The sequence below is a fragment of the Pseudomonas sp. DWP3-1-2 genome (genome assembly GCF_049896285.1).
Lineage (GTDB): Bacteria > Pseudomonadota > Gammaproteobacteria > Pseudomonadales > Pseudomonadaceae > Aquipseudomonas.
Window position 1 is genome coordinate 168,171 of record NZ_JAFCTZ010000001.1, and the last position, 56,845, is coordinate 225,015.

The window sequence follows — 56,845 nt, forward strand, 5'->3', positions numbered from 1 at the left end:
AATGGGCGCCACGGTCAGTGCGACCAGTGAGGCGCGCTGCGTATGGCCGGCATCCGCCAGACGACCGGCAATCGGCGCGGCGATGGCCCCAATGGCCCCCACCAGCGCGAACAGTGCGATTTGCGTCTGCGAAAGGCCGAAGTGGCGTGAAAGCTCGATAGGCGCTGCGGTCCAGAACAGGCTGAACGCAGCGAACAACAAGCCCTGATAAAGCGCGCGCTGGCGCAGCACCGAATGCTTGCGCAGCAGCGTGATCAAGGAGCCGAGCAGTTGAACGTAGCTCGCCTTGTGATCGGGGGTGCGTTTGGGAATGGTCAGGGCCAGCACCACAATGATCGACAGCATCACCACCGATGCGCTCATGAACACCGCACGCCAGCCGAAGTGATCGGCGATCAGGCTGGAAATGGGGCGCGCCAGGAGAATGCCCAGCAGCAGGCCGCCCATGATATTGCCGACCACCTGGCCGCGGGTTTCTTCCGGCGCCAGATGGGCGGCCAGCGGGATGAGCATCTGGACCGACACCGAACTGAGGCCGATCAGCAGGGAAATCAACAGGAAACCGTTGGGGTGCTGGCTCAGGCTGGCGGCAAGCAGGCTGCCGGTGGCGATGACAGCGGTGCCGATCATCAGCTTGCGGTTTTCCAGAAGATCGGCCAGCGGGACCAGAAAAAGTAACCCCAACGCGTAGCCGATCTGCGTCAGAGAGACGATCAGGCTGGCGCTGTGGGCAGACAAACCAACGTCCGGGGCAATGAGCTCGACGATAGGTTGCGCGTAGTAAATATTGGCAACAATGGCCCCGCAGCAGAAGGCGAACAGCAACACCAGGCTGCGGGTGAGTGTGGGGTGGGCTTGCAGGGACGTAGCGCTCGAAGGAGTCATGCTCGTGGGCTCATGTCAGTGATTGGGAAGGGTTCCGCACGGAACCGGCCTGTACGGCACAGTAGGCCAACGGGCTGACTTGGAGAATCCATCGCCCGCGCAACACCCCGTTGCATAAAACGCACAACCGCTGCGTTCACGTGCCCTCACTCAGCATTGCGCTGATGAGCCCGATGAAGGCTTCGACGCGTTTCGATCCGCGTTGATTGGGCAAATACAGCGCGTTGATCGCCGTGCGGGACTGATCCGGGTTGACCTCGTAGGCGCTGAGCAGTCGCGTCAGGGCGCCGCGTGCCACGTCGGCCGCTACCAGCCAGTCGGCCAGCAATGCAATGCCAGTACCGGACAGTGTGGCTTCACGAAGCACATCGGCATTGCTGCTCTTGAGGCGTCCCTTGATCTCTATTGGCTGTGCCTGGCCGTCCCGGTTGAAGGTCCAGACCTGTCGCAGGTTCGCGTAGTTGAAGCGCAAACAGCAATGATCAAGCAAATCATCGGGGGTCAACGGCTCACCGTGTTCGGCCAGATAGGCCGGGCTGGCCACCACCCAGCGGGTGAAATCACCCAGCTTGCGGCAAATGAACTCGTCGTTGGGCGCAGCGGCACCCAGGCGAATGGCAACGTCGAAGCGACCACCCAGCAAGTCGTCCAGATCGTCGCTCAGGGTGATGTCCAGCTCCAGTCGCGGATAGCGAAGCAGAAACCGCCCCAGATGAGGGGCAATCAGCCGCCGACCGAACTCCACCGGCACGCAGACGCGTAACTGTCCGGTCGGCTCGTCGCCTCGATCCATGATCAGCGCATCGGCGTCGGCCACATCTTCAAGCACCTTGCGAGCCTTGTGGTAATAGACGGTACCGGCCTCGGTCAGGGTGATTTGGCGGGTGGAGCGATTGAGCAGCGCGGCGCCCAACTCGGTTTCAAGGGCGTCGATCATTCGGGTCACTGACGAGGGGGCCAGTTCCAGTTTGCGGGCTGCCGCAGAAAATCCGCGGGCGTCGACTGTCTCGATGAACATCTTCAGTGCCAGTAGTTTGTCCATCCGTATTCCATCCAGGTCAGCGCGGTCAGCTTGCAATCCGTGCTGATTTTAGCGCGTGTAATACGGCAATATATTACGAAAGATCCTGCGCTATTGGAAAAAGTGACCGGTTCGGGGGATCAAGTTAAATAACCCTGCACTTGTATTATTGTGCTGACTTCAATTACCGGGTGTCCGGTTGTTTGAGGGCGCTGTTCATCCCGAACTATCCCTATAGATAATATCGGTCGTTGAGTGTTACGGGTTATATACTCTTCACCGACAGTGATGCATGCCATTTGATAACGATTGATTCCCAAGGCACTGACGACTTTCGGGCAGAAAATCACCGACACCGTAAGGACAGCGTGAATAAAATGATCAGTCTCGGCCAGGCCCATGTATCGCTGGAACTAAGAGAAGTCTTCAAGTGTGGGACGCCATTGCGCATTGGCGCGCGAGCGTTCGATATCCTGGAACTGCTGATTGGTTGCCCTGGCCGCCTGGTCACCAAGGACGAGATTCTGAGACGGGTCTGGCCTGAGACAGTGGTCGAGGAAAATAACCTTCAGGTTCATATCTCCGCGTTGCGCAAGGCCCTGGGCACCGACCGTGACTTGATCAGAACCATTCCAGGTCGCGGCTATATGCTGATGTGTGGCGAATTGGAGGCAGTTCGGCATTCGCCTGCCAGTGCGGCGCAGCACGCGCTGACCAGCCCGTTCGGCTGCCCGATGCTGCGCAAGAGCGATCTGCCCCATAACGTGATGTTGATCGGTCGGGCGAAAGCTCTGGATGAGGTGTGTCAGGGGTTGCAGAGCGGTTCAATGCTGACCCTGACGGGCTCGGGGGGCATTGGCAAAACGTCTCTGGCGGTGGCGGCTGCCCATCGACTGTCGGTGACGCAATCCACATCGGTGTGTTTCGTTGCCCTGGGCCCGCTCAATTGTCCCGAGCGGGTGATTGACGCGCTGGCCTGTGCGCTGGATGTGCAGGGGGTCGAACAGGACCTGCTGCTTGACGTCGTGGCCGATCGCCTCAATGACGCAGCGCCGTTGCTGATTATCGACAACTGCGAGCATCTGATCGAAGCCGTCGCCACCTTGTGCGAGCAGCTTGCCCAGCGCTGCCCGACCCTGAAAATCCTCGCCACCAGCCGCGAGCCATTGCGCATCAATGGCGAACGCAGCTTCAGTGTCGGGCCTCTGGATGTGCCAGAACAGGGCGCCGACAGGGCGCAAATACTCCAAAGCAGCGCTGCGCAGTTGTTCCTCACCCGGTTGCGCGCACTGGACTCCGGCTTTCCCTGCGATAACCTGCACAGTCTTGACGACCAGAGCGTCGCGCTGGTGGCCGACGTCTGTCGGACCCTCGACGGCATTCCTCTGGCACTGGAAATGGCGGCTGCACGCGCTTCGGCCCTGGGTCTCTATGAGCTGTCGGCCAGCTTGCGTGAAGACCTGCATTTGTTGGCAGGGGGCTTGCGTAGCGTGCCCGTTCGGCATCAGACCTTACAGGCCTCGGTGCAATGGAGTTACCGCCTGCTTAACCACGACGAACGGCAGGTGCTGGACCGAATCAGCCTGCTTGACGGTCGGTTTACCCTGGATCAGGCTTGTGAAGCGGCGCAGACCCCGGACATTTCACGTGCACGGATCATGGACTGCATCGTCGGTCTGGCCCTCAAGTCGTTGTTGGTTGTCCTGACCGAAGGGCCGTTCAAGTTTTATCGCCTTCTGGGCGTGACCCGGACCTGCATCGTGCACAGGCAGGCTTCGGATCTGGAGGCATCAAGCGGTTCGTCGGGCTCTGTTATCGATCCTGTGCCGACGAGCCCATCCCTGGCTTCGGTAGCCACCTTGCGGGCGGCCCATGTCGAGCAGGAAGACGATTATTTTCACCGCAACCACCAACGAGTCCTGGCAACAAGCCAGTAGCCTGAAGCTGCGGATAACTGTTTATGAGTGCGACACCCATGGTTTATGTAGTCGATGATGAAAGCGCGATTCGCACGTCGTTGACCCGATTGTTGAGCTCGGCAGACCTGCGCACGCACTGTTTTGCCACGGCGCAGGAGTTTCTGGAGCAGGCGTTTATCCAACAGCCCACCTGTTTGCTGCTGGACGTCAATCTGGCCGCCACCAACGGTTTTGACGTGCAGCAGGAGTTACTGCGGCGCGGGCATCATTTTCCGATCATCTTCATGACGGGGTTCGGCACCATTCCGATGTCGGTCAAGGCCATCAAGGCCGGCGCCCATGAGTTCCTCACCAAGCCCTTTGAACCGGATCAGCTGCTTGAGGTGGTCCGTCAGGCCCTTGAGCACGATGAGCGCGGGCTGGCGGAGCGGGTTGAAGTCGAAAGCACCCAGCGTCGTTTCGAAACCCTGACGCCCCGTGAGCGCGAGGTCATGGCGCAACTGGTCACCGGCAAGATGAATAAACAGATCGCTCATGAACTGGGCACCAGCGAAATCACTGCCAAAGTGCATAAGCGGCACATCATGACAAAGATGAATGCAAGAACGTTGATTGAACTCGTGAAGATGTGGGAACAGTCAGGTGTCCATGAGTTGAATAAAAACAGCACAATTATACAAAGAGTCAATCCACGCCCTTGAATCAACGGCGTATTCTCTTTACATCACTTTTCCTGTCATGAAGTTGAGCCTATGATCCTCATCTGCGTTGTTGATGACGACGCTTCCGTGCGAAATGGCCTTGGCAATCTTCTCAAGTCTTTGGGTTATGGCACTGTGGGCTTTGCTTCGGGGGAAGAGTTCCTGGCTTCCTCTGCCAGTGACGAGGCTCAGTGCGTATTACTCGACCTCAAGATGAAAGGCATGCAGGGACTCGAAGTGCTTGAACATTTAAAAGCGGCGGGCAAGCCCATTGGCGTTTTCTGTATGTCCGCCCATGATGATGAATTGACCGTGCGGCGCACACGTGAAGCCGGTGCCTTGGGTTTTTTGCGTAAACCCTTTTCCGAGCAAGCGTTGCTCGACTCAATAAAGCAGGCCATTGAAAAATCGGTTTAAGCACGTAAGGACCTCGTATGAGTGGCATCAGAGCGGAGCCGACGTTGAGCATGCGGGGCCTTCCTGAGCAGCAACCTGAGGGGTTCAGCCCGCAGTGGCTGGCGCTGCTTTCCTGGGAACTCTTGTATGCCGACGGTGAGATTGATCATTACCGGGTGCATGTCCCGGGGTGCTCACCGACGTGGCTGGTGGCTCGCTGCTCGGATCGAATGGTGGAGAGTGGCTTTCGGCGTCTCGAACACGAATTTTTATTGGCGGCGCGTCTTGATCCGGGCTGGGCGCTGAAGCCACTCGCCTTACTGCACACGCCGGACGGCCCGCTGCTGGTGTCCAGCGATCCGGGTGGCAACTACCTGCACGAAATCGCGGACGGCAGCCTGTCCATCCACCAGTTTTTGCGTCTGGCCATCGGTGCTGCCCATGCCGTCAGTCAGGCCCACCGCAGCGGTTTGCTGCATCGGGATATCAAACCCAGCCATTTCATTCAGGGTAGCGACGGTTGCGTGCGCCTCACAGGGTTTGGCGTGGCGGCAGAACGGCAGACGGGTGATCCGTACGGTGTGACGGATTCCATCTGCGGCACGCTGGCGTACATGGCGCCTGAGCAGGCTCGGCGCGTGGATCGCCAGGCTGACGAGCGTAGCGATCTGTACGCATTGGGCATGACGTTCTATGAGTGGCTGACCGGCCAGTTACCCTTTGAAGCCAGCGATGCCGTTGAATGGGTGTACTGCCATGTGGCCCGGCAGCCGCCGTCGCCACGCCACGTGCGTGATTCCATCCCTTTGCCCTTGGCCCAACGGGTGCTCAGGCTGGTCGCCAAGAGCCCGGCGGACCGTTATCAGAGCGCCTTCCGGCTGGAGATGGATTTGCGCGAATGCCTGGCGCAATGGAGCGAGTTTCAGCACATCGCCACCTTCGATCCTTCGGTGCAGCGTGACCGGTTTCAGGGCAATGAACCCATGGTCTTGATTGCCCGCAGCGACGAGCTTCAGGCATTGCACGCTGCGGTTTCCCGGGTCACCCGTTCTGGCACCTGTGAACTGCTGTTGCTCGCGGGCCATTCGGGCGCCGGCAAGACCACTCTGGTGCGCCAGTTACAACAGGATCTGGCGTTGAACCAGATGCTGTTCGCTTCAGGGAAGTTCGATCAGGCGCAATACAACACGCCTTACGCTTCGCTGGCCCAGGCGCTGCGATCCTTGGTCATGCGGGTGGTGGGGGAGTCCGGCGACGCGCTGCACCGCTGGCGTGAGAAACTTCTGAGCGCGCTGTGTGGCCATGGGCGGTTGATCGCCAATCTGGTACCTGAACTGGAACTCATTCTTGGGCCGCAGCCGCCGCTCGCCGAACTTCCCGTCAACGAAACGCAAAACCTGTTCAACTTTGTCCTGCACCGTTTTCTGAACAGCTTCGCCAGCCCGCAACGACCTTTGGTGTTGTTCTTCGATGATTTGCAGTGGCTGGACGATGCGACGTTATCCTTTATTTCTTCGTTCAGCGCGGGTCAGTACCAGAGCATCCTGCTGATCGGTGCCTATCGAGACACCGAGGTCCAGCGTATGCCCGGGTTCTCGGCCTTTCTCGCGATGCTGCGCCAGAGTCCGACTCGTCTGACTGAAATCCCGGTCATGGCCCTGGGGCTTGAGGATGTGGCCCAGTGGGTCGGGCAGGCACTGGAATGTGAGCCGGCGGCGAGTCTGCCGCTGGCGTCGGTGATCCATGAAAAAACCGGCGGAAATCCGTTTTTCATCGGCCAGTTGTTGCGCACGCTGGTCGATGAGCAACTGGTCGCGATGGACTGTACCCGCCAACGCTGGACCTGGAATCTGGAGGCCATCGGCGGTCATCGTTGCGCCGACAACGTGATTGACCTGATGGTGGCACGAATGGCTCGCTTGCCGTTCCGGACACGCGCCCTGTTAGGGCAGATGGCGTGTATCGGGCCAGCCGTCGACACGCGGACCCTGTCGCGCATCAGCGGCACATCGGAAAGCTCACTGCATCTTCATCTGGCGGTTGCCGTGCAAGCCGGGCTGTTGACCCGGAGCCGTGATGGCTTTGCCTTTTGTCATGATCGTGTCCAGGAATCGGCTTATCGCCTGACGTCGCCTGCGGCACGGCCCGCTGAGCATGCACGAATCGCCCGGGTTCTCCTGGGCGATTTGCAGGGAGCAGGGCGTACAGACCAGATTTTCGCCATTGCCTCCCACGTGCAGCGCACGGGGACTGAAGCGCTCGACGAGGCGGACATCCAGGCGTTCAGTCATCTGCTGTTACGCGCAACGGTCCAGGCCATGGAGGCTGCCGCTGTCCAGTCAGCATTGGGCTACCTGTCCACGGTCAGGTCATTGACGCAACGGGAGGGCTGCCGGCAGGACGCGACGATCAGCTTTGAAACCGGTTTGCTGCAGGCGCAGTGCCTGATTCTCGATGCACAACTGGGGCCGGCGAGTCGTGTGCTCGGGCAGTTGCTGGACGACGTGGATTCAGTGGTGCAGCGCGGTGCGGTTTACCAGCTCAAGGTAGAACTGCTGGTGCTCTCGTCTTCCTATCGCCAGGCCATCACAACCGCGCTTGAAGGGCTGCGGATGTTCGGTGTCCGGATTCCCGAACTGGTCGGCCATGAACACGTTCAGGCGCGTTATCAACGCCTGCTGCACACCCTGGGAGCTCGGCCCCTCGTGTCGCTGATCGATCTGCCGGTGATGCAGGACGTTTCATTCGAGGCCGCCATGGGCATGCTTGCCAGCCTGATCGCTCCGGCGTCGTTCATTGATCAGGATTTGCTGTTTGTCGTGACCTGCGAAATGGTCCAGTTGTCCCTCGACTACGGCCTGTGCGCAGCCTCTGCGGCGGGGCTGGCGTGGTTCGGGGTGGTGCTTGCACAGCAGCAGGGCTGCTATCAGGAAGGGGGGCAGTACGCTCAGTTGGCCCACGAACTGGTCAAGCGTCGGAGGGATTCGGCAACCGAAAGTATGGTGCTAGTGGCACTGGATCAGGTCAGTGTCTGGACTCGACCCCTCAGCCAGTGCCTGGACTATGCACGGGCAGCGTTCGCCAGCAGTCGTACCGCTGGCAATTTGAGCATGAGTTGCTATGCCTGCAACCATATCGTCTCGGACCTGCTGGTCATGGGCGAATACCTGGAGCGGGTGCAAGAGGAAGTGGACAACGGCCTGGAGTTTTCCCGACGGGCACGTTTTCGCGATGTTGAAGCGGCGTTGCTGACCCAGGCGCGATTTGTGGCGTCACTGCGTATCGGCGCTGTCGGCGAGCCCGATGCCGCCGGTGCGCCAGGTCTGTCTCGGGAACCTTCAGGCCGTGACAGCGCCATGACGCCGGTCGCCTTCTGGTCGTGGTTGTTCGAGGGCATTTCCAACTACCTGTACCGGGATTACGCAGGCGCGACTCGGTGTCTGGCAAACGCCGAGGCACTGGCCTGGTCGACGCCCGCTCATGTGCATTTGCTGGAATTGCACTTTTTCAGCGCCCTCAACCTGGCTGCCGTGGCTAACCGCTCCGTGGATGTCGGCCCGGTTCTGTCGGCCATGGAGCCTCATCGGGACAAGCTCAACCACTGGGCGACCCTCAATCCGCAGGTGTTCAAGGATAAGGCGCTGCTGGTCGAAGCAGAGATCGCCCGCGTGGCCGGGGATGCACTCCGTGCGCTTGACCTGTACGAATTGTCGATTACCGCAGCCGCCAACGGGGGTTTTGTGCACGTACAGGCCTTGGCCCACGAGTTGGCAGCGGAATGTCATCACGCTCGAGGGCTGTTCAGCTCGGCGCGCAGCCATATGCGCAGCGCACGGGACTGTTATCAGCGCTGGGGCGCGCATGGCAAAGTGGCCCAACTGGAAACCCGGGCCGGATTTCTGCGTGAACAGGCTTCGCTGTCCCGTCCATCCATCACCATTTCCGGTGGTCGCGACACGCTGGATCTGGTATCGGTCATGAAGGCGTCCCAGGCACTGTCCGAGGAAATCCTTCTGGACCGGCTGATAGGTTCGCTGCTCACCAACACGATTCTTCACGCGGGCGCGCAGCAGGCGCTGTTGTTGCTGGTCAAGGATGATCAGCCCCGGATATCCGCCCGCGGGCGGGCGCAGGACAGCGGTATCGAGATTGATCTGACCGTGTTGACCCCCTCGGCGCTGCATTTGCCCTTGTCCTTGCTGTATACGGTCATGCGTACGCGGCAGTTGGTGGTGCTGGATGACGCGACCTCGGCCAGCGATTTCGTCGATGATCCTTACTTTCACCCGCGCCAGGTGCGATCGGTGTTATGTCTGCCGCTGGTCAAGCAGGGCCTGGTGATCGGGGTGCTTTATCTGGAAAACAACCTCGCGCCCGGGGTGTTTACCGCTAACCGCACGACGGTGCTGGAGCTGCTGGCGGGGCAGGCAGCGATCTCTCTGGAAACCGCACGGCTGTACGCCGAACTGGTTGAAGAAAACACTCGGCGCCGGGAGATTGAGGCCGCCTTGCGCACCAGCCAGGCTTCGTTGGCGCTGGGCCAGCGGATCGGGCATTCCGGGAGCTTCCGCTGGCACGCGGCCAAGGATGAGTCGGTCTGGTCCGACCAGTTGTTTGCGGTCTGGGGGCTGCCCGTGATGGCCACGCCGCCGTCCCTCCCGGAGCTTGAGCGGCGGATTCATCCCGAAGACCGGAGCGCTTTTTCCGCGATGCTGAGGCTTGCCGTGCGCAACGGCAGTGCTTTCCAGCATGAGTTTCGCCTGGTCCAGGAGGACGGCAGTGTTCGCTACCTGGAGTTGCTCGGCGAACCCGATGGCGGGGGCGTCTTCGTGGGGGTCGCGCGCGATATCACCGAGCGCCGCACCACCGAAACGGCGCTGCGCCACGCCCGCGCAGAACTGGCCACCGTCTCCCAGGCGACCATCATGGGTGAACTGGCGGCGTCCATCGCCCATGAAATCAATCAGCCCCTGGCGTCCATCATCACCAACGCCAGTGCCAGTGTGCGCTGGCTGACGCGTGAACAGCCGGTGGTTGCCGAGGCGCTGGCAGGGCTGGGGGATATCGTTCAGGACAGCCAACGTGCGGCGAACATTGTGCGGGCCTTGCAATCACTGGCCAGACAGACGCCAGCCAGCCGGCAGCCCTTGCAGATCAATGAGGTGATCCGCCGTGTGGTGCAACTGACCGCCAGCGAAATCGAGCACAAACACGTCCTGTTGGTCCGCCAAAGCAGCGGACCGCAGGTGAGCATTCAAGGCGATGCGGTGCAACTGCAACAGGTCATCCTCAACCTGATCATGAACGCGGTGGACGCCATGAGCGAGGTCAATGACCGCGAGCGGCGGTTATCGATCAGTTGCGATACGGTGGACAACGATTACGTGGTGGTCAGCGTTCAGGACAATGGCGCAGGCATTGATGAGGGCACTATCGGGCAGGTGTTTGATGCCTTTTACACGACCAAGGAAAAAGGCATGGGCATGGGGCTGGCGATCTGCAAATCCATTATCGAAGCCCATGATGGTGGCCTCTATGCGTTCGCCGGGCGCAGCAGCGGAACGGTGTTTGTGTTTACCCTGCCGGTGTAAAGACACTGCAGAGCGACTCACTATCAGGGGGGGCACCCTTATGCCCGGCACACATCTGAAATGTTCTGAAGCGGTGCTTGCATTCGGACCCTTGGCCTCAGGAGGCGGCGGCCTGCTTCAGAACGATTAATGTCCGAAAAAGGACTTTAAGGAATGACCACTCCAGACTCGAACCCTGACCAACCCCTTTGATCAGGAGAGTCTGTAATGAATGCAGTCAGTCAATCGCCCTTACGCCGGATCAAGTCGTCAGGCGCCGTTCAGTTACCGCTTCCGCAAACCCTGGCGCATCTCTCATCTGCCCTGGATGAGTTGATAAAGTCCTGGTCGCGCAATGAGTCTGCACCACTGCGTATCAGCCTGCCTGAATCCGGCGAACCCACGTCGTCGGGTCTTGATCCTCTGGCGTATCAGTTGATCTGCTCCTTGGTGCCAGCGCTTCGCAACAGACAAAGTCACCACGAGGACTCGGTGGATCGGGCGATGCTGGTGCTGTGTTCGCATCTTTCGACGCGCTTCGAACAGCCCGCGCAGCCCAAGCCGTTCGAGAAAGTGGCGCTGTCACCCTGGCAGGAGCGGCGGGCCAAGGAGATGATGGTCAGCCATATGGATCGCGGTCTGTCCATCGCCCAGATCGCCCGGGAGTGTTCTCTGTCGCGCAGTCATTTTTCTCGGGCGTTCAAGAAGAACACCGGGGTCTCACCCCGAGACTGGTTCCTGAAGGTGCGTCTGGACAAGGCCAAAAGCCTGTTGACCGGCACGCAACTGACCATCTCGCGCATCAGCCTGGATTGCGGCTTTGCCGACCAGTCCCATTTCACCCGCGTGTTTACCCGCATCACAGGCTCGACCCCGTTCAGCTGGCGCCGGGCGTTACCGGTCGCCAGCCAGCGGGCGGGGTGATTACTTGAGTAAGTCCAGCGGGTACTCGACCACCAGGTATAACCGGTCAATGTCGTCGCCCGCCTGAGCGCGGTTTGCTCGGTGGGAAACCTGTGAAACATCGAAGGAAAGGTGCTTGGCCGGACCTGATTGCACGACGTATTTCAGGTTGATATCGCGCTCCCAATGTCGGCCGCCTCGACCCTGAATCGGCACGTAGCGATCAGTGCTGTCATCGAACGGATCGTAAGCGCCGCCCTGAGGCGCTCGGGTGCCGTCGATCTGCCGACCTGTGACATAGCGGCTCATGAACGTGAGGCCGGGTACGCCGAGTGGGGTGAAATCCAGGTCATACCGTATCTGATACGACTGCTCATGCGCGCCATTGAAGTCGGCATATTTAATGGAGTTGGCCAGGTAAGTCGAGTCGCCCCCTACAAAGTCAAACGGTGTGTCGCCGTCGATCTTCTGGTAGGCGAGGGTCAGCGCCTGGACCCCCAGACGGTATTTGCCGGAAAAACTGTATGCCGTGTTATTGATCGGGCCTGACCTGGCGTTGCCGGTGTCCAGGGTGCGGTACAGGTTGCTGTCCAGCAGCACTGAGCTATCGGCGGACAGTGGATGAGCGAAGTGCAGGTTGCCGTAGTACTGACGCCACGTGTCCGAGAGCTGCGAGGCGTACAGCGATCCGCCCAGCGGGCCATCGTCGGACAGCTCCAGCCCGGCCAGGCTGATGCGGGCGTTGTGCGTCGTTGCGCCGTAACCCTGGAAATCACCGTGGGCGGTTGAGGCATCCTGATTCTTGAAGGCCGTGAAGTGTCCGGCCACCAGCCGTACCCCGGTGACTTCCTGGCTGTCGAGGAAAAATCCGCTGGCGTACTCAGGTTGCAGGCGCTTGTCGGCCGTATCGAAGACCGGCGTCTGGACTTCCATTTCGCCAAACTTCAGCGTGGTCCGTGAGTATTTGAGCTTCAGCGCCGCCCCTGCGCTGGAATACTCATCTTCGGCCCGGCCTTGGGTGTCCAGGGGCAATAACCCGGTGCCGGAACGCCCCCGACCGCTGTCCAGCTTCAAACCATAAAAGCCGTGGGCATCAATGCCCACGCCGACGTCACCTGACGTGAAGCCGGATTGAAGATTGGCAATGAAACCTTGTGCCCACTCCTGCTTGTAGTTTTTTTGCTCATGGCCGGTGCGGTAATCGTTTTGCAGGAAAAAGTTTCGCGATAACACCGTGAGGGTTGAATCCTCCAGGAAGCCCTGCGGCTCCTGAGCATCGACAGCCCAGACTTGTCCTGAAGCCAGCAGCGTCAGGGATGTCAGCAAGGTAAAACGATTGCGCATATCCATGCCCTTTTCAGTGAAGCGACTACGCTGAACCCGATATCGGGCAAGCCAGCGCCAATCTGGCAGGAAGGTGACGTCATGAATTGACGGGCTGTGCGCAAAGTTGCCTGAGCGGGCCAATGTCCGCAGTGCGACGGTTCCAGCCCGATGACGAAGTGCAACTTCCGGGGGCCGTCAGCCAATCAAAAGCACACCCGTACAAGGCAGCGCTGTATCGACCATGCTTACTTGAGGCGCAGATGAGCCTGGCTGGCTTTTCCTTTATCTTTGCCCTGGATTTCCTTCATGAATCGCAATGACCTGCGCCGCGTCGACCTCAATCTGCTGGTGATTTTCGAAGCGCTGATGTTTGATCGCAACCTGACCCGCGTCGCGGAAAAGCTGTTCATGGGCCAGCCGGCGGTGAGCGCAGCACTGGCGCGGCTTCGGGATCTGTTTGACGATCCATTGTTGATTCGCAACGGCCGAGGCATGGAGCCCACCGCACGGGCGCTGGACATCCTCAAAGAAATCCAGCCGGCGCTGGATACCATTTCCGGAGCGGTCAGCCGGGCCAAGGATTTCGACCCGTCCACCAGCACCGACGTGTTCCGCATCGGCCTGTCCGACGACGCTGAGTTCGGGCTGCTGCCACCGCTGTTGACACAGCTGCGCGAGGAGGCGCCGGGCATCATCGTGGTGGTGCGCCGCGCCAATTATCTGTTGTTGCCGTCTTTGCTGGCGTCCGGGGAAATCTCGGTGGGCGTCAGTTACACCACCGACCTGCCGGCCAACGCCAAGCGCAAGAAACTCCGGGATATCGGCTGCAAGGTGTTGCGTGGTGATTCCCGACCCGGTGCGTTGACCCTCGACGAATACTGCGCAAGGCCCCATGCCATGGTGTCGTTTTCCGGCGATCTGAGCGGCAACATCGACCTGGACCTGGCGAAGGTCGGGCGGGCGCGCAAGGTGGTGCTCGCTGTTCCTCAATTCAATGGACTGAGAGCGCTGTTGGCGAACACAGAGCTGATCGCCACTGTGCCTGATTACGCGGCCTGCGCGCTGGTGGAAGGCTGCGCCTTACGGGCTGACGATCCGCCGTTTCCCATCAACGAAGCCGAGTTGTCCATGGTCTGGAGCGGGGTGCATGACAACGATCCCGCCGAGCGCTGGCTGCGCGCGCGGATCAGTCAGTTCATGTCCCAGGCGCTGGACGTCGCCCCCTAGTTCGCATCGTCGTTCTGCTCGCCATTGCCGAACAGAACGACGAAGAAAGCACATCCATTCAATTCCTGCCTGAACCTCCCGGCGCACTATCAAACCCAGAGCTGGCCAGCTAGCTGTTACGGCCTGGCCTTTTTCTCCTTTGTCGGTGGTGCCATGAACAATCCGATTCTCGAACGCAACGCGCAGGACATCGGGCTGCTGTTTCTCCGGGTGAGCGCAGCCGTGTTTCTGATGGTCGTTCACGGGCTGCCCAAACTGCTGGATTTTCACGCGCAGTTGTCGCTCATCGAAGACCCTTTTCACCTGGGCGCAAGCCTGACGTTGAGTCTGGCGATCTTCGCTGAAGTGGTGTGCCCGATCTTTATCGCTGCCGGGCTGTTCGTGCGCCTGTCATGCCTGCCGATCATCGTCGTTTTGCTGGTGGCACTGGTGGTCGTCCATCCGCAATGGAGCCTGGAAGAAGGGCAGTTCGGCTGGTTGCTGTTGATCATCTTTACTGCCGTGTTTATTAGCGGGCCGGGACGACTGGCACTCAACGCACGTCTTAATGGAGCGGTTCGTTATGTCTGATGCACATTCTCTCGCAGTCGAAGCGGCTGCGGTCAGCCAGCCGACATTCAACGAAGTCGTCACGCTGGTCATCAAACACCGGATAAAGGCCGGGCGGGAAGCCGACTATGAATCCTGGCTGCGACGTATTGTATCGATTGCCGGCAGCTATCCGGGGCACCTGGGCGTGGATGTGATCCGCAGCCTGTCTGATGGCCTGCAGTTGTTTACCTGCGTGCTGCGCTTTCATTCCACTGACGCCATGCAGCGCTGGCTGGATTCCGAGGAGCGCCGCCGACTGGTTGAAGAGGCCGGGCCGATGCTCGCCGACGGCGATCAAACCGAGGTCAACCCCCACAACGAATTCTGGTTCACACCTGCCTCACAAACCTCTAATCCGCCACCGCCGCGCTGGAAACAAGCGTGCGTGACTTTTCTGGTGATCTGCCCGTTGACCTTGCTGATCCCGCTGTTGTGGCACCCGGTTTTCAGGTTGAGCCCGTTTCTTGCCCACTATGTCGTCAGCACCGCACTGGTCACCGTGACCATCGTTGTTCTGGTGGTTTATCTGCTGATGCCGGCGGCAACCCGTTTGTTTGCGCCGTGGCTCAACGCCCCACGCGCTGACCGCCCAGACAAATGACGTCATGAACGACGACACAGACCTGAAACGGCGGCGTTTCGTCGCCCAAGGCACGCTGCTCGGCGCTGCGGCCGCGCTATTCCCTCTTTGCCATTCGCTGGATATGCCAGCGCCTCACACTCTTCGCCCGAAGGAACCGTCATGAATGTCGAGCTGATTCTGTACAACGGACATTTCCATACTGTCGACCGTGAAAACCCGACGGCCAGCGCCGTAGCCATCAGCGGCGGCCGTTTTGTCGCGGTGGGCAGCGAGGCGCAAGTGATGGCGCTGCGCGGCAGCGGGACACAGGTCATCGACCTGCAAAAGCGCACAGTGATCCCTGGCCTCAACGACTCCCATTTGCACCTGATTCGCGGCGGCCTCAATTACAACCTGGAACTGCGCTGGGAAGGCGTGCCTTCGTTGGCCGATGCCTTGCGCATGCTCAAGGATCAGGCCGACCGCACACCGACCCCGCAATGGGTGCGCGTAGTGGGCGGCTGGAACGAGTTCCAGTTTGCGGAAAAACGCATGCCGACCCTGGAAGAACTCAATCAGGCGGCACCGGATACCCCGGTATTCGTGCTGCACCTGTACGATCGTGCGTTGCTCAACCGTGCCGCGCTGCGCGTCGCCGGCTACACCCGCAACACGCCAAACCCGCCAGGGGGTGAAATCGTACGTGATGCCAACGGCGATCCCACCGGCATGCTGGTGGCCAAGCCTAACGCGATGATCCTGTATTCGACCCTGGCCAAAGGTCCGAAGCTGCCGCTTGAGTATCAGGTCAACTCGACCCGTCAATTCATGCGTGAACTCAATCGCCTGGGTGTCACCAGCGCCATCGACGCCGGGGGTGGTTTCCAGAACTACCCGGACGACTACGCCGTCATCGAAGAGCTTGCCAAGGCACAACAGCTGACTGTGCGCATCGCCTACAACCTGTTCACCCAAAAGCCCAAAGAAGAACTGACGGATTTCAAGAACTGGACCAGCACCGTCAATCTGCATCAGGGCGACGACTTCCTGCGCCACAACGGCGCCGGGGAAATGCTGGCGTTTTCCGCCGCCGACTTTGAAGACTTCCTCGAACCACGGCCGGATTTACCCGCCGGTATGGAGCAAGACCTGGAGCCCGTGGTGCGGCATCTGGTGGAGCACCGTTGGCCGTTCCGCCTGCACGCCACGTATGACGAATCCATCACCCGCATGCTCGATGTGTTCGAGAAGGTTAACCGCGATATCCCGTTCAACGGCTTGCCGTGGTTCTTCGATCACTGCGAAACCATCTCGCCCCAAAATATCGAGCGCGTTCGGGCCTTGGGTGGCGGTATCGCGATTCAGGACCGCATGGCGTTCCAGGGTGAATACTTCGTCGAGCGTTACGGCGCCAAGGCTGCCCAGCACACGCCGCCGATCAAACGCATGCTGGCCGAGGGCGTGCCGGTAGGCGCTGGCACCGACGCGACCCGCGTCTCCAGCTACAACCCGTGGACGTCTTTGTACTGGATGGTCAGCGGCCGCACGGTCGGTGGTCTGGCGTTATACCCGGAAGGCTTGTCCCGTGATCTGGCGCTGGAACTCTTCACCCACGGCAGCGCCTGGTTTTCGTCCGAGCAGGGCAAGAAGGGCATGATCAAGGTCGGCCAGTTGGCCGATCTGGTGGCCTTGTCTGCGGACTACTTCAGCGTCGATGAGGAATCCATCAAGTGGATTGAGTCGGTGCTCACTGTAGTGGACGGCAAAGTGGTGTACGGCAGCGGCGATTTCGAAAAACTCGCGCCGCCCAGCGTTCCCGTGCTGCCGGACTGGTCGCCGGTGGTCAAAGTGCCCGGTCACTGGCGGCAACATTCACCGATGCAGGCTCAGGTGCACCAATGCGCCGGCCCTTGCACGGTCCACGCTCACAGTCACGAACGCGCGCGTATGTCGAGCGTTCCGGTCAGCGACTTCCAGGGGTTCTGGGGCGCGTTTGGCTGTTCGTGTTTCGCATTCTGATCGTGCCTGCGGGCACCTGAATAAGTCGCGGGCGAAACCGCCCGCGACAGCAGACATCCGTAAATCCAAAAGGAGTCAACCATGAGCACCCCCTACAAACGCCTTAATAAAGACGATGCAGTCGTTTTGCTGGTGGATCACCAGACCGGCCTGATTTCCCTGGTTCAGGATTTCCAACCCAACGAATTCAAGAACAACGTCCTGGCCCTGGCTGATGTGGCCAAGTTCTTCAAACTGCCGACCATCCTGACCACCAGCTTCGAAAGTGGCCCCAACGGTCCGTTGGTTCCTGAACTCAAGGAACTGTTCCCGGACGCGCCGTACATCCCGCGTCCTGGCCAGATCAACGCATGGGATAACGAAGATTTCGTCAAGGCTGTAAAAGCCACGGGTCGCAAGCAGCTGATTATCGCGGGCGTTGTAACAGACGTCTGCGTCACGTTCCCGACCTTGTCGGCACTGGCAGAAGGCTTCGAAGTGTTCGTCGTGACGGACGCTTCCGGTACCTTTAACGAAACCGTGCAACAGGCCGCCTGGGCACGCATGAGCGCCGCGGGTGCCCAGTTGGTCAACTGGTTCTCGGTGGCGTGCGAGCTGCAGATCGACTGGCGTAACGACATGGAAGGCCTGGCCAATTTGCTGTCGCCGCGCATCCCGAACTACCGCAACCTGATGAACAGCTACTCGGCTTTCACTGCCAAGTAATTGCCACACCAAACGGCGCCGCACCTTCGGGGGCGGCGCCGTTTTTTATTTCACGATAGTTCAAACGCAAATCTATTCTCCATCAGGTCGGCTTCATCCCGGAATGATTGCTCACCTCGTGGACCGGCTTCAGCCGGGAAGAGGCCAGGGCGTGCGCTGCATCTGCATCGCCTGAAATACCCTTTTCCGGCTAAAGCCGGTCCCTCGGCGAACGCCTACAGAACCCGGCCGCGAGCTGCCTGAGAAGACCGGCGAAGAGGCCCGTACGTCCTCCGAAGCACCCCACCTGAATTGATGCCTTCGCGGGCAGCCAACGGTCCTCTTGCCTTGCCTGTAGGAGCCCACGAGGAATGCGAGTCGGCGATCCAGACGGGTTGACTGTTCAATCAACCGCCGGTCCGACCCCGAAGCGGGATTGTCAGCGGATTCGAAGCCCATCCGGTCTAAACCAAATGCATAGCTATTCAGTCGGATGAGAAAGCCGTATTTTTCATCCAATTTCTCCGTTTCATTATCTATTTGAATAGCCCGGCAAGTTTGTTACTCAACGCTGACAGCACGATCTGTGGCTGAGCTTGCAATTCAGCGCAAAGTGTAGAGAATCCGCGCAACGAGCGTGATTAGCGCTGAAAAGCCTTCATTTCTCTTCCAGCCTGGCTGCGAAGACCGCACTGTTTCAGGAGTTCAAGAACATGGCAGCACTGCAACAGCGTACTGTTGAAGCAATGAAGACGTCTCAGGCCGGGCTGACATCCAAGTGGCTCTCCGGCCTGGAAGCCAGCGGTGCAACTCGCAATATCAAAGAAGACGATCTCAAGTTGCAGGCTGGCGACTTTTTGCGTCTGCTGATCTCGGTCGCCGAAAAAGGCAGCCATCAGTCATTGGGTGGCAGCGATTGGGACGAGATTCGTCATTTTCTGGAAAAACTGTCCCACAGCCGTGCACTCAGCGGCCAGGATTCCCAGCAGACCGCCAGCTTCATTTTCTCGTTTAAAGGTCCGTTGTTCGCGATGCTCCAAAGCGAGTACGAAGACAGCCCGACGCTGCTCGCCGAACAGGTGCTGGAGATCTCCGAGTTGCTTGATGCCTTGGGCATGCACACCATTCGTACCTTTCAGAAATCCCGGGAAGCGGTGATCAAGCGCCAGCAGGAAGAGCTGCTGGAACTGTCCACCCCCGTGGTGAAGTTGTGGGACGGCGTGCTGGCACTGCCCATGATCGGCACGCTGGATTCTCAGCGCACCCAGGTCGTCATGGAATCGCTGTTGCAACGCATCGTCGACACCGGCTCAGAGATCGCCATCATCGACATCACCGGTGTGCCAACCGTCGATACGCTGGTGGCCCAGCACTTGTTGAAAACCGTGACCGCCATTCGCCTGATGGGTGCCGATTGCATCATCAGCGGCGTGAGGCCGCAAATCGCCCAGACAATCGTGCACCTCGGGCTGGATCTTCAGGGTGTGGTCACCAAGGCCAATCTTGCCGATGCCCTGGCCTTGGCTTTGCGTCGTCTCGGTTTGACCGTCACCAAGGCGGTTTAGAGCCATGGAACGTATTCCGATTCTGCAGATGGGCGCGTACCTGCTCGTCACGATTCAAGTGGACATGTATGACCAGCTTGCGCTGAACCTGCAGGATGACCTCTCCGAGCTCATCAGCAAGACGTCGGCCCGGGGTGTGCTCATCGACATCTCGGCACTGGATATTGTCGATTCGTTCATCGGCCGCATGATCGGTACGATTTCCGGACTGTCGCGCATCATGGACGCCGAAACCGTGCTGGTGGGCATGCAGCCCGCCGTGGCGATTACGCTCGTCGAACTGGGCATGACCTTGCCGGGGGTGAGTACGGCGCTCAACGTGGAGCGCGGCATGAAATTGCTTCACGAGCGGGCGCCCGCACAATGACCGTGCGAAGCGAGGGTTCCCAGCCTGTGCTGATCGAACAGGATGTGGTGCAGGCGCGTCAGTTGGCGCGCAAGCTCGCTCAGGAGTGCGGCATGCGCTTGATCGACTTGACCAAGATGGTCACGGCGGTCAGTGAGCTGGCGCGCAACACCATGGTGTACGGCGGCGGTGGGCACATGGATTGGCAAATCCTCGACGACGATCTGCGCACGGGGCTGCGCATCACTTTTCGTGACGAAGGCCCAGGCATCCCGGACTTGAAACTGGCCATGACCGATGGCTGGACCTCCGGCAAAGGCATGGGGCTGGGCCTGACCGGCGCCAAGCGGCTGGTGGATGAGTTTGAACTGGACACCGCGCCAGGTGCAGGCACCCGGGTAACGATCACGCGATGGACATGAATCTGCGCAGCAGCCTCACGCAGGTTTTGTTGATTGAAGACAGCAGCCAGGTGGGTCATGCCCGGCGCACCGTCCTGCAGCTTGCCGATACGCTGGGCTTGTCTGAAGTGGATGGGGGACGCGCGGCGTTGGTGACCACGGAGCTGGCCAGCAATCTGCTCAAGCATGCAACACGGGGGGAGCTGCATTTGCGTACCTTCTCTTCCCCGGCGTTGTTCGGCATTGAAGTCGTTGCGGTGGACCGAGGCCCTGGTTTTGATGTCCATCACTGTCTGCAAGACGGCGTTTCCACGGGGGGGACCCAAGGCATCGGGTTGGGGGCCGTTTCCCGTCAGGCTGATGTGTTTGACGTGCATTCCGACGCGCGGGGCTCGGTGGTTCTGGCGCGGTTTTTTCCGCGAGAGCAGTCGATCAAGGATGTCCGGTTCGGTGTCAGCCAGCATTCGCTGCACGATGATCCGGCCTGTGGCGATGTCTGGTCGCTGGCAATCCGGGACGGCTGGATCAGTGCATTGGTCATCGACGGCCTGGGTCATGGTGCCGACGCCGAGCATGCTGCGCGGGAAGGTGAGAAGGCGTTCGCTCGGCAGCCGTTTACTTCGCCGGCCTTCACGCTGGAAGAAATGCACCGCGCCATGCGCGGCACACGAGGCGGCGCGGTCGCGGTTGCCCAATTCGACGGGGTAAACGATTCGTTGCGATTCGTCGGTATCGGCAATATTGGCGCTACCTTGATTGGCGCGGAAAAACCCCGGGGGCTGGCTTCCCACCCCGGCATCGTGGGCCTGCAATTTCGCAAAGCCCAGGCCTTCGATTTTCCCGAGGTCGGTGGCCAATTGCTAATCATGTACAGTGACGGTCTGCAATCGCGGTGGGATCTGCGCGAGTATCCGGGACTGGAGTACCGCCATCCGGCAGTCATCGCGGCTGTCTTGCACCGCGACTATTGCCGGGGGCGTGATGATATGACCGTTTTAGTGATTGTCCTGGAGAATCCCCATGCCTGAGTGGTCCGCCGCTGGCCAGAACGAACTGATCCTTGAGCTTGCCCGTGCGCAAGCCGAGGTCGACGCGCTGCGCGCTGAGCTTGACGAGACCAATCAAGGTGTTCTGGCGCTCTATGCCGAGCTCGACAATCAGGCGGATGAGTTGCGTCAGGCTTCGGATCTGAAAAGTCGTTTCCTGTCCTATATGAGCCATGAGTTCAGGACGCCTCTGGGTTCGATTCTGAGTATTTCCAGCCTGTTGACCGACGAAGTCGATGGGCCGCTGAGCATTGAGCAGCAGAAGCAGGTGGCGTTCGTCAGCAGTGCCGCGCGTGAACTCTCCGACATGGTGGATGACCTTCTGGATCTGGCCAAGATCGAGGCCGGACGCATCACCATCTCGCCCGCGTGGTTTGACATGTTCGATTTGTTCGCCGCCCTGCGTGGCATGTTTCGACCGATCGTCAATATGTCGTCGGTGGACCTTATTTTCGAAGAGCCCGTCGGCTTGCCGCGTCTGTTTACCGATGACAAGAAACTGGGTCAGATCCTGCGCAATTTCATTTCCAACTCCCTGAAGTTCACCCAACGCGGTGAAGTGCGCGTGTCGGCGAGGCTGGAAAACGCCCGGGAAGTGCGCTTTGCGGTCAGTGATACCGGCGTTGGCATACCCGCAGAGATGCTGAGTAAACTGTTCGAAGACTTCACCCAGATCGATTCGCCGCTGCAAAAGCGCTGGCGCGGCACGGGGCTTGGGTTGTCTCTGTGCAAGCGGTTTGCCGAGTTGCTGGGCGGGCGAGTGGGCGTGCAAAGCGAGCCTGGTGTCGGCTCGACTTTTTTCGTGATTATCCCGCTGGCGATTGCCGGGGAGCCTGGCGATGAAGCGTGAAATCCGCCTGCTGATCGTTGATGACAATGCAGCGACTCGCTATGCCTTGCGTCGACGTCTGGAACAGCACGACTTTGTTGTGATCGAGGCCGGCTCCGGCAATGAGGGCCTGGCGTTGATCGCCTCTGAAATCCCGGATGCGCTGATCCTCGACGTCAATCTGCCGGACATGAGCGGTTTCGATATCGTGCGCCTGCTGCGCTCGGAGCGTCGAACCGCTCTGTTGCCCGTGGTGCATGTTTCGGCGGCCTCGATCCAGACGGCGGATATCGTCAACGGTCTTGAAGCGGGCGCTGATGCTTATCTGGTGCATCCGGTGGACGCCGATGTCTTGTTGGCGACACTGCGCACGCTGCTGCGGGTGCGCGACACCGAGCATGCCCTGCGCGACAGCGAGGCGCGTTTCCGGGAGATTTTCGTCAATATTTCCGCCCCGATTGCGGTCATGGACGCCAGTCTCCATGTGCATGAGTGCAACCACGCTTTCGCGCGGCTGATTGAACAGAGCACCGCACGGCACACGATGCTGAATTCCCTAGTGGCGGGGCAGGACGAGATTATCCAGCAACTGCGTGCCGGGCTGCAGGCGGGCGAGCGCTGGAGAGGCACCCTGCTGATGTTGGTCAAAGGCGAGGTGCGTGAAACCGAATGGCAGATATCACCTTATCGAACGCCAGAGCTGAGCCTGGTATTCGTGGAGGACGTCACCGAGCATCGCCAGCGGGAACAGTCGCATCTGCGCCAGCTCGACAGCGTGAACACCCGGCTGGCCCATGAAGTGGCCGAGCGCGCCCGCACCGAAGCACAGTTGTTGCAGGCGCAGAAAATGGACGCCATCGGCAAGCTGACCGGTGGCATTGCCCACGACTTCAATAATCTGCTGACCGGTATCATCACCGGCATCGAGCTGATCAAGAAGCGGACCGACGAAAGTCGTCCCGATAAGGTCAAGCGCTACGCAGATGCGGCCCTGACGTCGGCAATGAGCGCAGCGGCCCTGACTCATCGGTTACTGGCGTTTGCCCGTCAGCAGCCGCTGGATGCCCGGCCCATTGATGTCAACGCACACATCCGCTCTCTTGAAGACCTGCTGCGTCGAACCATTGGCAAGCGCATCACGCTTACCCTGGACCTGTCCTCCAACTCAGCGGTGGCGTTGGTGGACTCCAGCCAGCTGGAAAGCGCGGTGCTCAACCTGGTCATCAATGCCCGGGATGCACTCCCCAGCGGCGGAAGCGTGCAGGTCACGACCTTCGCTGCCCACTCCAAGGGCGATCCCCGGGTTGCAGATGGCGCTTACATCGCCTTGTCGGTCAAGGATGATGGCGTCGGCATCGAGCACAGCGTTATCGACAAGGTATTCGATCCGTTCTTCACCACCAAACCCTTGGGGGAGGGCACAGGGCTTGGGCTGTCGACCATTTATGGGTTCGCCCGGCAGTCCGGTGGCGACGTGCTGATTCGCAGTGTTGCCGGTCACGGCACTGAAGTCACGCTCATGATTCCCGCCGCTGTCGATGTTCTCCCTGCGCCAGCAGAACCCAGCTTGCCGGTCCAGCCAGGTGCCGGGGAGCATATTCTCATTGTCGAGGACACGGCATCGGTGCGCATGTTCGTCAACGAACTGTTGGTGGACAACGGCTATCGCTGCACTCAGACCGGTGACGTCGCCACGGCCCTGTTCATTCTGGAGAATGATCCCTCGGTGGACCTGCTGCTCTCTGACGTGGGCTTGCCCCACATGAACGGCCGGGAGCTGGCTGATCGAGCGCGCGTCTGGCGAGATAATTTGCCGGTGGTGTTCATGACCGGCTATGCGGAAAACGCGATTAATCGCCAAAGCTTTCTGGGGGAGCGCATGGACATGGTCATCAAGCCGTTCAAGCTCAATGTGCTCCTGGAGAAGGTCCGCAAGATGCTCGAAGACTCCACGACCGTTCTCTGACCCGTGCCGCAGACGCGGCGCGGAGGGCAAATCCATGACTGAGCGGTCAGAACAGAAAATATGTAGTGCTCGAAAAAAATCACTACATAGGTGTTGACGCATCAACTTTCGCCTTGCATTATGCAGCTGTCTCCCTGATCGGGAGAGCAGTAAAGGGTGTTCTGACATGCACGACGAGCCGTCGTGGTGTTCCCGGATGTGTGCTGCCCACAAGGCAGATTGATGAGGCTGACCTGGCATGATCGCGTGACTGGATCCGAGATGCTGGCGAGACGTCTTCATGAGGCTTGTGGTTAACAGTGAAGTTAATAGCGTGTCACTGTTAGTTGTCGCCGCTGTTATCGCCTCCTGTATTAATCGTCTAGCGACTTCTCCTCTCGTTGTGGTGCGTATGCGCAGCAGTGTTTCATCAAGGCTACACGCATCTATTCATGGGCCGGATCTGCACGTTGTTTGATAATGAATGTCATGCAAATGCAGCGACACAATTCCACTGGCCGATTGATCATGTGTATTAGCTAACTAATTAAACCCGGTTGACGAGCGGTCAAGGAGCATTCAAATGAATTTGAACAAACAACCCACCATTGATGAACTGGCTCAACTGTTCGCCTCGCGCAAAGACAGCCTTGATAGCCATGTATTGTGGATCAGCAATGAGGGCGATGTTCATATCGAGCCGCTGAATTGCCAGGAAAACGAATTCGGTAAACGCCACCCTGAAATGCGGGCGCGTCTGAGAACTTACCGTCGTGGTCACGGCTATGTTGGCAAGAAAGCCGCCGCTGATAAAGTGTTCATGAACCGGGTTTTGCAAACCCTGAAAAACGAATGGATCGAGACGCAACACCAGTCTGAAGTGCGTATGGTCGATCGTCTCTACTGATCAATAACAAGTCACCCATAACGATTAATAAAAAGCGGTTTCGCTTCTGGCTCCCGGAGATTCTCCGGGAGCTTTTTTTATGGGTTTTTTTAATGCCTTCTTATGGCGCCGAAGTACGCTCGCAAGGGTTGATATTTATCAAACTCCTTGCTGCTGCCGCGCGCTAATCTACCGCTGCCCACTTACCCGGTATCCAGTGAATACCCCTGTAAGGATCGTCTCATGCATGCCATGGTTTTGAATCGCATCGGTACGCCGCTGCAATGGACGCAATTGCCGGACCGCGAGCCTGGGCCGGGGCAGATTCGTCTGAAGGTCACGGCCTGTGGGGTCTGTCGTACAGACCTGCACGTTGTGGAGGGTGAGTTGCCTGACCCACATCTGCCCATCATTCCGGGCCATGAGATCGTGGGCAGGGTAGACGCCATGGGCGCGGGCGTCAGCGGCCTGTCGCTCGGCGAGCGAGTGGGCGTGCCTTGGCTGGGGCATACGTGCGGGGCCTGCGCCTATTGCGCCATGGAGCGGGAAAACCTCTGCGATCAACCTTTGTTTACGGGCTATACGCTGGATGGCGGATTTGCCACCTCGGTTATTGCTCACGCAGATTTTGTTTTCCCGTTGGGCGAGGCGCAAAGCGATGAATCCCTTGCGCCATTGCTGTGTGCCGGGCTCATCGGCTGGCGGGCGTTGCGAATCGGCGGGCCAGGGCAGCGCGTCGGGCTGTATGGCTTTGGCGCTGCGGCTCATATTCTGACGCAGATTGCCCAATGGCAGGGACGTTCGGTCTATGCCTTCACGCGCGTTGCGGATCTGGCGACCCAGAGCTTTGCCCGGCAACTGGGGGTTGAGTGGGCAGGGGACTGTAATCAACTGCCGCCCTGTCCACTGGATGTGGCGATTATCTTTGCGCCCGTGGGAGATCTTGTACCGCTGGCCCTTAAAGCGGTTCGCAAAGGCGGGCGCGTGGTCTGCGCGGGCATTCACATGAGTGACATTCCCGGCTTCCCGTACTCGCTCCTCTGGCAGGAGCGCGAACTGGTGTCGGTTGCCAATCTGACACGCAGCGATGGCCTGGAGTTTTTCCGGCAAGTACCCAGAATGGGCATCATCACCCACACCCATCGCTACCCGTTGACGCAAGCCAATGAAGCCCTTGCGGATCTTCGTGCCGGGCGTTTCGACGGCGCAGCGGTGCTCGTCCCCTGATGGTTTATAGCTGCTGACACGATGTTTGACTTTGATCAAACGTGTCTGCCCCCAGGCGTTGAAAGTACAGCAAGGGAAAGATCCAGGCGCGTGGTTCGCCCGCCCGTCAATCCCTTTCATTTACCTTCTCAGGAGGCAACAGATCATGGCCAATTCGGTAAATAAAGTGCCAGACCCGGATGATGAAAAAAAGCAAGACCGCGACGTGTCCATCGAGGCGGGTAGTTGGCATCCCATTGACCAGCTGCGTCGTCAGTTTGATCATTTATTCCGGGAATTAAACAATCTGCCTTCCATGCTTTCCCGTCGCGGAAAGTTTGAGGTCGATCCTTTCTGGTCAGGCGATTTTTCCGGTGTGCAGTCGCCAGCCGTTGATATCCGCGAAACCGAAAAAAACTAAGAAATCACCGCCGAAGTGCCAGGCGTTGACGAAAAGAACCTGACCGTCAAGATCATTAATGGCAACTTGCAGATCAAAGGCGAAAAGCATGAGGAGAAGGAGGACACGTCAGCCAGTTATCACCTGACTGAACGTCGTTACGGCTATTTCGAAAGAACCTTCAGCCTGCCTAAAGGGGTCGACGCCGACAACATCCAGGCTCGCTTCAACAAAGGCGTACTGTCGGTTACGTTGCCCAAGACGCCCGAGGCCGTGAAACCGGAGAAGAACGTCGATATTGCCACTGATTGAGTACGGGGCGGTGGGCAACAGGGTTGAACCCGGCAGTGGATTCAATGGTACTGCCGGGTTTTTTAACGGTGTTCATGATCCACACGGTCAGGCTCAGTCTTTCCGGTCCCAGTACTTTTGCATCTCGATAAACAGGAACGACGCGGTCCAGGTGATCAATACCAGGCCGGTCAAAGCCTCAAGTCCGGTGAGGTATTTCAGGTGGCCGGAGGGTGATATATCACCGAAACCGATAGTGGTGTACGTGGTGAACGAGAAGTACACCGAGTCCATGAAACTGCCATCGAAACTGCCTTCCAGACGCCCCAGTTCACCGTGGTTGTTCATCAGGTAATAAGCCAGGGCAAATATCCACACTTCGACGGCATGGGCAACCAGTGCCCCCAGCACGCCAACCACCACCCGGAAACGGTGCCACAGGTGGAGTTTTGGCATCAGGATGTTCAATCGCAACAGGCATTCATAGTGAATGATGACCACGGTCGTGACGATCAGCATGTTGATCAGTGTGACAAAAAGCATTGGAAAATCCTGAGGCTGGCAAGCAATGGGGAGACAGGCGCTATAACGCGCTGATGAATATCAGCACTTGTGCCGATTTCCAACGAATTTGTTACGTGGATACCTGTGGTTGAAGAACAAACGGTGTCCGGGCGTAATCCGGTCATCGCTGATTTATATCAAATCGCATCTGAACAGGGGCCGCACCATGGGGTCGTCGCGCACGGTGCAGCAGGAGACTCACGATGCCGCAGATCCAGCGCATATTATTGATCGCATCCTCACAGATGAACAGAACGCCTGCTTTTGAATGTGCCGTGGCGATGGCTGCTAAAAATCGCGCCGTGTTGCACATCGTGACGTTCGATTATCTGGCGGCTGTCGAGATTGTCGGGCTGTTCAGTCAAAAGAGCATGGCGAAGCTGTGCGAAGCCTATCTGCAAACCCATCAGCAATGGCTGGAGCAGGAAGCCGAGCATGAGCGCCACAAGGGCTTGCACGTGCAAACCAGGCTTGTCTGGACGGGGCATGTTGTCGCGGAAATCAACCACTACGCAAACGTGATCAACGCCGACCTGATCATCAAGGACATCCATCATGAGCCGACCATCAAAAGGGTGTTCGCCACGCCTCTGGATTGGCGAATTTTGCGTGATTGTCGCGTACCGGTGTATCTGGTCTCAAGCGCTGGCAAGCCCATGCCGGAAAAGATTCTGGCGCTGGTCAATCTCTATCGGACCCGTGACGAGGATTTGCAATTGAATGACAGCATCATGCACATGGCGTCGCGCCTGGCAGCGCAGTGCCAGGCGCGTCTTCAGGTTTTGTACGTGTACGACTGGACGAGAATCTATGCGTCCAAGCTCACGATGCTGGGTTTGATGCCGATCGAAACCGGATTTGTCGAGGCGCTGGGCGATGCTCATCAGGAAGCCTTTACCTTTCTGAACGACCGCTATGGGATTGCCCTGAACGACCGTCATTTCCTGTCGGGCGATCCCGCCTGCGTGATCGGCGATTTTGCCGCCGATAACGATATTGACGTTCTGGTCATGGGGACCCTCCAGCGCCGCAAGTTGAGCGCCGTGTTGGGTGATACCGCAGAAAAGCTGCTCGGTCATGCGCCGTGCAGTGTGTTGATGATCGACAGCGCTGTCAGGCATATAAAGAGCCGTCCGGCTATGACTGACGATGCCGATTGCAACCCGCTACCAGACCACGCAGCGCATCCAGATTAAGTATTTCCACGGCGCGACCTGAGATCCGCACGATGTTCATTTCCCGCAGCCGGGCGATAGCGCGACAAATGGTCTCCAGGCGCAGCCCCAAATAGGACCCGATGTCCTCACGGCTCATGCGCAGAACGAAGGCGTGTGGCGAATAACCCCGGCTGAGCATCCGGTGGGAAAGATTCAACAGGAAAGCCGCGAAACGTTCATCCGCATTCAGGTTACCCATCAGCAACAGCATTTCGTGATCCCTGACGATTTCGCGACTGAGCAGTTTGTTGAAGTTGCTTTGCAGTGAGGGCAGTTCATGGCTTAAACGTTCCAGCTGGGGAAAGTGAATGGGGCAAACTTCACTGTCTTCAAGTGCGAGTGCATTGCAGGCATGTCTGTTTTCACTGATGGCGTCTATGCCGAGTATTTCCCCGGCCATTTGAAATCCTGTGATTTGCTCGCGGCCATCTTCGGAGGTGATGGTGGTCTTGAAAAATCCGTAACGAATCGCATACAGCGAGCGCAGTGGTTCGCCCGCGTGGTAGAGGGGGGCACCTTTCCTGATCTTGACTCGTTGGGTGACGATAGAGGCCAGACGTTCGACGTCTTCGTTGCTCAACCCAATGGATAGGCACAGGTCGCGGACGCCGCAGTTTGTGCACAGAGTTTTGATCGCCTGAATCGGTATTGGTGATGTCAAAATGCCCATATCGAATCCTCCCTGTGGTTATGCTCACGACCAGTAAGACTAGTTGCGAACCGATGACCCTGAGAAGCAATAGCCAAGTGTTAGATGAACGGGTTTTTTTATGAACTTCATAGGGGAATTGGGTGTGGGGTGAATATTATTTAATTCGTTTGGGTGGGTAACTAAGCGGTTTTTACTTCCATTCAGGTGTTTTTTTCTTGGAATGCAGGTCTTTTTTGTCACTCCGTTAATTTAAAGTATTTCCCGGCGATACACCCTGATCGAGCCTTTGATTTAGATCAAGCGTGCGGTGGCGGTGCGTTGGACACTGCTCTTATAGGCGCTGCCTCATCCTCATCCATGACTCGGCGGCGATCCTCCACAGGAGATATCCGATGTCCGATAAAGAGCGGTTGTTACTGGTGGCCTCGCCGTTGATGCACCGCACACCTGCCTTTGAACGGGCGGCCGCGCTGGCCCACGTCAAAGGCGCGTCGTTACATATTGTCGCGTTCGATTATGTCGAGGGTCTGGCCACGGCGACCATGGTCGATCAGCAAGCGCTGCAGGAAATGCGCGAAGGTTACCTGAGTCGTCATCGACAGTGGCTGGAGGACCAGGCTGAACACATGCGCACCTACGGGGCCAAAACCAACGTGGATGTGACGATCACCGCCGAGGTCTTGTGGGTGCAGCGTCCCCTTGAGGAAATCCTGAACTACGTCCAGGAAATGAACCCATCACTGGTGATCAAGGATCTTGAACATGAATCCCTGTTGACCCGGGCACTGTTTACGACGTTGGATCTGCACCTGCTTCGCGACTGTCCAGCGCCCCTGCACCTGGTGACCAAGCTTCAGCATGGCGTGCCGCGCAAAATCCTCGTGGCGGTGGATGCCTTCCGTACCGACGAGCAAATTGAAGCGCTCAATGACGAGATCATTCAAATTGCCCGAAAACTGGCGCTACAGTGTGACGCGGAGCTGCACCTGCTGTATGCCTACGACTTGTCCCATATTTACTCAGGGCCGGATGGCGGCGGGTTTTCGACGGTCATCGGGCTGGATTCCTATGAAGCACAAGGTAAGGCATTTTCCCGGCTCGCCGACGATTTTGGTGTGCCCGCCGAGTCACGTCACTTCATCATGGGGGCACCCGCCAAGGTGATTGAAGCCTTCGCCAAGGCTCACGATATCGATGTGATCGTCATGGGGACCGTCAGTCGTCGAGGCAGTCGTCGCCTGTTGGGCAGCACTACCGAGCAGGTGGCCTATCACATGCCGAGCAGCCTGCTGGCGGTGCGTGGTTCTTCCGTGTGATACCGGGTCTGGCGCGACGCTCCCGTGAGGAAAGTCGCGTCTTGATCGGCATCGGCGCTGCTAAAGGCGTAGCGTATAGACAACCTGCGTCATGTCCAAAGGGTCGGCATGGGTTTCAAACCCCAGATCCCGGGCAAGGCGGTGCATATCGGTATTGTTGGCGGAGTCGACCGATATCATCTTTTCAAAGCCATTATTGCGTGCCGCTGCGATCAAGTGATCCATGAGCAGTCGGCCCAGCCCGCGACCTTGCCACTCATCTGCCACCACTACGGCACATTCACAGGTTTTGTCGCCCTCTGCGGCTGCATAACGGCTGACACCAATTTCTATCAATTCGCCGCCTTCCATATAGAGCGCTACATAAGCCATGCGCTTTTGATAATCGACATCCATCAGTTGATCGAGCAGCGCCTCACCCGGTTCGTTCAGGGTGCAGAGAAACCGGAAATGCCGTGTCTGCGGCGAGAGCCGTTTGATGAACTGAAACTCCCGCTCCCTATCATTGGCCTGTAAGGGCCTGATCTGAACCTTGGTGTTATCGGTCAGCGTGTCGGTCCATTGAGTGAGGTCCGGGGCAGCCGTTTGAACGTGGGAATTCTTTGTCATTGGATTCTCCCTGATGAGCATCGCAGTGGTGAGATCACAACAAGTTTTACGCCGGGTCCCGGAGCGACTTCTGATCCAGATCAATACTGTGCCCGGCGTCCGTCGGTGCCGGTGTCGGTGCGGCACAGTGCGAGGATGCGTGCCTGATGGCCCATCAAGACGGGTCGATGTATTCAGGTGCCTGAATAAAGTTAACTTAAGGTTGTACAAATAATGATTTTTCGTATAAGTTTTAACCTTCAGAGTCAGCAGCAGGGTGTTGCAGTGGTCCCTTGGCCTTGCACCCGGCTGCTGACTCTTTTTTTTGCGACAGTGAGGCGGGCAATGACACGACGCTGGCTGTGGATATTGTTATTGGCGAGCACCACAACCCTGGCGGCGGGTTGGCGGGAAGCGGTGCCGAATGCCCAGATCGTCGGCAGCGGCGATTTTCGTCTGTATGGTTTTCGCATCTACACCGCCCGGATGTGGAGCACGAACAGGCCTTTGCAAGCCGACAAACCGTTCGCGCTTGAACTGACCTATCACCGATCCATCTCCCGCGAGGATCTGGTCGACGCCAGTATCGACGAGATCAAGCGCACCTCCGGCGCACAGGTCACTGACGCGCAGTTGACGACATGGCGTGCGCAGATGGAGCGCTCGTTTGTCGACGTCAAAGAGGGCACAAAAATAGTCGGCGTAAGTTTGCCAGGACGCGAAGCACGTTTTTATGTGGGCAATAAGCTGCACCATGTGATCGCTGATCCTGTATTTGCCAAGGCATTCTTTGATATCTGGCTGGCCCCCGATACCCGTAATTCCGACCTGCGTAATAAGTTGCTGGGTGCGGCCGGGCCGTGAGCAGCACATCCGATAACGGCTGAGCAGCACATCCGATAAATAGAAGGAATACGGCATGTTGAAAACAATCGCGTTGCTCCTGTGCATAGGGCTGGCTGGTTGCAGCAGCGAGCAGGTCAGCCAATACAGCCAGGAAACGCCCAAGCTTGACCTGCGCGACTATTTCACCGGCCAGGTTTTAGCGTCAGGGATATTCCAGAAGCGCTCGGGGGAAGTCGCCAAGCGCTTTCATGTGGTGATCAATGGCCACAGCGATGGCGAAAAGCTGATTCTGGATGAGGCCTTCACTTACAGCGACGGCACCCGGCAAACCCGCGTGTGGACGCTGGTGCCCACCGGGCAGGGTCAGTGGAAAGGTACCGCGAGTGATGTGGTAGGGGAGGCATTTGGTGAGGTCTCCGGCAATGCATTCCACTGGAATTACGTGCTGAATCTGCCGGTGGACGGCACCACGTATGAAGTGCGCTTTGATGACTGGATGTACATGCTGGATGACAAGACCCTGGCCAATCGCTCGTACATGAGCAAGCTGGGAGTAGAGTTGGGACAGGTGACGCTGTTCTTTCGCAAGCAATAGGCGCTAATGCGCCCATCTTCCAGATGATGGGCTGACAGTGGAAACATTTTCCACGCGATGCATCCAACCCCTCGGTACTATTGTCGGCCCGCGCCATGCGCCGGGCCACTATCACGCCGTATGTTCAACCGGGGACGTAGCATGACCGAGCCTGATTCACCTTCTCTCAACGGTTTCTTCATGGTCGCCTGCGCCTTGCTGATTACTATGATCGGGACCACGTTACCCACGCCGCTTTATGTGTATTACCAGCAGCAGATGGGCTTCGGTGAAACCTGGGTCACGTTGATTTTCGCCATTTACGCTTTGGGGGTCATTGTCGCCTTGCTGGCGGTGGGCAGTTGGTCGGACCAGATCGGGCGGCGCCCTATGCTGTTTGCCGGCCTGGTGATGGGCGCGATCAGCGCGGTGATTTTCCTGCTGTGCGATTCCATTGGCGGTCTGCTGCTGGGGCGGCTTTTTTCCGGTTTCTCTGCCGGGATCATGACGGGCACCGCCACGGTGGCGATTATCGAATTGGCCCCCAAAACCTGGAGCAAGCGCGCTACGTTAATTGCCACCGCCGCCAACATGTTCGGCTTGGGCCTGGGGCCTTTGCTGGCAGGGTTGACGTCTCAGTACTTGCCGCAGCCCTTGCATCTGGTGTTCTGGTTGCACCTGGCGTGTCTGGCGGTGGCGCTGCTGGGCGTCATGCTGACCCCGGAGACTGTCGAGCGTGCAGCAGTACCGCGCCTGCGGGTCATGCGGCCGTCGATTCCATCCGGCGTGCGCGCCCTGTTCATCCCGGCGGCAATTGCCGGCATGGCGGGATTCAGCGTCGCCGGGCTGTTCACCAGCATGGTGCCGTCCATCATGCGCCAAGTGATGGGGCAATCCGACGGGGTGGTGATCGGGGCCGTGGTGGGCTCTTTTTTCGCCGCCTCGGTGCTGGGTCAGGCGGCCTTGCAATGGCTGCCCGCGCGGGCGCACATGACCATGGGGTGCGCGGGGTTGATCCTGGGCATGGTGATGTTGGGTCTGAGCATTGCGACGCAGCAGCCAGGCCTGCTGATGCTGGCCGGTGCCCTGGCGGGGATAGGACAAGGCATGGTGTTCCGCGCCGGTATGGCGGCGGTGACTGCCGCCAGCCCTGCGCACCACAAGGCAGCGGTGAGCTCTGCACTGTTCGTGGTGTTTTATTTTTCTATGTCGCTGCCGGTCATTGCCGTGGGGATCAGCGTACCGGTGTTCGGTCTGCGGCATGTGGGGGAGTTGTTCAGCGCCATCGTCGCAGTCGTTGCGGTGCTGGCGATGTTGAGTATGAAACGGGCCCAGGCGGTGTCTACCACCTGAGCCGGTCGTCGGGGCTTTTGGTTATCACAGACGCTTGATCAATGCCTGAGCAGTCGCTTCTGAAGAAGACGGATTCTGTCCAGTGATCAGCAGGCCGTCTTCAACCACATAGCTGGCCCAGTCCGCAGCCTTGGAATAGTCGCCGCCGTTGGCCTTCAGCATGTCTTCAACCAGAAACGGTACGACATCGGTCAAGCCGACCGCTTCTTCTTCGGTGTTGGTAAAGCCAGTGACCTGTTTGCCTTTGACCAGGGGTTGGCCATCGGCACCCTTGACGTGACGCAATACGCCGGGAGCGTGGCAAACCGCAGCCACCGGCTTGCCGGCGGCCTGGAAAGCTTCGATCAGGGCAATGGAGTGCTGATCTTCGGCCAGGTCCCACAGTGGACCATGGCCACCGGGATAGAACACGGCATCAAAATCACTGGCGCTGACGTCTTGCAGCAACAGGGTATTGGCCAGTGCAGCCTGAGCGTCGGGGTCGTTGCGAAAGCGTTCGGTGGCTTCGGTTTGTGCGTCCGGCTCGTCGCTTTTCGGGTCCAGAGGCGGTTGGCCGCCTTTGGGTGAGGCCAGTGTCAGCTGTGCGCCGGCATCCTTGAAGGTGAAGTAGGGGGCTGCGAATTCCTCCAGCCAGAAACCGGTTTTCTTGCCGGTATCGCCCAACTTATCGTGAGAAGTGAGGACCATCAGGATTTTCATGTGCAGGCATCTCTTCGTGGGGGGCGCAACGTGCATTGCGCGCCGGTGGTAAACAGTCAACACGTATTCTGAAAGCGCCCGGGCGCAGACGTTCAACCGCTATTAGCTGCCTTCAACGACGGGTCATTGACTCTGGCCGCGTTCCCACGTTTGATCGTTACCGATGGCATTAAGCGCTTTTCGCGGCGGCCGGTACTTGGAAATCCGGGAAAGTTCCCGGCTGCGCGCTTTTGTCGCAAGGCAGGCTACAGCCCTTGGCAGTCGTTGCTTTACGCGGATTCAACGGGCTGAATGCTTGCCAGGCTTGCCTTCGGTCAATGTTGAGTCTGTAGCAGCGGTGTTACATTTCGCGGCCATGAAAGTCCCCCAAATCCATCGATATCCTTGTGTCAGGACCCGTTGCTGCGCGGTCCCTGGCGACGGGCGCGCATGGCATTGCCGAAAAGGGCGCTGCGCTTGATCAGGCGCGGACCTTCAAGGCGCATCCCGCACAGCATCGGCGCCTGGTTGGGCATGTTCGCCATGCTGATGATATTCATCGGCCCGCTGATTTCCCAGGGCGCGAGCATGGCTCGTGGTATGGGCGCGCCGATGACGATGGCCCCTGGCATGGCCTGCGACGACATGCCGGAGATGGCGCAGCCTTCCAAAACGCCCTCATCCGGCGGCCATCATGAGCTGATCATCTGGGAAAAGTGCGGATATTGCTCGCTGCTGTTCCAGCATCCGCCGCTGACTGAATCCAACCTGGCTTTCGCCCCGCTGGGCATCGCGCCCACGACATTTCTGGCGAGCTTCTTCACCCCGGTGCAAGTCACCGCGCCTGTGTTTCCAGGCGCCCGGAGCCGTGCGCCGCCGTTCCTGTCCTGCTGATCGTCGCTGTTATCCGCTGCTGAACAACCAGAAATCGACCTCGGGCCGGCGCATGTCCGTTCGTGTTGAGTTTGAGGTTGTGTTGGCGGCCATCACCTGACTTTTCATCGGATATATGTATGTACTCGACACAGAACGAGATCGTCTTTCAACTGGATGTGCCGCGTCTGCGCTGGCGTCACGCTTTTGGCATGTTTCTGGGCCTGGCATTGCCGGGATTTGCCCTTGCTGCCCCCATTGACAGTGAACCGGCGCCGGAAGCGCTGGGCTTGTCGCCTGTGGTGATCACGGCCGTGCAACAGAGCTCCCCGCTGACCATTGTCACCAACCCCAAAGAAGCCCGTCAGCCGGTGCCCGCCAGCGATGGCACTGATTACCTGAAGACGATCCCCGGCTTTTCGGCCATTCGCAGCGGCGGCTCCAACAGCGACCCGGTGCTGCGTGGCATGTTCGGCTCACGCTTGAACCTGCGTACCAATGGCGGCCTGATGCTGGGGGCGTGCCCGTCGCGCATGGATGCTCCCAGCTCCTACATCGCCCCGGAGACGTTCGACAAACTCACGGTGATCAAAGGGCCGCAAAGCGTGCAGTGGGGGCCGGGAGCTTCGGCGGGGACAGTGCTGTTCGAGCGCGGTCCCGAGCATTTCGGTGAACTGGGCAGCCGTCTTGATGGCAGTGTGCTGGTGGGCTCCAACGGCCGATTCGACAAGGTCCTCGACGGTGCAGTGGGCGGGCCGCAAGGTTACCTGCGCATGGTGGGCAATCAGTCCCGGGCCGATGACTACGAGGATGGCGGCGGCGCCACCGTGCCGTCGCGATGGGACAAGTGGAACACCGACATTGCCCTGGGCTGGACGCCGGATGCCGATACGCTGCTTGAATTCACCGCAGGCAAGGGCAATGGCGAGGCGCGCTTGGGTGGCCGGGGCATGGACAGCTCGCAACTGGCGCGGGAAAGCCTTGGGCTGCGCTTTGAAAAGCGCAACATGGGCGGCGTGCTGGACAAGCTCGAGGCGCAGGTTTACTACAACTATGCCGACCACATCATGGACAATTTTCGGCTGCGCACACCCGATCCCAGCAGCATGATGAGCATGCCCATGGCCTCCCAGGTGGATCGCCGCACGGTCGGTACTCGTCTGGCCACCACCTGGAAATGGGCCGATGTGGAGCTGGTGACCGGGGTCGATGCCATGCGCAGCGAACACCGCAAACGCAATTCCACCTACAACATGATGTCCGGCTTCTACACCGACGCCGATGAGTTCGCCTGGAACACCGATGCGGTGGAGCATGATTACGGAGGCTTTGCCGAGATGACCTGGTTTGCCGCCGAGCGCACCCGCGTCGTCAGCGGTGCACGTCTGGATCGCGCTTCGGCCAAGGATTACCGTCAGACCATCACCCGTATGTCCATGAGCACAGCCAACCCCACTGCCGGTGACACCAGAGCCGAGACGCTGCCCAGCGGTTTTGCCCGCTATGAGTACGACCTGGCGGATTCGCCCACCACCCTGTATGCGGGCATCGGCCATGTGCAGCGCTTTCCGGATTATTGGGAACTGTTTTCCCCCAACAGCGGGCCGACTGGCACCCGCAACGCCTTCGAAGGCCTCAAGCCCGAGAAAACCACTCAACTGGACTTCGGCGTGCAGTACAACGGTGACGATCTGCAGGCGTGGGCTTCCGGCTATGTGGGCCAGGTGCGGGACTTCATTGTGTTCGACTACAGCACCAACATGATGGGCTCCACCACGTCCCAGGCGTCCAACGTGGATGCACGGATCATGGGCGGTGAATTGGGCGTTGCCTATCGCCTGGATGATCACTGGAAAACCGACGCGACATTGGCTTATGCCTGGGGCAAGAACAGCTCGGACGGTCAGGCGCTGCCGCAGATGCCGCCACTGGAGGGCAAACTCGGTCTGACCTACGAACGTGACCTTTGGAGCGCGGGTGCATTGTGGCGCTTGGTGACGCAGCAAAATCGTGTGGCCGAAGGGCAGGGCAATGTGGTCGGCCAGGACTTTGGCAAAAGTGCCGGATTTGGCGTGTTGTCGCTTAATGGTAGCTACAGGCTGAGCAAAAAGCTGAAGGTCAGTGCCGGCGTGGACAACGTGCTGGACAAGAACTACACCGAGCACCTGAATCTTGCCGGGGACGCCGGTTTTGGTTTCGCCGCTGACCGGGCACTCAATGAGCCGGGGCGTACCTTGTGGACCAAGGTGGACTTCAGTTTCTAGGCAACAATCCCTGATGTTTCGGCATCTTCACTGACCGGCGACATGGGGCATGCGGGGCATCAGGTATGTAATGCGCTGTCTAGCGTTGATAATGCCCCCATGCCACCTCGCCCAACCACCACGGAATTCACCGCGTATGTTCGAAATCAAACCCATGGATCCACACCTCTACCGAACTCAGACACGGCGCAGCACGTTGATCATTGCCGTGGTGTTTGCCGTGTCGGCTCTGGTGCTTTCCAGCCTCGCGGTGCAGCTGTTCGGAGTGCCCGGTGGCGATAATTTCAGACTCAACCTGGCCGGGGTCATCGTCGCGTTGCTGCTGATGATCGCCCTGGTGCGTTTCATTTTCTGGTCTCAACCCTGGATGGCGCCCGCAGTCTATAGCTGGCAGCTCAAGCGCAGCCTGATGAGCATCACCAACGTCATGCACCACATCAATCACGGCGTAGCGGCCAATGATCCGTCGGCCATGAAACTCCTGCGTTTCTACCATCTGGCCCTCGCACAGATGCATCTGCTGGACGGCAACACCGGCGCCCACAGTGAATTGCTCAGAGACAGCGAACAACACAAGGACCGCATGACAGCCCTGGCGATGGACACCGAGCAAAATCGCCTGGACCCGGCGTGGCTTGAAGCGGTCAAGCGATATCACTGAGGCTGCAATCGGCGGGCAGGCTTTTACGCAGGGCTGGGCCGATCAGGCCGTCAAGCCATCGAATAGCACCTGGAGCCGGGCACTTTTTTCTCGGAGGCGTGCTGTGCTCTTTTTCTCGGCTATACCTAATCGGTGATTTGAGGCTTTCGCCAACCCACGCCCACTCAAGGAGCGAGTCTATGATACGTGCACTTAAAATGAGTTCGTTGTGGCTGCTGGTCCTGTCAGCTGCGGGATGCTCCAGTTCGTTGATCAGCCCGGATGAATATTCCGGGTTTTTGAAGGATTACAGCCAGCTCAAGCAGGAAAAATCACCCTCCGGCGCTGATGTCATGCGCTGGGTCGACCCTAAGCTGAATCTTGGCAAGTACACCAGTGTGTACATCGAGCCCAGCCAGTTTTATCCGAAGCCTCAGGGCACGGACAAAATCCCTCAAAGCACTCTGCAAGGCATCACCGTCTATTACGATCAGGCGCTGAAACGTGAAATAAGCAAGTCCTTGCCGATTGCCGCCTCCCCAGGTCCCGGCACACTCATCGTTCGGCCGGCTATCACTGCGGTCACTCGCAAGACCGAGGGCCTCAAACCCTATGAGGTGATCCCGGTGGCACTGGTTGCCGCTGCGGTCAGTACGGCATCAGGGATTCGCGATCAGGAAACGACCATTGCCACCGAGGCAGCGTTTATCGACGCCGACAACCATAAAGTGATCGCGCAAGTGGTGCGCAAAGGATCGGGTCAGCCGCTGGAGAGCGCATCGCAGGTCATGCAACCTTCGGATGTCAAAGCGGTGCTCGATGGCTGGGCCTCGGACCTGCATCAGTCCTATCTGCGGTTGAAGGGCAAGTAATGGGTAAAGATATCTTCGAGGCAAGGCGGTGCCAGAGCACCGCAATAGCCTCGACAGGTATCAATTACTGGCTGCCGAACATCGCCGTCCAATAGATGCCGGCATCACTTTTCGGGTCCACGGCATAGGCCGCGCCCAGGTCCCGGTAGGCGGGATTCATCAGATTGGCGCAGTGGCCGGGGCTTGCCAGCCAGCCATCCACGACTTTGCGTACGGAATCCTGCCCGGCAGCAATGTTCTCGCCGATCAGTTGCCCGACGTAACCGCCCAATTCGGCCCGGTCTCCAGGGGTGCGACCGTCGCGGTCGATATGATCGAAAAAGTTATTGTTGGCCATCGCCCGACTATGGTTCAGGGCGGTGCTGCCCAAGGTCGCATTCCAGGTGAGGGGAGGGGCGACGCCGTAGGGCTGGCCACCGCACTGGCGCGGTTGGGTGCGAGCCCGGTTGATGATCTCCAGCAACTTCTGCCCCTCGGTCTGCCAGTCGCCCAGGCGCGCCGCCAACAAAGGACGCGCCAGTACGATGCGCCAGTCCCGACCCTCTCGGCTCACGCCGATATCGACAAATTGCGGGTCCAGCACCACCTGACAGAAGCTTTCGAGCACCACATTCATGGCGGCTTGGGCATCCCGGGGTCCGGACAGGCTGATGGCCTGCACGTTGACCATGGGGTAAGTGGCCCGGGCAAGCGCCTGCTGAAGGTCGCCAACGCTGTTGCCGGACAGCACCAGGCGCGGATCGCTCACCAGCGGCGGCAACTCCAGCGACACCTGATCCGCGCAGCGCTGCGCCTGACTGCGATAGGCGTTGATCGAATCAACCAGTTGGGTTTCTTCGCTTGCGACTGCGGTGACGGCAAACAACAGCCCGAGTGAAAAAGATGCCAGGCGCATCGCGGATGACATGAATCCCATGAAACTCTCCCTTGAGCTGAGTGCGCCTATCATGCGCAATTTTTCCGCTTCAGACACAAAGGGATTTCACTCAAGGTAAAACGTTCCGCAAAAATCTGCCCGGTCCCCACGGATGCAGGGGCCCTGACGCGCCCGGGTCAGCTTTAATGCCGACTGGAATGGTCTACGTCAGGTATTTGCGGAACCAGTCCAGGGTTCTGTCCCAGGCCAGCTTGGCAGCGGCTTCGTCATAGCGAGGCGTGGAGTCATTGTGAAAACCATGATTGGCGCCGGGGTAAATATAAGCCTGGTAATTCTTGTCGGCAGCTTTCAGGGCTTTTTCATAGGCGGGCCAGCCTTCGTTGATGCGGGTGTCCAGTTCGGCGTAATGCAATAACAGGGGGGCCTTGATCTTTAAGGCATCCACGGGGTTGGCCTGGCGACCATAGAACGGCACCGCCGCTCCGAGCTCGGGATAGGCAACCGCCGCCGCATTGGCAACGCCGCCTCCGTAGCAGAACCCGGTGATGCCGATTTTGCCCGTGGTGGATTCGTTGGCCATCAGCCATTCAATGGCAGCGAAAAAATCGTTCATGAGTTTTTCCGGGTCGACCTTGGCCTGCAACTCGCGGCCTTTCTCGTCGTTGCCGGGGTAACCGCCCACGGAAGTCAACCCATCGGGGGCAAGGGCGATAAACCCGGCCTTGGCCACCCGCCGTGCGACGTCCTCGATGTAAGGGTTCAGCCCCCGATTCTCATGGGCGACCACGACGCCCGGCACTTTGCCGCTGGCATTGGCCGGACGCACCAGATAGCCACGCACATGGCCGTGCCCCTTGGGCGAAGGGTAGATGATGTACTCGGCGACGATGTCAGGATCGGTGAATTCGACTTGTTGCGCCATGGCGTAATTGGGGCTCAAGGCCGTGAGCAGGGCACCTGCGGTCAGCCCCGCCAGTGTGAATGCCGCCGCGCGGTCGAGAAACTCCCGGCGGTTGATCTTGCCGTGGGCGTAGTAATCGTAAAGTTCGAGCAATTCGGGAGAAAAATCCTTCGCGGTAAGACGTTCCATCTGCTGTTCTCCTTGAGCGGGCGTCGCCTCATTAAAGCAATCTTTGCAGGATCGGCCAATCGGGGCCGGGGGGCTGGTCGTGGCTTTAGTTAGGGATTGCGCGAAGGCGAGGCTGACCACAGGCAGGTATGATGGGCGCATCCAGCCTTTCCGGAATTTCGAATGTTTCTCGTCACCCGCTATGAAACCCCGCCGCCAGAAGCCATTGCCAGTCAGATCATGCAAATGGTGGTCGATTATGTGACCGACATCAGCATGGTTGCCATCGCGCCCAGCAATCCGCTCTACAACCTGTACCAGTACGGCATCGGCTACGAAGTGCATCTGTATTTGCAGGCCATGGACGGTTCGCGGGGCATACCGGTCCAATTGATTGTCGCCACGGATGAACAGGACCCCGCAACCGTGATCGGGTTTTTGCTCTATTTGCCGGTGCAGGACGATCCCGAGGCCTGTGCAGTGGCCTATATGGCGGTTCAGGCCCGGCACCGCCGCCAAGGCGTCGCCCGCGCAATGCTGCAAAACATGCTCAGCCGCTATCCCCATGCCGAACTGGCGTGCTTTATCGCCAAGGTGCCTTACTTCGAAGCGCTGGGTTTTCAGGTCTTCGGCGCACGGGGCCCGCAGGTATTGATGAACACCCGCGACCATGGCACAGACGGGCTGTTGGCGGTGCTGGACGTCGCGCCCATCTACCGTTCCGTGGAAGTCCGGCAGATCCACACCTATCTGCTCCAGCAGCACGGCAAGCGGGCGATGGTGGATGCCGAAAAGCAGCGTGACCGACATCTGGACCAGATGACCCGTCAGGTGCGGGCATTCGTGCAGCAACGCCTTGGCGACGCGGCCTTGCAGAACCCGATGCCCGGACCGCGATTGGTCTAGCCGGTCATGGCGGTGACGTGGAGAGCGTCGGACAACATTTCGCCGGGCATTGTCTGCCTATACTCAAGGCTGCGTGGCGAAACTCCATCCGGGCGGGTAGGGCTCACACGCGCATAACCGTGCACGAGGGCGCGAACTTGAATGCCCGCTCCTTAATCACTGCCTTGACCATCACCTTGACGCTGCTGCTTGCGGGTTGCGCCAGCGCCCCGCGTGCGCCGCCCGCGCCCCCGATTGTGATTTCGCCGAACACCTGGGAACAAGTCGACCGAGAGATCATCGCCGCGTCCCGGGACGCCGCCAGTCAGGCTGGCCTCTATGCCCGGGGTTCCATGGACCACTGGCGATTGCGGGTCTACGAGCAGACCGAAGCGCAGTTCATTCCATGGTTCAGCAGTTACTGGACTCAGGAGTGGCTGGCCATGAAAGTCGGTTGGTACAGCATGAGCGCGGGGGATGATCAGGATGCGTCCGCGAACCGGTTGGCGGACTATCTTCAGGAGCAGTATCGCGGTCGCGTGCTGGCACCGGTTGCGGTGGAGATTGATCCGGACGCGATCATGCAGCAATCGACCCAGTTTTATGTCCAGCTTCTGGCTCAGCAGTTACAACGCACCGCTCAACGCCATGGCGTGCCGGTCGACCAGATGAATCGGCATCTCAACGGCGTGCCGGCCATTGCCCTGGGACCGCCACCGCCGCGCAACGCTTCGCTGTATCAGCTGATTCATACCGAGCCACTGACGGCTCTTCCGGCCTGGCTGGCGTTGCAGGACAAGATTCATACCGCCAGGGTCAAATCCTCCCAGGCGGCCATTGCGTCGGTGGCCAAACATACCAGTGACAAGCTCCAGGCTCAGTTCGCCAGCCGGGGCGCGGCGAGTGCCGCCGCTGCGGCAGCGGGGCGAGTAGCCGGTTTGTTCATTTCCATTGGCGTGGCGGGCTATCGTGCGGTTGCCCATGAAAACGACCGGCAGGAAATGGAGGACCAGTTGCGGCAAAGCCTGGGGCCCGCTTTCGATGGCGCCTGGCTGGGGCTCATGAAAAATCGGGACACCGGCGTCATGGCGGGGGTTTATTACCTGTCCGGGCAGATCGAAGCCAATCTGGCGGCACGGGGGATGCCATCGGCTATGTTGGAGTCATTGCCGTCTGTCAGGCACAACCCGCCACCCAATCTGAGGCCGTGATGATGCGAAAATTCTGGAAGCGCTATCTGGATTTGCTGGACGGGGATCTCAATACCAAGGTCTTTGATAACGTCAAGAATCTGGTGGTCTGCGCCTTGCTGTTCGCAGCGGGTACCAATGTCCTGCGTTCACAGCACGAAGTGTTCATGGGGTTGATGGGCGCGAGCATCACGGGGTGGACGTTGATCGGGATTTCCGCGTTGTTGATGCTGCTCAATATCAGTGATGGCCTGAATCGGTTGGCCAAGGTTCGTCATCATCGCGCGGTGCAGACGCTTTTCTGTGTGGTGTACCTGATACTGGCGTTTCGATTGGTGGAAATCGTGTGGGATTTTCGCGCCGAGTGATCGGTTTGTCGCCGATTCCACCGCGTTGTCCAGAAGTAAAAGCGCGTTTTACCATTCGTTCAATTGATAGTGATCATCAAATAATGCGAGTTCTGTTTTTCCGGCAAAGGAGGAGGATAGCGTCATACCCGATACACTTTTGAAGGAACCTGCGCGATGAGAATTTCAACCCTGCTGGCGCTTGTTGCCGTATTGACCGGCGGCGTTGCGTTCACAGCGTCTGCCTTCGCCGCTGACACTCGGGCCTGCCATTTGATGCCGTTGGCTGACAGCTCCACAAGCCTGCAACATTCGCAATCGGTGGGCGTGCTTTACAGCGAAAACACGGTCAGCAACCTGGCCTACCTTGAGCGCTACCACTCGGTGGCCCTGAGCGGTCAGAACAGCGGGCGGCTGGATGCGCGGATCAGCGATGCATTCGTCAACAGTTCCGATCCGACACTGGCAATCGCCTGGCTCAAGGCGTCGCTTCTCAGGGAGTTTGCCTCAGTCACCGTCTACGACAATCTTGATGCGCTGGTAGAGGCTAAGCCCGACGTGGTGGTGATGCTGGACACTTACAACCAACTGGTCACCCAGCGCAATACCCGGATTGAAGCGCGCTATGAGGCCAGATTCTATGATGCGAACCTGCAATACATCGGCAAGGCGCAAGGCTACGGCGCCAGGCAGATGCCCTCTGTCTGGGTTCAGGACAAAGCCGTTGCGGATATTGCCGCACAGGTTGACCAGCAACGGGTGTTGCAGGTGAATGCGCTTAAACAGTTCGATGCATCCCTCAAGGCGTTGATCACGTCCGGACAGGTGGCGAGCAACTGAACGGGGTCAACGTGAAAACCGCTTTGCACCCGCGACGCAGAGGATCACACCCACGCAAACCCCGAGCATGGCTACGCTGACTTGCTCGTGCAGCACCGTTGCCGCCAATACCAACCCGAAGAAAGGTTGCAGCAGTTGCAGTTGGCCTACGGCAGCAATCCCGCCCTGGGCCAGTCCGCGATACCAGAAGATGAAGCCAATCAGCATGCTGAACACCGACACGTAGGCCAGGCTGATCCAGGCTGGCGGCGTAATCCCCGAAAACGAAGGCGGGCTCATGAACCACGCCAGCGGTGCCATGACCGGCAGCGACAGCACCAAGGCCCAGGAAATCACCTGCCAGCCCCCCAGCGTTTTTGACAGTTTCGCGCCTTCGGCATAGCCCAGCCCGCAGGCCAGAATCGCCAGCAGCATCAGAACGTCCCCCATCGGAGACGCGCTGAGCCCCTGAGCCACGGCAAATCCCACCACCAGCGCGCTGCCCAGCAGGGAAAACAGCCAGAACACCGGCCGTGGCCGTTCGCCGCCGCGCAGCACCCCGAACAATGCCGTGGTCAGCGGCAACAGGCCAATGAATACAATGGAATGGGCCGAGGTGACGAACTGCAGCGCCAGCGCGGTCAGCAATGGAAACCCCACCACCACACCCAAAGCCACCACGGCCAGAGGCCCAAGCTGCCGGGCAGCGGGACGCCGTTGCTTCAAGAGCACGAGCATGGCAAGGGCCAGCAGGCCCGCGATGCTCGCCCGGGCCACCGTCAGGAAGACGGGGTCGAACTGCAGAACCGCCAGGCGGGTGGCAGGCAGGGAGCCGCTGAAGATCACAACGCCGATCAGGCCATTGAGCCATCCGCTGGCGGACTTTGCCGTCACGGGGTTTGCCAGGTTTGACGTCTGTACCATTGCGGTTCACTCGGCAGGGTTCATGTGAGGCAGCTTGCGAGCCGCCATCGTATGACTGATGATCATGACAATCAAAAAATCGTCATGGATACATTGGTTATGGCCCGGGCCCGCTATAAAACCCTCGTCGATGCGTTCGCTGCGCAGATTCGCTCCGGCACGTTGTCGCCGGGCACCCGGCTGCCCACGCACCGGGAACTGGCTGCACGCGAGGGGCTGGCATTGGTGACCGCCTCCAGGGTGTATGCGGAGCTTGAGGCCATGGGGTTGGTCAGCGGGGAATCCGGACGGGGTACGTTTGTCCGGGAAACGGCGTTGCCCCAAGGGCGCGGCATCGACCAGCAGGCAGTCGCCACCGGCGTACTGGACCTCAGCTTCAACTATCCCTCACTGCCCGGTCAGACCGAGTTGCTGCGCGGTGCCCTTCGGCAACTGGCAATTGCCGGGGACCTGGAAGCGCTGCTGCGCTATCAGCCCCATGCTGGCCGGTCACATGAGCGCGCCTGCGTGGCCCGCTATCTGGCCTGTCGCGGTTTGACGGTCGATGCGCAACAACTGCTGATGGTCAGCGGCGCTCAACACGGCCTGGCGATTACCTCGATGGCGCTGTTCCGGCCGGGTGATGTGATTGCCGTCGATGCGCTGACCTATCCAGGTTTCAAGGTGGTGGCGGACGCGCATCACCTGGAGCTGTTGTCTATCCCGTTGACGGACAAGGCACCTGATCTGGATGCACTCGAAACCCTGTGCGGCAACCGCCGGGTGAAGGCGGTCTATACGATGCCCACACTGCATAACCCAATGGGTTGGGTCATGGATCTGGCCTGGCGCGAGCATCTGGTGGGTATTGCCCGAAGGCACGATTTGGTGTTGATCGAGGATGCGGCCTACGCCTTCCTTGTAGAAAACCCGCCGCCGCCGTTGGCAACACTGGCGCCCGAAAGGACAGTCTACGTTTCCGGTTTCTCGAAAAACATTGCAGCCGGATTGCGTGTAGGCCTGGTTGTCGCGCCACTGCCTTGGATTGGACGGCTGGAAAGGGCTATCAGAGCAACGACCTGGAATACTCCGGGCATCATGACCGCGATGGTCTGCAACTGGATCGAAGAGGGCACTGTCATTGAGCTGGAGGCCCAAAAGCGTCAGGACGCGTTTTCCCGCCAGGCCATTGCCAGAGAAGTGCTGGCCGGGCTGCCGTATATCAGCCACCCGTTCTCTTATTTCCTCTGGTTGCCACTGCCACAAGAGGTGCGCGCTGATCAGGTCACCCTGGCGCTGCTGCGGTCCAACGTGGCGGTTTCAACCGCTGAGCCTTTTGTCACCGCAGGTGCGGCACCCCATGCCATTCGACTGGCGCTGGGGTCCGTCGAATGGCTGATGCTGGAGGGGGCGCTCAAGGAGGTTCGCCGTGTGATCAATCAGTACGCGTATTGATCACACGGCACTCAGAGGGTCTGGATAACGCTGCTATACCGGCGGCTGGTTAACCAGCAGATGACCAGCGCGATGATGGCCACGGCCCCGCCGACAAACCCCACCCAGGCAGCGCCCAGATGGTGGACCACCACGCTGCCCAGCAACGCGCCGCCGCCGATGCCGATGTTGTAGATGGCCGAGTGCAGCGCGGTGGCGACGTCGGTGGCGTCCGGTGCCAGACGAATCACCTGGGATTGCATCTGCACGCCGAAGCACAGCATCGCCAGCCCCCAGATAGCGAAGATCGTCACCAGGGCATAAAGGTTCAGGGATGCCCAGAACATCAACCCCAGGCACAGACACAGACAACCAATCGCGATGTGGGTCAGGGTAAAAGGAAAGCGTGTGTGCAAAACGCTGAAGAAGATCGACCCCAGCAAACCCGCCAGACCGAACAACAGCAGCAGCCAGGTGGTTGTGGACTGACTGAAGCCGCCTACCGACTGAACGAAGGCTTCAATGTAGGTGTAAGCCGTGAAATTGGCGGTCACCACCAGTGCTGTGATCACGTACAGCGACACCAGCGCGGGGCGCTTGAACAGTATCGGCAGGCTGGTGAGGCTGCCGCTGTTCTGGCTCGGCAACAGTGGCAGTTTTTTCGCTAGCAAGAACCAGATCAGGCACGCCACCAGGGCAATCGCCACAAACGTTGCCCGCCAGCCCATCCCTTCACCCAGCAAGCGGCCAATGGGTATGCCCAGCACCATGGCCAAAGATGAACCCATGGCCAGAATGCTCAGTGCACGGCTATGGTTGGCCGCTGGCGCAAGGCGCACGGCCAACGACGCCGTAATCGACCAGAACACCGAGTGCGCCAGTGCAATGCACACCCGACTGATCACCACGATGGTGAAACTGGGGGCCAGGCTGAGGATGATATGGCTGACGATCAACGTGCCGATGGCCACCTTGAGCAATAGCCGCCGTTCGATGTTGCGGGTCAGCAGCATCATCGGCAGCGACATCAGGGAAACGGTCCAGGCATAGACCGTCAGCATCGGCCCCACTTGCGCCGGGGTCATGCCGAAGCTGTCGGCAATGGCGCTCAACAATCCGACCGGTGCAAACTCGGTGGTGATGAAGATGAACGCGGCGACGGCCAGCGTGCAGACACTGATCCAGCTGGTGGGTTGCGCCTCGGCGGTTGTAGTCATGAATCCTCGCAAAAATAGAGACAGCGGGTGTTGTCAGACAAGCTCTTTTTTCATGTGCCGCTCGATCTGCTCCAGCGACTTGCCCTTGGTTTCCGGCAAGCAGAAGAACACGAATATCAATGAGCCCACGTTGATCACTGCAAAGGCAAAGAAGGTCGGATTACCCAGTGCTGCCAGTGCGATCGGAAAGGTGAACGCCACGGCGGCATTGAACAGCCATTGCATCGACACCGCGGTACCGGTCAGCAACCCGCGAACCTGCATCGGGAACAGTTCCGACATCAATAGCCAGTACACCGGCGCAATGCACATCTGCATGACCAACAGAAACAGCAGAATGCAGGCGAGGGCGGTGTAGCTCTGGGTCAGGTTCTGAGGCATGAACGTCAGCACGCAACCAAGGGCCACCTGAGTCACGACAACCATCACCAGGCCGGTCATCAGCAGGTGACGGCGACCGTAGCGCCCAATGGCCCAGATGCCCAGCAACGTCGCGATCACCGACACGATACCGTTGCCGATGGTGGCGGTCAGCGCCGCATTCGTCCCCATCCCGGTGTTTTTCAAAATGATCGGGGTGTAGTACATGAAGGCGTTGACCCCGGTGAACTGGGCAGTGAACCCCAAACCAATCCCGATCAGCAACAGTTTGATCACCCAGCCCTGGCGCAGCAGCTCGCCAATGGGTGGTCGCTGGCGTGCGTGCTCGTGCTGCTCCCTCATTTCCTCCACTTCACGCTGGGCATCCTCCGGGGTTTCGCGGAGTTTTTCCAGCACCTGTCGGGCTTCATCGAGTCGCCCTTTGGATGCCAGCCAATGAGGCGACGCAGGAACAAAGAAGGTGCCCACCAGCAGCAACACCCCGGGCACCATGGCGAAGGCCAGCATGTAGCGCCAGATATCCGGGATTTGCATCAGGGCTGCCAGCAGCGCGCTGAGCGTGTAGGCCAGCAACTGGCCGCTGACAATCATCAGTTCGTTGCGACTGACCAGCCGCCCGCGTCGTTTGGGACCGGCGATCTCCGCAATAAACACCGGAACCGTCGCGGAGCCACCGCCTACCGCGATACCCAGTAAAAATCGCGCGCCGACCATGAACGAAATCGACGGCGCGATGGCCGTGCATAAGGCACCTGTGATGAACAGCAACGACAAGAGCCGCAGCGTCAGGCGACGGCCGAAACGGTCAGAGATATAACCACTGGCCAGCGAACCGAAAGCGGCACCGATGATCAGCGAGGACGTGACCAGCCCTTCGGTGAAGGCATTAAGCCCAAGGCCGCCCTGATCGACGGGCAGCGTCATGAAGGGCAGGGCACCGGCGATGATGCCGGTGTCATAACCAAATGCAAGTGCGCCCATGGTGGCCACAAGGACGGAAATGAAGATCAACCGGTTTGAAGACGTGTGATGCCTCGCCTGTTCAAGGGGCGCTGCGCAAGGAGTACTTGAAGACATGAACTGCTAAATCCTGTGGTCGATCTGAAGGGAGGTCCAGAGGCAACGTTGAGACGAGACGACATGCGACCGACGGCATGCGTCTGATACCAATGCAGTGTCTGGCACGCTGAGGCTGGACCCTTGGCTTGGGAGGTTAGGGGGCCGTCGAGCTCACGAGTTCCCTGCAAAACGCCCGTGGCGCAGAAAAAGGAGAAACGTTTCAGCTTGGTGTCTGCGTGTGATCGAACGCCTCAGGCGCTGAGTTCCCCGCAGGCCACTCGATTTCTACCCAATCGCTTTGCTTGATAGAGCTGCTGGTCAGCGCGGTTGATCAGCGCCACAGGGCTGGCGTCCGCAGGCTGCGCCAGGCCGATACCTATGCTGACGGTAACGTGTCCGACCACGGCAAAGGAGGCCTCGGCAATGGTGGAGCAAATGGTCTGGGCAACGGTATGCGGGCTCTTGTCCCCTTCGATTTCAGGCAACAGCACGGCGAACTCTTCGCCGCCATACCGAGCGACAAAGTCAGTGGCGCGGGTGCTTTGTTGAATCAGTTGCGCCAGTTGTACCAGTACTTCGTCTCCGGTGGCGTGCCCATAAGTGTCGTTTATACGCTTGAAGTGATCGGCATCGATCAAGAGCAGGGCGAACGCGCGGCCCGTGCGCTTGAAGAGCAGGTTGCACTCGGACAGCTTTTCATCGAGCCGGCGGCGGTTGTAAACCCCCGTCAGGGCGTCGTGGGTAGCCAGTCGCAGCAGGTCCGCATTGGCCTGAGTGAGTGCGGCGGTACGTTGGGCAACGATGGTTTCCAGGGAAATATTGGCTTCTTGCAGTTCACGTTCCTTGCCCAGCAGTGACTCGGTCATGCTTTGCATGGATTGGCCCAGTTGCGCGATTTCTGCCACCGGATGATGCAAGGGAAAGGACACCCCCGATCTGTGGGCCTGTACACGCTTGGCTGATCGTGCCAGCTGTTCGATCGGCCGGCTCAGATTCAGTGCCAGATAGTAAGCCACTGCCGCAAAGAGGAGCGCAGCAAGCAGACCCAATCCCAGCAGCTTGTAGAGCAGGATGCGTGCAGGCGCCAGGGCTGTGTCCAACGGCTGCCGAACGACGATACGCCAGCTCAAACCTGAACCTGCGGGCGTCGGCACGGCGACGACGCTGCTCAAATATTTATGGTCCACTGACCAACCCTGCGCGCCGGACGTATTTTGCGTAGCGTCCGGCACGTCGGGTTGCAGCTGTCCTGCGAGCTGCTCGGGATAAAGTATTCGACCCTCCTGGTTGATGATCAGCACTTCCATCCCAAGGGGCATATCGGTATGCGAAACGGCGGATTGCACAATAGTTGTGACCCATGCCCACTGTGCATGAGCACCCAGAACGCCGATCACCTGACCGTCGGCATTGACGATCGGCGCCGCGAAATCGATGAAACGCAAGGGTTCGCCATTGCGATTGGCAGGCAGCATTTTCGCAAGCAGCACCGCTTCGTGAGGGTCGCCGGTATAGGGCGCAAGCAGTCCGGCCTGGAACCACGGACGCTGTTTGACTGACTGGCCCAGCAACAGGCCTTTGACCGCTTGGCGCACGCGGCCTTCAGCGTCGGCTACCCCCATCCAGGCGTATTCGGCGCGGGACTGACTGCGCAGCTCCATGGACGGCAATATATCCGGGTCGTCCAGATTTCCCCGGGTCAGATGGGGTTCTTGACTCAGCAGATAAATGTCCAGTTGTCGCTCACCCAACTGGATGCCCAACAGCGCAGCTGCCGATTTGGCGGTGCTCGATAATGCGCTGCCGCTTGCCTGCTTCACCTGCTCCGTTGCGATATGGCCCACATATACGCCGACGATCAGCAGGGTGAGCAGAGACAAGCCCGTAAACCAAAGGGTGAGGTGGCTACGGAGACTGGCTTTATGCATGGGCTGGACCTGACCGCTGGAGTGTCGCCATGGTATGCATATTGGATAGCTGACTGCTAGCAAAGACGTCGTATTCCGCACCCGATTGCAATGATTGAGGGGCCTGTCGGCATCCAGCAGTGCCCTTGAAAAATAAGGCACATTGCTGGCCCCCCAATGCTGTATCGCCCGTCAAAATGCCGCCTTTTTCAAACAGTCAGGTGTGAGTGAGATGCGGGTCTTGGTATGGATGGTGACGACGCTGGTTTTGGTCAATGTTTCGGTCGGGGTTCAGGCGAAAGAGCCGAGCATGAATGGGCAAGCCATATGCACCTGGGGTTCGGGTATTGCAGCAGGCGCCCAAGAGTCGAAGCTTGCCGGGGTCACGCTTTATGGGGCGCGCAAGAAGCTGCAAACCCGCAAGTTCCCACAACCGTGGATGCGCATGACGGCCATGGGGATCACGGAGCAGACCTACAAAAGCGCTTCACGCTTGAAGCCCGCTGACATCAAGCAAACCTATTACGAGCAATGCCTGCGCCATGCCTTGGCGCATAAACAGAAGTAACCCCTACCTGGATTTCACTGTCCTCGGGTACCCATGGCCTAAGCGCCTGTTCAGGGCTTAGCGTCAAGGGTCGAGCGCCATTAGCTTTCTCAAAACACAAAACCGTGTCCCAGCTCGCTCTCCATCCATTCAAGAAAACGTCTGACGCGGGGAAAGCCCGAGTGAGCCTTGGGGAATACCAGATGATGCGCCGCTACCGGCGCACTCAGCTCTTCCGGGGCGACTTCAACTAACGCTCCAGACTGCAGATACTTTTGTGCGAGCAATGAACTTTCCAGTGCAAACCCCAGCCCATGGCTGGCGGCTTCCAGGGTCATGTAGGAGCGGTCGAAGCTCAAGGCATAAGGTTTTTCAGGTCGCGCCAGGCCGTGCTGGGCGAACCACTCCGGCCATTTGAGCAGCGTGGCTTCCGAGAGGATCAGATCGCATTCCAGCAAGTCTGCTGCACTGTAAATCGCCCGCCGTGCCAATAACTTGGGTGAGGCCAGCACGGCAAAGGTTTCATTGCGCACGGTCCGGACTTCGTAGCTTGGCCAGTCAGGCAAGCCATGGCGGATGTCGACGTCGATTTTGTCCCGGCTGAAATGGAGTGATTCATAGGAGCACGACAAATTGATCTGGATGTCCGGATGGCTCATGCGGAACGCTTCAAGGCGTGGCATTAGCCATAACAAACCGAAACTGGGCGCAGAGTGGAGACGCAAACAATCGAGACTGACGTCGCTGGCCGCCCGCTCGGTGGCCATTGCAAGGCTGTGAAGCAGCCCGGACACGTCCCGGAGGTATTGCTCTCCCACCGGCGTCAGCGACACTCCACGGGCTGCACGCACAAACAACTGGCGGCCGATCATCGCTTCAAGTTTGGCGATTTGGTGGCTGACGGCCGACGGGGTGAGATCCAGCACTTCAGCGGCTCTGGCTACATTGCCGAAGCGGGCAGTCTGCTCGAAGGCCTGAATTGCTCTCAGCGCTGGCAGGGTGGAGGGTGCATTGGCGGTAGGGTTCATGTCGGGTGACTTCGCGTTCGTTCTTATGATTGGGGCGTTTGTCATTCAAGCATCTCGTGTCCAGGTTGACGAGAGCTGAATTTCTTTCAGCATCGAGTGACATTCGCGTTATTGCTCAGGGTCCGGCCGGGGCACAAGCTGAGTCATCGATACGTATCGAGTCGACTCAATAACGCTTTCCCAATAAAAATAATACAGAGGTACTCCCCATGCTTCTTCAAGGCAAAGTCGCCATCATCACCGGTGCTGCATCAGAACGCGGCATTGGCCGGGCAACCGCAGTCACCTTCGCTCAACAAGGCGCACATGTTGTGATCCTGGATCTCGATGAGTCCGCCGCGCGTGATGCCGCCGCTTCACTGGGCGAGGGGCATCTGGGCCTTGCGGCCAATGTCGCCGACGAGTCCCAGGTCCAGGCTGCCGTTGGCAAAGTTATCGAACACTTCGGCCGGATTGACGTGCTGGTCAATAACGCCGGCATCACTCAACCGATCAAGACCCTGGACATTCGCCCGGCGGATTACGACAAGGTGCTGGACGTCAGCCTGCGTGGCACCTTGTTGATGTCTCAGGCCGTGATTCCCACTATGCGCGCCCAAGCGTCAGGCAGCATTGTTTGCATGTCTTCAGTGTCCGCCCAGCGTGGCGGCGGTATTTTCGGCGGCCCGCATTACAGCGCTGCAAAGGCGGGTGTGCTTGGATTGGGCAAAGCCATGGCTCGGGAGTTTGGGCCCGACAACATTCGTGTCAACTCCATCGCGCCGGGTTTGATCCACACGGATATCACGGGCGGGCTGATGCAGGATGACCGCCGCCACGCCATTATTGACGGCATTCCCCTGGGTCGGCTGGGGGCGGCGCAAGACGTGGCCAATGCCGCATTGTTTCTCGCCAGTGACTTGTCGTCCTACCTCACTGGCATCACCCTGGATGTGAACGGGGGCATGTTGATTCACTGATAGAGACGTGGGCGGCTGCAAGCTGCCCGTGCTGTTCTGGATCGACGATACGTCGGGCGACGATAGCCTGGCGGTCTATAAAAACAAGAGATCAGACCATCATGATTACCACCACCCTGTCCATGGACGCGGTCTCCACCGTGCGCTCCAACGCCTACCGTAAAACCGCCTGGCGGCTCATGCCGTTTCTGATGCTGTGCTACCTGTGCGCTTATCTGGATCGCGTCAATGTCGGCTTTGCCAAGCTGCAAATGATGAACGATCTGGCGCTCAGCGAGGCCGTTTACGGCTTGGGTGCCGGCATGTTTTTTATTGGCTACTTCCTTTGCGAAGTGCCCAGCAACCTCATCCTTCACCGCGTCGGTGCGCGCCGCTGGATCGCACGCATCATGATCTCCTGGGGCATTATTTCCGCCATGTTCGCCTTCGTGGAGACCGCCTGGCAGTTCTACGGCCTGCGCTTTCTACTCGGCATTGCCGAGGCGGGGCTTGCACCGGGCTTGCTGCTTTACCTCACCTATTGGTTTCCGTCCTATCGTCGTGCACGCATGACGGTGCTGTGGTTTGTCGCCATTCCCTTATCGGGAATGATTGGCGGGCCGCTTTCCGGCTGGATCATGAATGCATTCGCCGGTTTTCACGGCTGGGCGGGATGGCAGTGGATGTTTGTGATTGAGGCGATACCCACGGTGCTCGTCGGCATCCTGGTGCTGTTCTACCTGAAGGACGGCGTCGATCAGGCGACGTGGCTCTCGCACGATGAAAAAGACCTGGTCAAAAAAGAGCTCGCTGAAGATGAAAGCCGCAAAGTCACCCATGCCTCGCCCGGCGCGTTCATTCGTGATCGTCGCCTCTGGCTGCTGGCCTGTATCTACTTTTGCGTGGTCATGGGCCAGTACGCCATTACGTTCTGGCTGCCGACACTGATCCGCAACGCCGGTGTCTCCGACCCGCTGCATATTGGCCTGATGACCAGCGTGCCGTACATGTGTGCCATCGTCGCCATGTTGCTGATGGGGCGCAGTGGGGATAAGCATCAGGAACGCCGTTGGCATCTGATTATCCCCATGATCGCGGGGGCTATCGGCCTCACGCTGGCGGCATTGATGGGGGGAAATCTGTTGCTTTCGGTGCTGAGTCTTTGCCTCGCGGCGGCGGGCGTACTTTCGGCTTCGTCTTTGTTCTGGATGCTGCCCACGACATTGCTGGGTGGTGTATCCGCCGCAGCCGGAATCGCAGGTATCAACAGTTTTGCCAACCTGGCGGGTTTCTGCTCGCCCTACCTGATCGGCTGGATCACCACCACAACAGGCTCCAGCGCCATCGGTATGTATCTGATTACCGGCGTACTGTGCATCGGCGCGTTGCTGGTGGTGCGTATTCCGGCAGCTTCGGTCAATCGCTGAGTCAATGGAGCATTTAACATGATTGCCAATCTTTCCTCGGGTGCGTCCACGCCACTCGCGCAGCGCGCCCACAACATTCGTCGTCACGCCCTGAAGATGGGCCAGGTCCAGGGCCAGGGTTATGTTGGCCAGGCGCTCGGTGCGGCTGACGTGTTGGCGGTGTCCTACTTCCATGCCATGCGCTATCGGCCCGAGGAGCCCGAGTGGGAGCAGCGTGACCGCTTCTACCTTTCAATTGGACACTACGCCATTGCGTTGTATGCGGCGCTGATTGAAGCCCGAATCATCCCCCTTGATGAGCTGGAAACCTACGGGTCGGATGACAGTCGCTTACCCATGTCGGGCATGGCGGCCTATACCCCCGGTATGGAAATCACCGGCGGTTCCCTTGGGCAAGGGCTGGGCATCGCCGTTGGTGCCTGTCTGGGGCTCAAGCGCAAACACTCGGCGTCTTTTGTGTACAACCTGCTTTCCGACGGTGAGCTGAACGAAGGCTCCACCTGGGAGGCGGTCATGTCGGCGTCTCACTGGAAGCTCGACAATCTGATTGCCATTGTCGACGTCAATAATCAGCAAGCAGACGGCCATTCAAGCGAAGTGCTGGCGTTCGAACCCATTGTGGATCGCTGGCAAGCGTTTGGCTGGTTCACCCAGCGAGTAGATGGCAACGATCTTGATGCGCTGGTCGCCGCGTTCGATGCCGCGCGCAATCATGCCGGAGCACAGCCCAGGGTGATTATCTGCGACACCAAAATGGGCAAAGGCGTGCCTTTTCTGGAAATACGGGAAAAAACTCATTTCATCCGCGTGGACGAACATGAATGGGATGTGGCGCTGAACAACCTCGAAGAGGGGAAAACGTATGAGTAACGTCAATAACAACGCTTCAGCGGCGGGCAGTCCGGCAAAGAAGAAACTCACAACCTCCGCCATGATTGCATCCATCGCCTCGGAAGGTCAGGCCACCCGGTCCGCGCCGTTTGGTCATGCGCTTGCGGCCCTGGCCGAGCAACGTCCGGAAATCGTCGGCCTGTCGGCGGATTTGTCTAAATACACTGACCTGCACATCTTTGCCAAAGCCCATCCAGATCGTTTTTATCAGATGGGCATGGCCGAACAATTGCTGATGAGTGCCGCCGCTGGCATGGCCCGCGAAGGCTTCGTGCCATTTGCCACCACCTACGCGGTGTTTGCTTCACGCCGCGCCTACGACTTTATCTGCATGGCGATTGCGGAAGAGAACCTCAATGTAAAAATTGTGTGTGGGTTGCCCGGTCTCACCACGGGCTATGGCCCCAGTCACCAGGCCACTGACGACCTGGCGATTTTTCGGGCCATGCCAAACCTGATGATTGTCGACCCCTGTGATGCCCTGGAAATCGAACAGGCCGTGCCTGCGATAGCCGCTCACCAAGGGCCGGTCTACATGCGTTTGCTGCGCGGCAATGTTCCGCTGGTGCTGGACGAATACGGTTATACATTCGAAATCGGTAAAGCCAAGACACTGCGCACCGGCAATGATGTGTTGATCATTTCCACCGGGCTGATGACCATGCGTGCGCTGGAAGCGGCCAAGGCGTTGCAGGCGGACGGCGTGGATGTAGCGGTGCTGCATGTGCCCACGATCAAGCCTCTGGATGTGGAGACGATTCTCGCAGAGG

At 59.0% G+C, this 56,845-nt stretch carries 53 protein-coding genes (2 of these 53 only partly in view); 39 read left to right on the forward strand and 14 right to left on the reverse strand.

All coding sequences use genetic code 11. From position 1 onward, the window contains the following. Positions 1-885, reverse strand: the 5' portion of a protein-coding gene (locus ACP7B0_RS00820; RefSeq protein ID WP_426139003.1) for an MFS transporter. 321 nt of this gene lie to the left of the window's left edge; 885 of the gene's 1,206 nt are visible here — the first part of the coding sequence; the start codon lies at positions 883-885; its stop codon lies off the left edge, out of view. Between the two features lie 136 nt (positions 886-1,021). Further along, a complete protein-coding gene (locus ACP7B0_RS00825; RefSeq protein WP_426139004.1) occupies positions 1,022-1,927 on the reverse strand; it encodes a LysR family transcriptional regulator in 906 nt (301 codons plus the stop codon). A 356-nt stretch (positions 1,928-2,283) separates the two neighbouring features. On the opposite strand from ACP7B0_RS00825, the gene ACP7B0_RS00830 reads away from it, so the two are divergent. The 5 genes from ACP7B0_RS00830 (at position 2,284) to ACP7B0_RS00850 (ending at position 11,416) form a co-directional block, all read left to right on the forward strand. Then, a complete protein-coding gene (locus ACP7B0_RS00830) occupies positions 2,284-3,843 on the forward strand; it encodes an ATP-binding protein (RefSeq protein ID WP_426139005.1) in 1,560 nt (519 codons plus the stop codon). 23 nt (positions 3,844-3,866) lie between these two features. Beyond that, on the forward strand, positions 3,867-4,526 hold the full coding sequence (locus tag ACP7B0_RS00835; RefSeq protein WP_426139006.1) for a response regulator transcription factor: 660 nt from the start codon (positions 3,867-3,869) through the stop codon (positions 4,524-4,526). Between the two features lie 51 nt (positions 4,527-4,577). Further along, a complete protein-coding gene (locus ACP7B0_RS00840; protein ID WP_426139007.1) occupies positions 4,578-4,943 on the forward strand; it encodes a response regulator transcription factor in 366 nt (121 codons plus the stop codon). 17 nt (positions 4,944-4,960) lie between these two features. Beyond that, a complete protein-coding gene (locus tag ACP7B0_RS00845) occupies positions 4,961-10,513 on the forward strand; it encodes a trifunctional serine/threonine-protein kinase/ATP-binding protein/sensor histidine kinase (protein ID WP_426139008.1) in 5,553 nt (1,850 codons plus the stop codon). A gap of 207 nt (positions 10,514-10,720) precedes the next feature. Then, positions 10,721-11,416, forward strand: coding sequence for a helix-turn-helix domain-containing protein (locus tag ACP7B0_RS00850; protein WP_426139009.1), 696 nt, complete (start codon positions 10,721-10,723; stop codon positions 11,414-11,416). Here ACP7B0_RS00850 and ACP7B0_RS00855 read toward each other — a convergent pair whose 3' ends face one another. Beyond that, positions 11,417-12,739 carry an OprD family porin gene (locus ACP7B0_RS00855; protein ID WP_426140034.1) on the reverse strand — a complete coding sequence of 441 codons (1,323 nt, stop codon included), beginning with the start codon at positions 12,737-12,739 and terminating at the stop codon, positions 11,417-11,419. Positions 12,740-13,027: 288 nt separating this feature from the next. Here ACP7B0_RS00855 and ACP7B0_RS00860 point away from each other — a divergent pair, with 288 nt between their 5' ends. The 15 genes from ACP7B0_RS00860 (at position 13,028) to ACP7B0_RS00930 (ending at position 26,740) form a co-directional block, all read left to right on the forward strand. Beyond that, entirely contained in the window at positions 13,028-13,948 is a 921-nt protein-coding gene (locus ACP7B0_RS00860; protein ID WP_426139010.1) for a LysR substrate-binding domain-containing protein, read from the forward strand. A gap of 153 nt (positions 13,949-14,101) precedes the next feature. Further along, positions 14,102-14,518: a DoxX family protein gene (locus tag ACP7B0_RS00865; protein WP_426139011.1), complete on the forward strand. Its 417-nt coding sequence runs from the start codon at positions 14,102-14,104 to the stop codon at positions 14,516-14,518. After that, on the forward strand, positions 14,511-15,140 hold the full coding sequence (locus tag ACP7B0_RS00870) for an antibiotic biosynthesis monooxygenase (RefSeq protein WP_426139012.1): 630 nt from the start codon (positions 14,511-14,513) through the stop codon (positions 15,138-15,140). The genes ACP7B0_RS00865 and ACP7B0_RS00870 overlap by 8 nt, the downstream gene beginning before the upstream one ends. Before the next feature lie 141 nt (positions 15,141-15,281). Further along, complete coding sequence (locus tag ACP7B0_RS00875) at positions 15,282-17,120, forward strand: amidohydrolase (protein ID WP_426139013.1); 1,839 nt, start codon at positions 15,282-15,284, stop codon at positions 17,118-17,120. An 81-nt stretch (positions 17,121-17,201) separates the two neighbouring features. Beyond that, positions 17,202-17,825 carry an isochorismate family cysteine hydrolase YcaC gene (ycaC, locus tag ACP7B0_RS00880; RefSeq protein ID WP_426139014.1) on the forward strand — a complete coding sequence of 208 codons (624 nt, stop codon included), beginning with the start codon at positions 17,202-17,204 and terminating at the stop codon, positions 17,823-17,825. A gap of 692 nt (positions 17,826-18,517) precedes the next feature. After that, a complete protein-coding gene (locus ACP7B0_RS00885) occupies positions 18,518-19,369 on the forward strand; it encodes an STAS domain-containing protein (protein ID WP_426139015.1) in 852 nt (283 codons plus the stop codon). A 4-nt stretch (positions 19,370-19,373) separates the two neighbouring features. Further along, complete coding sequence (locus tag ACP7B0_RS00890) at positions 19,374-19,736, forward strand: STAS domain-containing protein (RefSeq protein WP_426139016.1); 363 nt, start codon at positions 19,374-19,376, stop codon at positions 19,734-19,736. Continuing rightward, entirely contained in the window at positions 19,733-20,137 is a 405-nt protein-coding gene (locus tag ACP7B0_RS00895) for an anti-sigma regulatory factor (protein ID WP_426139017.1), read from the forward strand. The genes ACP7B0_RS00890 and ACP7B0_RS00895 overlap by 4 nt, the downstream gene beginning before the upstream one ends. Then, a complete protein-coding gene (locus ACP7B0_RS00900; protein ID WP_426139018.1) occupies positions 20,128-21,144 on the forward strand; it encodes an ATP-binding SpoIIE family protein phosphatase in 1,017 nt (338 codons plus the stop codon). Before ACP7B0_RS00895 ends, ACP7B0_RS00900 begins: the two co-directional genes overlap by 10 nt. Then, positions 21,137-22,012, forward strand: coding sequence for a sensor histidine kinase (locus ACP7B0_RS00905; RefSeq protein WP_426139019.1), 876 nt, complete (start codon positions 21,137-21,139; stop codon positions 22,010-22,012). Before ACP7B0_RS00900 ends, ACP7B0_RS00905 begins: the two co-directional genes overlap by 8 nt. Beyond that, the gene (locus tag ACP7B0_RS00910) at positions 22,002-23,957 is read left to right on the forward strand and encodes a response regulator (RefSeq protein ID WP_426139020.1); all 1,956 of its coding nucleotides are present in this window, start codon (positions 22,002-22,004) and stop codon (positions 23,955-23,957) included. The genes ACP7B0_RS00905 and ACP7B0_RS00910 overlap by 11 nt, the downstream gene beginning before the upstream one ends. A 562-nt stretch (positions 23,958-24,519) precedes the next feature. Continuing rightward, positions 24,520-24,843 (forward strand): hypothetical protein, encoded by a 324-nt coding sequence (locus ACP7B0_RS00915; protein ID WP_426139021.1) that lies wholly within the window; start codon positions 24,520-24,522, stop codon positions 24,841-24,843. 222 nt (positions 24,844-25,065) lie between these two features. Continuing rightward, on the forward strand, positions 25,066-26,049 hold the full coding sequence (locus ACP7B0_RS00920) for a zinc-dependent alcohol dehydrogenase family protein (RefSeq protein WP_426139022.1): 984 nt from the start codon (positions 25,066-25,068) through the stop codon (positions 26,047-26,049). Between the two features lie 145 nt (positions 26,050-26,194). After that, complete coding sequence (locus tag ACP7B0_RS00925) at positions 26,195-26,449, forward strand: hypothetical protein (protein WP_426139023.1); 255 nt, start codon at positions 26,195-26,197, stop codon at positions 26,447-26,449. Positions 26,450-26,452: 3 nt separating this feature from the next. After that, the gene (locus ACP7B0_RS00930; RefSeq protein WP_426140035.1) at positions 26,453-26,740 is read left to right on the forward strand and encodes an Hsp20/alpha crystallin family protein; all 288 of its coding nucleotides are present in this window, start codon (positions 26,453-26,455) and stop codon (positions 26,738-26,740) included. 93 nt (positions 26,741-26,833) lie between these two features. On the opposite strand, the gene ACP7B0_RS00935 is transcribed toward ACP7B0_RS00930, so the two are convergent. Beyond that, positions 26,834-27,262: a potassium channel family protein gene (locus ACP7B0_RS00935; RefSeq protein ID WP_426139024.1), complete on the reverse strand. Its 429-nt coding sequence runs from the start codon at positions 27,260-27,262 to the stop codon at positions 26,834-26,836. 224 nt (positions 27,263-27,486) lie between these two features. Between ACP7B0_RS00935 and ACP7B0_RS00940 the strand changes: the two genes are divergently transcribed. Then, on the forward strand, positions 27,487-28,479 hold the full coding sequence (locus tag ACP7B0_RS00940; protein ID WP_426139025.1) for a universal stress protein: 993 nt from the start codon (positions 27,487-27,489) through the stop codon (positions 28,477-28,479). Here ACP7B0_RS00940 and fnr read toward each other — a convergent pair. Continuing rightward, positions 28,421-29,170: a fumarate/nitrate reduction transcriptional regulator Fnr gene (gene fnr / locus ACP7B0_RS00945; RefSeq protein ID WP_426139026.1), complete on the reverse strand. Its 750-nt coding sequence runs from the start codon at positions 29,168-29,170 to the stop codon at positions 28,421-28,423. The two genes, ACP7B0_RS00940 and fnr, sit on opposite strands and share 59 nt — an antisense overlap. Before the next feature lie 374 nt (positions 29,171-29,544). On the opposite strand from fnr, the gene ACP7B0_RS00950 reads away from it, so the two are divergent. After that, complete coding sequence (locus tag ACP7B0_RS00950; protein ID WP_426139028.1) at positions 29,545-30,468, forward strand: universal stress protein; 924 nt, start codon at positions 29,545-29,547, stop codon at positions 30,466-30,468. Positions 30,469-30,528: 60 nt separating this feature from the next. On the opposite strand, the gene ACP7B0_RS00955 is transcribed toward ACP7B0_RS00950, so the two are convergent. After that, positions 30,529-31,077: a GNAT family N-acetyltransferase gene (locus tag ACP7B0_RS00955; RefSeq protein WP_426139029.1), complete on the reverse strand. Its 549-nt coding sequence runs from the start codon at positions 31,075-31,077 to the stop codon at positions 30,529-30,531. A 324-nt stretch (positions 31,078-31,401) separates the two neighbouring features. Between ACP7B0_RS00955 and ACP7B0_RS00960 the strand changes: the two genes are divergently transcribed. The 3 genes from ACP7B0_RS00960 to ACP7B0_RS00970 all read left to right on the forward strand — a co-directional run bounded on the left by ACP7B0_RS00960 (position 31,402) and on the right by ACP7B0_RS00970 (position 33,829). Continuing rightward, positions 31,402-31,920 carry a chalcone isomerase family protein gene (locus tag ACP7B0_RS00960; protein ID WP_426139031.1) on the forward strand — a complete coding sequence of 173 codons (519 nt, stop codon included), beginning with the start codon at positions 31,402-31,404 and terminating at the stop codon, positions 31,918-31,920. 55 nt (positions 31,921-31,975) lie between these two features. Next, a complete protein-coding gene (locus ACP7B0_RS00965) occupies positions 31,976-32,497 on the forward strand; it encodes a DUF3833 domain-containing protein (protein WP_426139032.1) in 522 nt (173 codons plus the stop codon). Positions 32,498-32,638: 141 nt separating this feature from the next. Further along, the gene (locus ACP7B0_RS00970; protein WP_426139033.1) at positions 32,639-33,829 is read left to right on the forward strand and encodes an MFS transporter; all 1,191 of its coding nucleotides are present in this window, start codon (positions 32,639-32,641) and stop codon (positions 33,827-33,829) included. A gap of 24 nt (positions 33,830-33,853) precedes the next feature. Here ACP7B0_RS00970 and ACP7B0_RS00975 read toward each other — a convergent pair whose 3' ends face one another. Beyond that, entirely contained in the window at positions 33,854-34,528 is a 675-nt protein-coding gene (locus ACP7B0_RS00975; protein WP_426139034.1) for a type 1 glutamine amidotransferase domain-containing protein, read from the reverse strand. 429 nt (positions 34,529-34,957) lie between these two features. Here ACP7B0_RS00975 and ACP7B0_RS00980 point away from each other — a divergent pair, with 429 nt between their 5' ends. From ACP7B0_RS00980 to ACP7B0_RS00995, 4 genes are all read left to right on the forward strand, one after another. Beyond that, positions 34,958-35,401, forward strand: a complete 444-nt coding sequence (locus ACP7B0_RS00980) for a DUF2946 domain-containing protein (protein ID WP_426139035.1) — start codon at positions 34,958-34,960, stop codon at positions 35,399-35,401. Positions 35,402-35,520: 119 nt separating this feature from the next. Then, a complete protein-coding gene (locus tag ACP7B0_RS00985; RefSeq protein ID WP_426139036.1) occupies positions 35,521-37,644 on the forward strand; it encodes a TonB-dependent copper receptor in 2,124 nt (707 codons plus the stop codon). A 136-nt stretch (positions 37,645-37,780) separates the two neighbouring features. Then, positions 37,781-38,305, forward strand: coding sequence for a DUF3087 domain-containing protein (locus tag ACP7B0_RS00990; protein ID WP_426139037.1), 525 nt, complete (start codon positions 37,781-37,783; stop codon positions 38,303-38,305). A 179-nt stretch (positions 38,306-38,484) separates the two neighbouring features. Next, entirely contained in the window at positions 38,485-39,156 is a 672-nt protein-coding gene (locus tag ACP7B0_RS00995; protein ID WP_426139038.1) for a DUF3313 domain-containing protein, read from the forward strand. 64 nt (positions 39,157-39,220) lie between these two features. Here the strand turns inward: ACP7B0_RS00995 and ACP7B0_RS01000 are convergent, their stop codons facing one another. Beyond that, a complete protein-coding gene (locus tag ACP7B0_RS01000; RefSeq protein WP_426139039.1) occupies positions 39,221-40,072 on the reverse strand; it encodes a CAP domain-containing protein in 852 nt (283 codons plus the stop codon). Positions 40,073-40,235: 163 nt separating this feature from the next. Further along, positions 40,236-41,123 carry a YghX family hydrolase gene (gene yghX / locus ACP7B0_RS01005; protein ID WP_426139040.1) on the reverse strand — a complete coding sequence of 296 codons (888 nt, stop codon included), beginning with the start codon at positions 41,121-41,123 and terminating at the stop codon, positions 40,236-40,238. Between the two features lie 162 nt (positions 41,124-41,285). Between yghX and ACP7B0_RS01010 the strand changes: the two genes are divergently transcribed. The 4 genes from ACP7B0_RS01010 to ACP7B0_RS01025 all read left to right on the forward strand — a co-directional run bounded on the left by ACP7B0_RS01010 (position 41,286) and on the right by ACP7B0_RS01025 (position 44,364). After that, entirely contained in the window at positions 41,286-42,008 is a 723-nt protein-coding gene (locus ACP7B0_RS01010) for a GNAT family N-acetyltransferase (RefSeq protein ID WP_426139041.1), read from the forward strand. Between the two features lie 137 nt (positions 42,009-42,145). Continuing rightward, complete coding sequence (locus ACP7B0_RS01015) at positions 42,146-43,198, forward strand: hypothetical protein (protein WP_426139042.1); 1,053 nt, start codon at positions 42,146-42,148, stop codon at positions 43,196-43,198. A 2-nt stretch (positions 43,199-43,200) separates the two neighbouring features. Further along, positions 43,201-43,545 (forward strand): hypothetical protein, encoded by a 345-nt coding sequence (locus tag ACP7B0_RS01020; RefSeq protein WP_426140036.1) that lies wholly within the window; start codon positions 43,201-43,203, stop codon positions 43,543-43,545. 156 nt (positions 43,546-43,701) lie between these two features. Continuing rightward, positions 43,702-44,364, forward strand: coding sequence for an ATPase (locus ACP7B0_RS01025; RefSeq protein ID WP_426139043.1), 663 nt, complete (start codon positions 43,702-43,704; stop codon positions 44,362-44,364). A 6-nt stretch (positions 44,365-44,370) separates the two neighbouring features. Here ACP7B0_RS01025 and ACP7B0_RS01030 read toward each other — a convergent pair whose 3' ends face one another. Beyond that, the gene (locus tag ACP7B0_RS01030) at positions 44,371-45,267 is read right to left on the reverse strand and encodes a DMT family transporter (RefSeq protein WP_426139044.1); all 897 of its coding nucleotides are present in this window, start codon (positions 45,265-45,267) and stop codon (positions 44,371-44,373) included. Positions 45,268-45,366: 99 nt separating this feature from the next. On the opposite strand from ACP7B0_RS01030, the gene ACP7B0_RS01035 reads away from it, so the two are divergent. Further along, entirely contained in the window at positions 45,367-46,701 is a 1,335-nt protein-coding gene (locus tag ACP7B0_RS01035) for a PLP-dependent aminotransferase family protein (RefSeq protein WP_426140038.1), read from the forward strand. A gap of 11 nt (positions 46,702-46,712) precedes the next feature. Here ACP7B0_RS01035 and ACP7B0_RS01040 read toward each other — a convergent pair whose 3' ends face one another. From ACP7B0_RS01040 to ACP7B0_RS01050, 3 genes are all read right to left on the reverse strand, one after another. Continuing rightward, complete coding sequence (locus ACP7B0_RS01040) at positions 46,713-47,897, reverse strand: sugar transporter (protein WP_426139045.1); 1,185 nt, start codon at positions 47,895-47,897, stop codon at positions 46,713-46,715. Between the two features lie 33 nt (positions 47,898-47,930). Then, positions 47,931-49,355, reverse strand: a complete 1,425-nt coding sequence (locus ACP7B0_RS01045) for a sugar porter family MFS transporter (RefSeq protein WP_426139047.1) — start codon at positions 49,353-49,355, stop codon at positions 47,931-47,933. A 233-nt stretch (positions 49,356-49,588) separates the two neighbouring features. Further along, the gene (locus ACP7B0_RS01050; protein WP_426139049.1) at positions 49,589-51,265 is read right to left on the reverse strand and encodes a sensor domain-containing diguanylate cyclase; all 1,677 of its coding nucleotides are present in this window, start codon (positions 51,263-51,265) and stop codon (positions 49,589-49,591) included. A gap of 211 nt (positions 51,266-51,476) precedes the next feature. Here ACP7B0_RS01050 and ACP7B0_RS01055 point away from each other — a divergent pair, with 211 nt between their 5' ends. Then, entirely contained in the window at positions 51,477-51,812 is a 336-nt protein-coding gene (locus ACP7B0_RS01055) for a hypothetical protein (protein ID WP_426139050.1), read from the forward strand. Positions 51,813-51,901: 89 nt separating this feature from the next. On the opposite strand, the gene ACP7B0_RS01060 is transcribed toward ACP7B0_RS01055, so the two are convergent. After that, positions 51,902-52,819: a LysR substrate-binding domain-containing protein gene (locus ACP7B0_RS01060; protein ID WP_426139051.1), complete on the reverse strand. Its 918-nt coding sequence runs from the start codon at positions 52,817-52,819 to the stop codon at positions 51,902-51,904. Positions 52,820-53,028: 209 nt separating this feature from the next. Here ACP7B0_RS01060 and ACP7B0_RS01065 point away from each other — a divergent pair, with 209 nt between their 5' ends. The 4 genes from ACP7B0_RS01065 to ACP7B0_RS01080 form a co-directional block, all read left to right on the forward strand. Continuing rightward, positions 53,029-53,778 (forward strand): SDR family NAD(P)-dependent oxidoreductase, encoded by a 750-nt coding sequence (locus ACP7B0_RS01065; protein WP_426139052.1) that lies wholly within the window; start codon positions 53,029-53,031, stop codon positions 53,776-53,778. Between the two features lie 101 nt (positions 53,779-53,879). Then, positions 53,880-55,184, forward strand: coding sequence for an MFS transporter (locus ACP7B0_RS01070; RefSeq protein ID WP_426139053.1), 1,305 nt, complete (start codon positions 53,880-53,882; stop codon positions 55,182-55,184). Between the two features lie 18 nt (positions 55,185-55,202). Continuing rightward, complete coding sequence (locus ACP7B0_RS01075; protein ID WP_426139054.1) at positions 55,203-56,054, forward strand: transketolase; 852 nt, start codon at positions 55,203-55,205, stop codon at positions 56,052-56,054. Next, on the forward strand, positions 56,047-56,845 hold the 5' portion of the coding sequence (locus ACP7B0_RS01080; RefSeq protein ID WP_426139055.1) for a transketolase family protein. 224 nt of this gene lie beyond the right edge of the window; 799 of the gene's 1,023 nt are visible here — the first part of the coding sequence; its start codon is at positions 56,047-56,049; its stop codon lies off the right edge, out of view. Before ACP7B0_RS01075 ends, ACP7B0_RS01080 begins: the two co-directional genes overlap by 8 nt.

Coding starts and splice junctions, on each gene's coding strand:
- ACP7B0_RS00825 (WP_426139004.1), bottom strand. CDS start 1,927: ATGGACAAACTACTGGCACTGAAGATGTTCATCGAGACAGTCGACGCC.
- ACP7B0_RS00830 (WP_426139005.1), top strand. CDS start 2,284: ATGATCAGTCTCGGCCAGGCCCATGTATCGCTGGAACTAAGAGAAGTC.
- ACP7B0_RS00835 (WP_426139006.1), top strand. CDS start 3,867: ATGAGTGCGACACCCATGGTTTATGTAGTCGATGATGAAAGCGCGATT.
- ACP7B0_RS00840 (WP_426139007.1), top strand. CDS start 4,578: ATGATCCTCATCTGCGTTGTTGATGACGACGCTTCCGTGCGAAATGGC.
- ACP7B0_RS00845 (WP_426139008.1), top strand. CDS start 4,961: ATGAGTGGCATCAGAGCGGAGCCGACGTTGAGCATGCGGGGCCTTCCT.
- ACP7B0_RS00850 (WP_426139009.1), top strand. CDS start 10,721: ATGAATGCAGTCAGTCAATCGCCCTTACGCCGGATCAAGTCGTCAGGC.
- ACP7B0_RS00855 (WP_426140034.1), bottom strand. CDS start 12,739: ATGCGCAATCGTTTTACCTTGCTGACATCCCTGACGCTGCTGGCTTCA.
- ACP7B0_RS00860 (WP_426139010.1), top strand. CDS start 13,028: ATGAATCGCAATGACCTGCGCCGCGTCGACCTCAATCTGCTGGTGATT.
- ACP7B0_RS00865 (WP_426139011.1), top strand. CDS start 14,102: ATGAACAATCCGATTCTCGAACGCAACGCGCAGGACATCGGGCTGCTG.
- ACP7B0_RS00870 (WP_426139012.1), top strand. CDS start 14,511: ATGTCTGATGCACATTCTCTCGCAGTCGAAGCGGCTGCGGTCAGCCAG.
- ACP7B0_RS00875 (WP_426139013.1), top strand. CDS start 15,282: ATGAATGTCGAGCTGATTCTGTACAACGGACATTTCCATACTGTCGAC.
- ycaC (WP_426139014.1), top strand. CDS start 17,202: ATGAGCACCCCCTACAAACGCCTTAATAAAGACGATGCAGTCGTTTTG.
- ACP7B0_RS00885 (WP_426139015.1), top strand. CDS start 18,518: ATGGCAGCACTGCAACAGCGTACTGTTGAAGCAATGAAGACGTCTCAG.
- ACP7B0_RS00890 (WP_426139016.1), top strand. CDS start 19,374: ATGGAACGTATTCCGATTCTGCAGATGGGCGCGTACCTGCTCGTCACG.
- ACP7B0_RS00895 (WP_426139017.1), top strand. CDS start 19,733: ATGACCGTGCGAAGCGAGGGTTCCCAGCCTGTGCTGATCGAACAGGAT.
- ACP7B0_RS00900 (WP_426139018.1), top strand. CDS start 20,128: ATGGACATGAATCTGCGCAGCAGCCTCACGCAGGTTTTGTTGATTGAA.
- ACP7B0_RS00905 (WP_426139019.1), top strand. CDS start 21,137: ATGCCTGAGTGGTCCGCCGCTGGCCAGAACGAACTGATCCTTGAGCTT.
- ACP7B0_RS00910 (WP_426139020.1), top strand. CDS start 22,002: ATGAAGCGTGAAATCCGCCTGCTGATCGTTGATGACAATGCAGCGACT.
- ACP7B0_RS00915 (WP_426139021.1), top strand. CDS start 24,520: ATGAATTTGAACAAACAACCCACCATTGATGAACTGGCTCAACTGTTC.
- ACP7B0_RS00920 (WP_426139022.1), top strand. CDS start 25,066: ATGCATGCCATGGTTTTGAATCGCATCGGTACGCCGCTGCAATGGACG.
- ACP7B0_RS00925 (WP_426139023.1), top strand. CDS start 26,195: ATGGCCAATTCGGTAAATAAAGTGCCAGACCCGGATGATGAAAAAAAG.
- ACP7B0_RS00935 (WP_426139024.1), bottom strand. CDS start 27,262: ATGCTTTTTGTCACACTGATCAACATGCTGATCGTCACGACCGTGGTC.
- ACP7B0_RS00940 (WP_426139025.1), top strand. CDS start 27,487: ATGCCGCAGATCCAGCGCATATTATTGATCGCATCCTCACAGATGAAC.
- fnr (WP_426139026.1), bottom strand. CDS start 29,170: ATGGGCATTTTGACATCACCAATACCGATTCAGGCGATCAAAACTCTG.
- ACP7B0_RS00950 (WP_426139028.1), top strand. CDS start 29,545: ATGTCCGATAAAGAGCGGTTGTTACTGGTGGCCTCGCCGTTGATGCAC.
- ACP7B0_RS00955 (WP_426139029.1), bottom strand. CDS start 31,077: ATGACAAAGAATTCCCACGTTCAAACGGCTGCCCCGGACCTCACTCAA.
- ACP7B0_RS00960 (WP_426139031.1), top strand. CDS start 31,402: ATGACACGACGCTGGCTGTGGATATTGTTATTGGCGAGCACCACAACC.
- ACP7B0_RS00965 (WP_426139032.1), top strand. CDS start 31,976: ATGTTGAAAACAATCGCGTTGCTCCTGTGCATAGGGCTGGCTGGTTGC.
- ACP7B0_RS00970 (WP_426139033.1), top strand. CDS start 32,639: ATGACCGAGCCTGATTCACCTTCTCTCAACGGTTTCTTCATGGTCGCC.
- ACP7B0_RS00975 (WP_426139034.1), bottom strand. CDS start 34,528: ATGAAAATCCTGATGGTCCTCACTTCTCACGATAAGTTGGGCGATACC.
- ACP7B0_RS00980 (WP_426139035.1), top strand. CDS start 34,958: ATGGCATTGCCGAAAAGGGCGCTGCGCTTGATCAGGCGCGGACCTTCA.
- ACP7B0_RS00985 (WP_426139036.1), top strand. CDS start 35,521: ATGTACTCGACACAGAACGAGATCGTCTTTCAACTGGATGTGCCGCGT.
- ACP7B0_RS00990 (WP_426139037.1), top strand. CDS start 37,781: ATGTTCGAAATCAAACCCATGGATCCACACCTCTACCGAACTCAGACA.
- ACP7B0_RS00995 (WP_426139038.1), top strand. CDS start 38,485: ATGATACGTGCACTTAAAATGAGTTCGTTGTGGCTGCTGGTCCTGTCA.
- ACP7B0_RS01000 (WP_426139039.1), bottom strand. CDS start 40,072: ATGGGATTCATGTCATCCGCGATGCGCCTGGCATCTTTTTCACTCGGG.
- yghX (WP_426139040.1), bottom strand. CDS start 41,123: ATGGAACGTCTTACCGCGAAGGATTTTTCTCCCGAATTGCTCGAACTT.
- ACP7B0_RS01010 (WP_426139041.1), top strand. CDS start 41,286: ATGTTTCTCGTCACCCGCTATGAAACCCCGCCGCCAGAAGCCATTGCC.
- ACP7B0_RS01020 (WP_426140036.1), top strand. CDS start 43,201: ATGCGAAAATTCTGGAAGCGCTATCTGGATTTGCTGGACGGGGATCTC.
- ACP7B0_RS01025 (WP_426139043.1), top strand. CDS start 43,702: ATGAGAATTTCAACCCTGCTGGCGCTTGTTGCCGTATTGACCGGCGGC.
- ACP7B0_RS01030 (WP_426139044.1), bottom strand. CDS start 45,267: ATGGTACAGACGTCAAACCTGGCAAACCCCGTGACGGCAAAGTCCGCC.
- ACP7B0_RS01035 (WP_426140038.1), top strand. CDS start 45,367: ATGGCCCGGGCCCGCTATAAAACCCTCGTCGATGCGTTCGCTGCGCAG.
- ACP7B0_RS01040 (WP_426139045.1), bottom strand. CDS start 47,897: ATGACTACAACCGCCGAGGCGCAACCCACCAGCTGGATCAGTGTCTGC.
- ACP7B0_RS01045 (WP_426139047.1), bottom strand. CDS start 49,355: ATGTCTTCAAGTACTCCTTGCGCAGCGCCCCTTGAACAGGCGAGGCAT.
- ACP7B0_RS01050 (WP_426139049.1), bottom strand. CDS start 51,265: ATGCATAAAGCCAGTCTCCGTAGCCACCTCACCCTTTGGTTTACGGGC.
- ACP7B0_RS01055 (WP_426139050.1), top strand. CDS start 51,477: ATGCGGGTCTTGGTATGGATGGTGACGACGCTGGTTTTGGTCAATGTT.
- ACP7B0_RS01060 (WP_426139051.1), bottom strand. CDS start 52,819: ATGAACCCTACCGCCAATGCACCCTCCACCCTGCCAGCGCTGAGAGCA.
- ACP7B0_RS01065 (WP_426139052.1), top strand. CDS start 53,029: ATGCTTCTTCAAGGCAAAGTCGCCATCATCACCGGTGCTGCATCAGAA.
- ACP7B0_RS01070 (WP_426139053.1), top strand. CDS start 53,880: ATGATTACCACCACCCTGTCCATGGACGCGGTCTCCACCGTGCGCTCC.
- ACP7B0_RS01075 (WP_426139054.1), top strand. CDS start 55,203: ATGATTGCCAATCTTTCCTCGGGTGCGTCCACGCCACTCGCGCAGCGC.